Raw genomic sequence first — 57,097 nt, forward strand, 5'->3', positions numbered from 1 at the left:
CGTCGAACCGAGACTGCCCGCCGCCGGACAGCTGGACGTCTGGCTGGTCCGCCGGGCGACCCTGGAGACCGCGGCCGAGCTGCTCGACCTGTCCGAGCTGAGCGAGGCGGAGCGCAGGCGGACCGCGTCCTTCGTCCGGCCCGCCGACGGGGTGACCTACGCCTCCGCCCATGTCGCCCTGCGCCGGCTGCTCGGCGCCTACCTGGGGCTGTCCCCGCAGGACGTGCCGTTCGTGCGGGAGCCCTGCCCGGGCTGCGCCGAGCCGCACGGCCGGCCGGCGGTCGCATACCCCGACCCGCCGCTGCACTTCTCCCTCGCGCACAGCCACGGCATGGCCGTGGTCGCCGTCTCCCGTACGGTCGTGGGCGCCGACGTGGAGCGGCTGCCGCGGGCCGAGACCGTCGAGGTCTGCACCCCGGCCCTGCACCCGGGGGAGCAGGACGAACTGGCCGCGCTCGGCGACGCCGGGGAACGGCGCGCTGCCTTCGGGCGGCTGTGGACCCGCAAGGAGGCCTATCTCAAGGCGCTCGGCACCGGGCTCTCCCGCGACCCCGGCCACGACTACCTGGGCGCCGACCCGCACCGCAGGCCGGCCGGCTGGACGCTCCTCGACCTGCCGTCCGGGCCCCGGCACAACGCGGCCGTCGCGGTGCGCGGCGCGGCGCCCGACCAGGTCACCGTGCGCTGGGTGCCGCCGGCCGCGCTGTACGCGGGCGCGACGGTCGACCTGGACGCCGACGGGACCGTGGGCGTGCCCGTGCCCGTGCCCGTGGGCGTGACCACCCGAGTATCCGACTGGGGAGCGTGACCCGCCAATGTCACTCGAACAGAAAGCCGGTCCGGTAGCGGGCCGCCCGAGCCTGCACGACCGCGAGCACCGCGGCCAGTGGACCGCCGCCGAGCGTATCGAGGAGCTCGGCCTGATGAAGGAGGCCGCCCGGCACGGCGACCCGCTCGCCACCGAGCGCCAGCACGCCAAGGGCAAGCTCACCGCGTACGAACGTATCGAACTCCTGCTCGACGAGGGGTCGTTCAACGAGGTCGAGATGCTCCGCCGGCACCGCGCCACCGGCTTCGGCCTGGAGAAGAAGCGGCCGTACACCGACGGGGTGATCACGGGCTGGGGCACCGTCCACGGCCGTACCGTCTTCGTCTACGCGCACGACTTCCGCATCTTCGGCGGCGCCCTCGGCGAGGCCCACGCCCAGAAGATCCACAAGATCATGGACATGGCCATGGCGGCGGGGGCCCCGCTGGTGTCGCTGAACGACGGGGCCGGCGCCCGCATCCAGGAGGGCGTCTCGGCGCTCGCCGGGTACGGCGGCATCTTCCAGCGCAACACCCGCGCCTCCGGGGTGATCCCGCAGATCAGCGTGATGCTCGGGCCGTGCGCGGGCGGTGCCGCCTACTCGCCCGCCCTGACCGACTTCGTCTTCATGGTGCGGGACATCTCCCAGATGTTCATCACCGGACCGGACGTGGTGAAGGCGGTGACCGGCGAGGAGATCACCCAGAACGACCTCGGCGGCGCCGACGTCCACGCAGGCGCCTCCGGCGTGGCCCACTTCGCCTACGACGACGTGCGCAGCTGCATGGAGGACGTCCGGCACCTGCTGTCGCTGCTGCCGTCCAACAACCGTGACCTGCCGCCCCGTTCGGCCACCGCCGACCCGGCCGACCGCCGTACCGACCGGGTGGTGGAACTGGTCCCGGACGACCCCGGGCGGGTCTACGACATCCGGACCGTCATCGAGGAGATCGTCGACGACGGCGACTACTTCGAGATCCAGCCCGGCTGGGCGACCAACGTGGTGTGCGCGCTGTCCCGGCTGGACGGCGAGGTCGTCGGCCTCGTCGCCAGCCAGCCCGCCTCGTTCGCCGGGGTCCTGGACATCGACGCGAGCGAGAAGGCGGCGCGGTTCGTGCAGTTCTGCGACGCCTTCAACATCCCGCTGGTCACCCTGATCGACGTACCGGGCTTCCTGCCGGGCGTGGACCAGGAGCACAACGGCATCATCCGGCGCGGCGCCAAGCTGCTCTACGCGTACTGCAACGCCACCGTGCCGCGGATCTCCCTGGTGCTGCGCAAGGCGTACGGCGGCGCGTACATCGTCATGGACTCCCGGTCCATCGGCACCGACCTCGCCCTCGCCTGGCCGTCCAACGAGATCGCCGTGATGGGCGCCGAGGGCGCGGCGAACGTCATCTTCCGCCGGGAGATCGCGGCCGCGGACGACCCCGAGTCCACCCGCGCGCAGAAGATCAAGGAGTACCAGGCGGAGCTGATGCACCCCTACTACGCGGCCGAGCGCGGTCTGATCGACGACGTCATCGACCCGCGGGAGACCCGCTCCACCCTGATCCGCGCCCTCGCGATGCTGCGCAGCAAGCAGGCCGACCTGCCGTGCCGCAAGCACGGCAACCCGCCGCAGTGAGCGCGCCGGATAGCACGGAGGGTGCGAGGAGGGCGGACGGTGCGGCGGGCGCCCTGGTCATCAGGGTCGTGAAGGGGCAGGCGAGCCCCGCCGAGCTCGCCGCCCTCACCACCGTCCTGCTCGCCCGCGCCGCCGCCCTGGCCGCGGTGGACCCGTGCCCCCTTAAGCCCCGCCCGGTGGCGGGCTGGCGCCGCCCGGAACGCCTCGCGAGCCACCGCGACCCCCGCGGCTGGCGCGTCACCGGCGGCCGGGCGGCCTGACCGGCCCTCGGACAGCCCCCTCGACCGCATCCCCGACCGAATCGGAGTCCCGGACCCCATGACCTCCACGTCCCTCGACCGCGCCGACACGGTCTCCGCCCTGCGCTCCGAACTCGACGCGCTGCGCGCCGAGTTCGGCGCCCTCGCCGACCGTGCGGCGGTCGCCGAGCTGATCGACCGCTACATCACCCTGCTCGACACCCAGGACGACCACGGCTTCGACCCCACCTGGCCGGCCACGGTCTTCACCCCGGACTGCCGCCTGGAGTTCCCGGTCGGCACCGTCGAGGGCCGCGACCGGGCCGCCGCCTTCCACCACGACCGCAAGTCCCGCTTCGCCCGGACCCACCACCTGGCGGCCAACTACGGCATCCGGGTGTCGGGGGACACCGCCCGGGTCCGCGTCCACCTCGTCGCGTCCCACGTGCACCACGAGGACGGCCCCGACCCGGACGGCCGCTTCGACATCGGCGGCTACAGCGAGGGCGAGGCGGTCCGCACCCCGGACGGCTGGCGGCTGCACCGCTGGCGGTTCCGGCTGGTGTGGTCCGACGGGGCCGGTCCGCGTCCCGGCCCCGACCCCCGCGAACTGCGCAGTTCCCAGCCACGACCACGCCACCCGAAAGGATGATGATCCCGTGTCAGGCATACCGACGACCCCGCTGAACCTGGGCGCCTTGCGCGACACCTCCGGCGACGACCGCAGGCAGGCGTTCGAGGTGTTCCTCTGCCGCAACCTGGCCCAGCACCTGGACATCCCCCCGGCCCACCGCATCGCCCGCAACCGACCCCTCTACACCCAGGGCATCGACTCCCTCACCGCCCTGACCCTCCAGCGCACTCTGGAGTCGGCCCTCAACATCCCGGTACCGGCCCACCACCTGCTGCGCGAGCAGTCGGTGGGCGAACTGGCCGCGACCCTGAGCGATCTGGTCGACCGGACCTGAGGCCCGTCAGGACGCCACCGGTGGGACGACGGCACGCCACCGGTGGCATCAGGCGCACCCGCCTCCTGACAACGTTGTCCCTCCCTTCGGGGCGCCCGTGTCAGAATGAGGGCGCCCGTCGTCCGTCCGGTCTTCATCGAGGTTGTCCGTGTCCCAGCCCGTCGGCCGCGTGCCGCAGCGTCGCAACGCACGGTCCAACCGGGCGCGGATCCTGGCCACCGCCCGCCAGGAACTCGGCCGGAACCCCGACATCACCCTGGAGGAGCTGGCCCGCGCCTCCGGCGTCGTACGGCGCACGCTCTTCGGGCACTTCCCGGGGCGGGCCGCGCTCCTGGAGGCGCTGGCCGAGGAAGCCGCCGAGACGATCCAGGCCGCCGTGGCGCGGGGAGCGGAGCCGGCCGAGCCGGCCGAGCCGGCCGACCGGGCCCTCGCGCGCTTCTCCCTGTCGATGTGGCCGGTGGGCGACCGCTACCGGATGCTGCTCGCCCTCGCCCACCGGGATCTGGGCGCCGAACGCGTCGCCGATGTTCTCCGGCCCGCCCGGGTCCGGGCCACGGACATCGTGGAGCGCGGCCAGCGGGACGGCGTCTTCCACCCCCACCTCCCGCCCGCGGTGCTGGGCGCCGCCCTGGAGGCCATGACGATCGCCCTGCTGGAAGAGGTCAACACCGGAACGTTCGAGGACGACGGCACCCGCACGGCCGTCGCCACCCTCGTCGCGGCCGGCGTCCCGGAGAAGCAGGCCCGCACCGTGGTCGACGAGATCGCCGCCGAGGCCGTGGCGGAGGGGCCCGCCGAGTCCTGAACCACGCGCTCCCGCGCCGCGGGCGCCTCGTGGGCCCCGTCCGGTGGGCGTGGCATGCTGAGGAGGCGGCTTCGGCGCAACCGACCGGGAGGTGGTGGGCGTGGTGGACTGGGCCCGGTTCGCGCAGCAGCTCGCGGCGATGGCGCGGGATTTGCTGGCGCAGGAGTCGGTCGACGCCACCCTGGCCCGGATCACCGCCTCGGCCGTGGAGCTCGTGGAGGGCTGCGACGCGGCCGGCATCCTGGTGCTGCGCGACGGGAAGGTGCGGACGCTCGCGCCCACCGAGCAACTGGTCCTCGACAGCGACCGGTTGCAGGAACGGCTGGGCGAGGGGCCCTGCTTCGACGCCGCCCGCACCCGGGCGGGGGAGCGGGTGTTCCGCATCCGGGACCTCACCCGGGAGCAGCCGCACTGGCCCGACTTCGCGCCCCAGATCCACCGGCTCGGCGTCGGCAGCATGATGGGCTTCCTGCTGTACACCGAGGACGAGGAACTCGGCGCGCTGAACATCTCTCCCACCGGCCCGGCGCCTTCACCGAGGCCGGTGAGCTGGCCGGCTGGCTGCTGGCCTCGCACGCGGCGGTCGCCTTCTCCAGTGCCCGTACCCAGGCCCAGATGGAACAGGCCGTCGCCACCCGCCACCTGATCGGCGAGGCCATGGGCATCCTCATGGGCAGTCACCGCCTCACCGAGGAGCAGGCCTTCGACGTGCTGCGCCGCTACTCGCAGGAGAACAACGTCAAGCTCCGTGACGTCGCCCGCCGGGTCTGCGACCAGGGGAGTCTGTCCTAGCGCGGGCCCTGGCTGCCGGCCGACGTCAGCGGAGGTCGGGCCGTGGGCGCCGGGCCACCTCGTGGGCGTCGTCCGGCGGTACGCCGAGCATGCACAGGACCGTCTCGGCGAGGTTCGCCGCGGCCTCGCCGCCGTCCACCTCGGGGCGGGCGAACCGCAGCTCCACCAGGGACAGCGGGCTGCCGCCGAGAGCGCACAGGGCCCCGGCCGGGTCGACGGGGGTGAAGCGGCCGGAGGCCGTGCCCACCTGGACGTCCCGCAGCGCCCGCCTGGTCAGGCCGTTCTCGGCGTGGATGTGGCCGAGGCCGCGGCGGCGCAGGACCTGCAGGAGCTCCGGGTGCCCGCCTGCTCGGCCTGCTCAAGGCCGCGAAATCCAGGCTGGATGCGGCCGGCACCGCTGACGCCCGTGGCGGCGGTGGCGTGGGCACGGAGGTGCGCCACCGCGTAGCGGCCGCTCCCGGGGCGTACCGTCGACTGTGTGGACGGCACCGCCGACGGGCTCGTCTCCCGGGCAGCGCGTGAACTCGCCCCGCGGGCGGACGAGCTGATCGCGGACGTCGCCCGGTGCCTGCGCGCCGAGGTCGCCGAGCTGTGGGCGGACCCGGAGCTCGCCCGGATGACCTCCGAGAACATCGCCGAGCACGTCGTCGGCGTGCTGACCGGCCTGGAATCGGGCCTCGACCCGGGGACCCTGGAGCCGCCGCCGGCCGACGTGGAGCGCGCCCGCCGGCTGGCCCGGCGCGGCATCCCCGTCACGGCGATGCTGCGGGCGCACCGGCTCGCCGAGGGCGTCCTCCTCGACGGCCTCCTCGCCGAACTGCCCCGGCTGACGGACGACCCCGAGCTGGTCGACGCGCTCGCGCGCCGGCTGCTCGCCCTGTCCACCCGGTACGTCGACCGCATCGCCGAACAGGGCGTCCTGGCCTTCCAGGAGGAACGGGACCGGCGCCTGCAGCGGCGGCTGTCCCTGGTCAACGAGGCCGGCCTGCGGGTCGGGACCGCTCTGGACATCGCCCGCACCACCCAGGAGCTGGCGGACCTCGCCACCGAGGACTTCGCCGACCTCGTCACCGTCGACCTCCTCGACTCCGTGGTGCGCGGCCACGACCGCCCGGCGGCGGAGCGGTTCCTGCTGCGCCGGGTCGCCCAGGGGACGTACGCGGCGGACGGCGGCCCGGAACCGGCGGTCAAGGGGCAAGGGCTGCACCGCTGCCCGGACGGGTCACCGACGGCCCGCGCCCTGGCCACCGGACAGCCCACCCGGCACACCGCGGCGGACCGCGCCACGCTGGTGGTGCCGCTGACCGCCCGCGGCACCACCCTCGGCGTCGCCCGGTTCTCCCGGCACCGCCACCCCGCCCGCTTCGACGACGAGGACCTCCTCCTCGCCCAGGAGATCGCGGCCCGGGCCGCCGTGGCCGTCGACAACGCCTGCCGCTACACCCACGCCAGGGCCACCGCCCTCACCCTCCAGCGCAGCCTGCTGCCGCGGCACACCGCCGAGCAGTCCGCCGCCGAGGTCGCCTGCCGCTACCTGCCGGCCGACGGCCGGGCCGGGGTGGGCGGCGACTGGTACGACGTGATCCCGCTGTCCGGCGCCCGGGTCGCCCTGGTGGTCGGCGACGTCGTCGGCCACGGCATCCACGCCGCAGCCACGATGGGCCGGCTGCGCACCGCTGTCCGCACCCTCGCCGACATCGACCTGCCGCCCGACGAACTGCTGACGCACCTGGACGACGTGGTCGTCCGGCTCTCCGCGGAGGCAGCCACCGACCCGGACCCCGGCCCTGGCTTCGACCTCGGCCCCGGCCCCGGCTTCGACCTCGGCCCGGATCCGGCCGGGGACCTCGGCGCCACCTGCCTCTACGCCGTCTACGACCCCGTGGCCGGCCGTTGCTGCCTGGCCCGCGCCGGCCACGTGCTGCCCACCCTGGTGCACCGGGACGGCTCCGCCGGCCTCCTCGACCTGCCGCCAGGACCGCCGCTGGGCCTGGGCGGGCTGCCGTTCGAGGCGGTGGAGGCCGACCTGCCCGAGGGCAGCCTGCTCGCCCTGTACACCGACGGCCTGCTCGAGGGGCACGACCACGACGTGGAGGAGGGCCTCGCCGCCTTGCGGGAGGCCCTCGGCCGGCCCGCCGCCTCCCTGGAGGCCGCCTGCGACACGGTGCTCCAGGCCCTGCTGCCGACCGACCGGCCGCACGACGACGTCGCGCTGCTGCTGGCCCGCCCCCGCACCCTCGGCGCGGACCGGGTCGCCGTCTGGGAACTGGAGCCCGACCCGGCGGCCGTCGCCCCGGCCCGCGCGGGCGTCGCCCGGCAGCTCACCGCCTGGGGAGTGGAGGAACTCGCCTTCGCCGCCGAGCTGGTGGTCAGCGAACTCGTCACCAACGCCATCCGCTACGGCAGGCCGCCCGTCCGGCTGCGCCTGATCCTCCCCAGGCCCCCCGACCGGCCGGGCGACGATCCCGCCCGCGCCGTCCTGTGCGAGGTGTCCGACGCCGGCGGTGCCGTCCCGCACCTGCGCCGGGCCCGCACCTTCGACGAGGGCGGCCGCGGCCTGCTGCTGGTCGCCCAGCTCGCCGCACGCTGGGGGACCCGCCATGCCCGGCTCGGCAAGACGGTCTGGGCCGAACTGGCCGAGACCGGCCCGGCCGGCCTCCCGGACCTGTCCGCCGGCCTCTAGCCGGCCACGGTTCGCCCCTGCCACGGGGTCGCGTGAGCGGCGGGACCACGCGGTGTACGGGATGCGGGGCCGGCGGGTGCGGAAGAAGGCTGGGGCCGGCGGTGTCACGCCGCACGGTCCGGTCCGGCCAGAGCGGGATCGTGCTCGCCACGGGCGAACCGGGGATGGGCAAGAGCGCCCTGCTGCCACGGGACAGAACCGGCCACACGCCGTGTGACCTCACCACCCCTGCGGAGCGCCCCCGGCAGGACTCGAACCTGCGGCCAAGCGCTTAGAAGGCGCCTGCTCTATCCACTGAGCTACGGGGGCCGGCTGTGCTGGCCTCGTACGCACCGCCCTGGTGGGGGCGGGTCCGTGACGTTGCCGGGGACAAGGATAGAACTCCCCGATCCTCGTCCCTGCTGCTTCGCCTCCGTGGCTCAATGTGGAGGTTCGGTGAAGCGGTCCTGATAATCGCAGGCAGGTACGAATCGTGCATCGCTTTTGGCGCCCGACGCACCGGGTGTTGTGCACTCGTTATGCCTGGACTGTGCCTCCGTCCCAGTCGCCCCTTCCGCCCGTTGTGTCCTGTCGGCACGCAGACATGTCTATATGCTTCAGAATTCCCCTAAAATTGGGCATTCTTCGCATGTGGTGACCTTGGACGTACGGCCTCAGCTGCTCGACACACTCTCCGCCCTGCGCGACCGTGTCGCTGCCGCACGCTTCCCGCTGCCCCTGGCGGGGGCTCCACGCGCGCGTGCCAACCGCGACGAACTGCTCGCACAGCTCGACGACTATCTGGTGCCCCGCCTCAGAGAGCCCGAAGCGCCCCTTCTGGCCGTGGTGGGCGGATCCACGGGCGCCGGCAAGTCGACCCTCGTCAACTCACTGGTGGGCCGCCGGGTCAGCGAGGCGGGCGTGCTGCGCCCGACCACCCGCACACCGGTCCTGGTCTGTCATCCGGAGGACCATCACTGGTTCAGCGGCATGCGCGTGCTGCCCGACCTCACCCGAGAGTGGGTACCGCACCAGGAGCCCAGCGACGACCCCTTCCTCCCCGGCGACAACCCCCCGCGCGTGCTGCGCGTCGAGACCGCGGACAGCATCCCGCGCGGCCTCGCCCTGCTCGACGCCCCCGACATCGACTCCCTGGTCGTCGACAACCGCGTCCTCGCCGCAGAGCTCATCTGCGCCGCCGACGTCTGGGTGATGGTGACCACGGCCGCCCGCTACGCCGATGCCGTCCCCTGGCACCTGCTGCGCGCCGCCAAGGAGTACAACGCCACCCTGGTGACCGTCCTCGACCGGGTCCCCCACACGGTCGTCTCCGAGGTCTCCCGGCAGTACGGCGCCCTCCTCACCAAGGCCGGGCTCGGCGACGTGCCCCGGTTCACGGTGCCCGAGCTGCCCGAGTCGGCCTGGGGCGGCGGTCTGCTCCCGGCCACCGCGGTCGCCCCGCTCCGCGCCTGGCTCCTCCACCAGGCCCAGGACCCCGGCGCCCGCTCCCACACCCTGGCCCGCACCGCCCACGGCCTCCTCGACTCCCTCAAGGCCCGCATGCCCGAGCTGGCCGGCGCCGCCGCCGCCCAGTACGCCGCCGCCCTGCGCCTGACCTCCGCCGTCGACACCGCGTACGACAGCGAGCACGCGCGCCTGCGAGGACGCCTCCAGAACGGAGCCGTCCTGGCCGGCGACGCCCTCAAGCGCTGGCGCGCCTACCCCCTCGACTGCTCCGCCGACGAACTCCTGGACGCCCTTGCGGAGAGCCTCGCCGCCCTGCTGCTCTGCTCCGTCACCGCCGCCGACGAACGCGTCGACGACGCCTGGCGCCGCGAGCCCGCCTCCGCCGCCCCCGGACTCACCGACCGCGACCCGTCCCTGGAGAGCGCCGAGCACCGCATCGGCCTCGCCGTCCGCCGCTGGCGGCGGGAGCTGGAGGAGTACGCCGAGGACGAGGTGCGCGAGCTCGACCGCAGCGTCGCCCCGGACTCCGAGGTCGTCGCCGCCCTGGTGGCCACCGCGCTGCTCGGCGGCCGGCGTACCAAGGTGGCGGGGGAGCGGCTCGCCGAGCGCATCGGCGCCCATGGCGCGCTGCGGCTGCGCGACCGCGCGGGACGGCTGCTCACCGAGCACGTGGACCGCGTCCTGCACGCCGAACGCGAGCGTCGTCTCGCCCCGCTCGACGCCCTCGACGTGCACCCCGAGCCCCAGGCCGAACTCATCGCCGCCCTGTCCGCCCTGCAGAAGGAGAGGTGACCGGTGACCGCCGTCACTGACCACGACCCCACGGATCACATGGAACGCATGGATCACACCAGTGACTTCACCGGTGACTACGCCAGCGACTTCGAGACCGACCCGACCGCGGGGGACGCCACGCCGGACGGTGCGCGGGAGTCCGTACGAGACCGGGTCCCGGACGGCGCCCAGCACCGGGACGAGGCCGGGAAGGACCCCCAGGACGCCAAGGGCCCCACGGAGTCCAAGGGGCACGCGGACACCGGCGAAGCCCCCGAGGCTCCCGGAGCCAGACAGTCCCCCGAGGCGGCCGAAGCCGCCGGGGCAGCCGCCGAGGCCGAGAACGTCCCGCACGCGCGCGTGCGGGAGCAACGGGAGCCGGCCGACGACCGCCGGCCCGCTTCCACCGTCACCGGCGACCGCCCGTCCGCCGCCGACGATCCGGCGGCCGACGACGCCTGGGACGACGGTCTCATCGCCCGCCGGGTCACCGAGACCGCCAAGGCCGCCGTCCCCGTCGTGGAGACCCGCGGCCCGGGCGCCCCGGCCCCCGCCCCGCTCGCGTACGACGGCCCGCTGCGCTCCCGCCTCGACGCCCTGCGCGAACTCGTCGGCCTCTCCCGCACCCGCCTGGACAGCAACACCCTCGCCGAGGCCGGCCGGGTCCTGGACGAGGCGGCCACCCGGCGCCGGCTCTCCGGCCAGCACACCGTCGTCGCCCTCGCCGGCGCCACCGGCAGCGGCAAGTCCCAGCTGTTCAACGCGCTCGCCGGAGTCGCCATCTCGGAGACCGGGGTACGCCGGCCCACCACCGCCGCACCCATCGCCTGCACCTGGAGCGACGGCAGCGCCGCCCTCATCGACCGGCTCGGCATCCCGGGCCGGCTGCGCCGCCGCCCCGTGCACAACCCGGAGGCCGACGCCCAGCTGCGCGGACTGGTCCTGATCGACCTGCCCGACCACGACTCGGCCGCCGTCCAGCACCGCGAACAGGTCGACCGGATCCTGAAACTCGTCGATGCGGTGATCTGGGTGGTCGACCCCGAGAAGTACGCCGACGCCGTCCTCCACGAGCGCTATCTGCGGCCCATGGCCGGCCATGCCGAGGTCATGTTCATCGTCCTCAACCAGACCGACCGGCTGCCCGGCGAGGCCACCGACCTGGTCCTGGACGATCTGCGCCGACTGCTCGACGACGACGGCATCGCCCTCGGCGAGTACGGCGACCCGGGCGCGACCGTGCTCGCGCTGTCCGCGCTCACCGGTGACGGGGTCGGCGAACTGCGCGAGGTGCTCGGCCAGTTCGTGTCCGAGCGGGGCGCGGCCGCCCGCCGGGTCGCCGCCGACGTGGACGCCGCCGCGGCCCGGCTGCGGCCCGTCTACGCCACCGGCAGGCGCGCCGGGCTCAGCGAGGAGGCGCGCGACGAGTTCGCCGGACGGCTCGCGGACGCGGTCGGCGCCACCGCCGCCGGCGAGGCCGCCGAACGGGCCTGGCGGCGCAACGCCAACCGGGCCTGCGGCACGCCCTGGCTGCGGTTGTGGCGCTGGTACCAGAAGCGCGGTGAGCCGCCCACCGGACGCCTGCAGAAGGCCCAGCCGGAGGTGGAGGCCACCGCGCGGCAGCGCGTCGAGCAGGCGGTGCGCACGGTCTCCGAGCAGGCCTCGGCCGGGCTGCCCGCGCCCTGGGCGCAGGCGGTGCGCGAGGCGGCCGTACGCGGTTCGCAGGGCCTTCCGGAGGCGCTCGACGACCTGGCCGCACGGGCGGGGCTGCCGCCGGGGCGGCCACCGCGGCCCGGCTGGTGGCCGGTGGCGGTGCTCGCCCAGGCCGCCATGACGCTCCTCCAGGTGGTCGGCGGGTTGTGGCTGATGGGGCAGATCACCGGGGTGACGGCGCCCAACCTGGGCGTTCCGGTGCTGCTGATGGTCTCCGGGATCATCGGCGGCCCGCTGGTCGAGTGGGGCTGCCGGATGGCGGCCCGCGGCCCGGCCCGCCGGTACGGCCTGGAGGCGGAACGCCGGCTCCGCGAGGCGGCGGCCGGCTGCGGGCGGGCCCGGGTGCTGGACCCCGTGGCGGCGGAACTGCTGCGCTACCAGGAGGTGCGGGAGCAGTACGGGCGGGTGCGGCGGACGGGCGCCGGAGTGGGGTGAGACTCCGTCTGGGGGGACGGGGTCACTCGTCCGGGTGGTGGAGTTCTCCACCGGCCGGCGGTGGTCCACAGCGCTCGGCGGGTCCGGGCCGACGGCGGCAGTCTGATCCCACGGCGATCGCGCTCCACACGGTCGCCGTGGTGGACACAGCCGTACGGGACGGACCCGTACGCGGATCCGCCCGGCCGCGGCGGCCGGGCGAGGGAGGGGTTCGTGATGAACGAGACCATGGTCTGCGCGGTGGGCAACGTGGCGACGCAGCCGGTGTTCCGGGAGCTGGCGGCGGGTCCGTCGGCCCGGTTCCGGCTGGCGGTGACCTCGCGCTACTGGGACCGCGAGAAGAACGCCTGGACGGACGGCCACACCAACTTCTTCACGGTGTGGGCCAACCGGCAGCTCGCCACCAACGCGGCGACCTCGCTGGCGGTCGGCGACCCGGTCGTCGTACAGGGGCGGCTGAAGGTGCGCACCGAGAACCGGGAGGGCCAGCAGTGGGCCTCCGCCGACATCGACGCGGTGGCGATCGGCCACGACCTCGCCCGCGGCACGGCGGCCTTCCGGCGAACCGGCAGGCCGGACACGACGACACCGGCCCCACCGCGCCCGGAACCCAACTGGGAGACACCGGCGGAGTCGCCCGACACGCCCGCCCAGGAGCAACCGGAACCGGTGGCGGTGGCGGCGTCGTGACGGGACGTGAAGTCGTGCCAAGTTGTGGCGTGTTGGCGCCGACTCGTCCGAACGGCCGTAGAGCTGCCGCCCGTTGACGCCCGCCGGGCCTGCCGTCGCCGTGCCCTTCGGCGGCCCTGTGGTGGCCCTTCGCGATTCTTGACGGCCCGTGACGTCCCTTGACGGCTTATCGGCGAATGCGCTCCGAAGTGCCCGTGACCCCGGCCGGGTGGATTTGTCGATAAGCCCTGCTCGTCCGCGTCTTCGCGATAACGATTACGGATCGGATCGCTCATCGGACCATCTCACCGGGAAAGGGCGGCCCGGCTGATCCATAGGATGCCGGGCGTGGCCCCCGTGGCCGCTGATTCTGCTGGTGGGACCACCCCCCGCGTCCAACGGGTCCTGCTCGAAGGGGAATTCTGTGCTCGCTGCGTTCTCTGGTCCCTCGGCGCCCCGCGCGTCCACCAGGCACTACGGCACCGCCGTGGCCGCGAGAGGCATGGCCCGCCTCGCCGCCGCGACCCTGGTGTCCGGGCTGGTGGCCGCCGCCGCGCTGACCGGCGCAGGCCGGGCCGCGGCCGACGACGGGACGCCCCAGAGCCAGAGCGGGGCCACGGCGACCATGAACGGCCTGAAGACCTACGGCGAGGCCGTGGTCCACCGCCACAGCGGCGACGAACAGGTGGCCGCGGGCCTGTTCGAGATGTCCGTCGACGGCGGCGGCACGCTCCAGACGTACTGCGTCGATCTCCACAACCCCGCCCAGCGGGACGCCAAGTACCAGGAGACGGCGTGGAGCGGCACCTCGCTCGGCGCCAACAAGAACGCCGGCAACGTCCGCTGGATCCTGCAGAACTCCTACCCGCAGGTCAACGACCTCGCCGCGCTGGCCCGCAAGGCCGGCGTCGGCAGTCTCACCGAGCAGGACGCGGCGGCCGGCACACAGGTGGCGATCTGGCGCTACTCGGACGGCGCGGACGTCGACGCCGTCGACCCGCAGGCCGAGAAGCTCGCCGACTACCTGGAGAAGAACGCCCGCGGCCAGAACGAGCCGCAGGCCTCGCTGACCCTCTCCCCGGCTGCCGTGTCCGGCCGCCCGGGCGACCTGCTCGGCCCGGTGACGGTCCACACCAACGCGCGCACGGTCACCGTGATCCCGCCGTCCGACGCGGCCCTCAGCGGCGTACGGATCACCGACAGGACCGGCAAGCCGGTCACCACCGCGCAGGACGGCAGCGAACTGTACTTCAAGGTCCCCGACGACGCGGTCGGAGGCACCGACCACGCCTCCAGCAGTGGGGGAGCTTCCGCCGAACTGACCGTCCAGGCGTCGACGACCGTCCCCGTCGGCCGGGCCTTCACCTCCGAGAGCCGCAGCCAGACGCAGATCCTGGCCGGCTCCAGCGAGTCCACGGTCGCCGCGACCGCGAACGCGACCTGGGCGGACCAGGGCGCGACACCGGCACTGTCGGCCGAGAAGGACTGCGCCCGCAGCGGTGTGGACATCACCGTGGCCAACACCGGGGACAAGCCGTTCACCTTCGATCTGGTGAGCACGGAGTACACCATCCCCGCGGACACCTCGCGGACGGTGACCGTCCCGCTCCAGGAGGACCAGGCCTACGACTTCACGATCACCGGCCCGAACGGCCTCGAACGCCGCTTCACCGGTGTCCTCGACTGCAAGACCCAGGGCGCCGACGCCGGCCTCGCCACCCAGACCCTCAGCGAGCCCAGCCCGGCCTCGGTCGGCGGCACCGCCTCCGACGTCAACCTGGCCGCGACCGGCGGCGACTCCGCGACCGGCGTGATCACGGGCGTGGCCATCGGCCTGGTGGTGATCGGCGGTGCGGTCCTGGTGATCCTCCGTCAACGGGAGAACCAGCAGACCGACTGAGGCCCGGACGGGCACCATGACGTCATGACCAACTCACGCGGCGCGTCATCGTCCTCGGACTCCGTCCTGTCCCTGTGGTCGCACGACTCGGTGCTGTCGATCGGCTCGGTGGGCTCCGTGCTCTCCATCGGCTCGGTCGGCTCGGCCCTCTCCATCGGCTCGATCGGCAGCGCCCTCTCGGCAGGCTCGATCGGCTCGGCCCTGTCCCTCGTCTCGGCCGGCTCCTGGCTGAGCACGGGCTCCGTCCTCTCGGCCAACTCCCGCTGGTCCGTCCTGTCCTGGCGCTCCACCCGCTCCTTCCGCACGGCGGGCGTACTGGGAGCGGCAGCGGCCACGGCCCTCCTCCTCCACAGAACCCTGCAGGGCTCTCCAACCCGGTGACCGGCCCTTGAAAGCCACTGGCCGGCGTGCTCACCTGGTGCGGTGACGTACGGCTGGAAGAGACGTTCCCTCGTGCTCCTCTTCGTGGTCTCGGCGGGGCTTCCGGCGGCGCTCGTCCTCGGAGCCGTCACGGGGTGGAGCCGTTCGGTGATCGGCGCACCGGCCTGGGTGTCGTGGACGCTCGCGGCTCTGGCGATCTGCATCGGTGCGCCGTTCGCCTGGTTCTCCACCCCGTCAGGTACCAGAAGTGCGACGAACCTCCTGCTCAAGGCCTATCGCCGGGAGGGACTGGAGGCCGTCGAACGGCAGTATCTGTCGGTGCTGGCCCCTCACAGGGCCGGGCTCCAGCTGTTCAACCTCGCCCTCGCCCTCGATCGCGCGGGCGATCAGGACGACGCCTGCACGGTCTACCGGCACGCGGCGGACCGCGGATTTCCGCCGGCCATGATGAACCTGGCGTACTGCCTGAGCCTACGTGGTGAAGAGGACGAGGCTCAGGACTGGTACCGCCGCGCGGTGGAGGCCGGATACCCGCGGGCCGTACCGGGGCAGGGAGACGGTGCGTAGAAGCCGCTTCATACCTCGCGCTGCCCGTCGTCCTCGTCCCGGCCGACGTCGAAGACGAAGAGCGGTTTGGCGCCATGGGCGGGCGCTTCGGCGAACGAGACGGCTTCGGCGAAGCGTTCGAGCGGGAACGGCCGGCCCTGGGGGATGCTCAGCACTCCACCGACGACGAGACTGCGCACCTCGCACAGCGCGTCCAGGACGTCCGCGGGCGAGGCGGCACCGAACCAGCGGTTCAGCCAGAACCCCCGGACCACCTTGGTCTCGTAGATGACCGAGCGCGCCGAGACCGGAATCGTCAGCGCCGCCGGTTCGGTCTGCCGGTGGGTGGAGAGGGCGCCGTAGACCACGACCTCTCCACCCGGGGCCAATGCCTGGGACACCTGGGCGCCCAACTGCCCGGCGACGCAGTCGGCGGCCTTGCGCACGCCGGCCGGCCCCGCGATCTCGGCCACACGCCGCACCAGATCCTCGTCCTCGGTGCAGATGACCTCGTCGCCGCCCAGCGCCCTGATCTCCTCGACGGCATCGCGCCGCCGCACCACGTTGATCGTGCGTATCCCCAGATGCCCGGCCAGCTGAATGACGAGCCGGCCGACGGTGGAGCCCGCCGCCGTCTGCAACAGCCATTCACCGGGCTGTACGTCGAGTTCGCGAGTCACCAGGAGCAGCGCGGTCAACGGGTTGACGGCGAGTTGGCAGGCGTCGGAGTCGCTCAGCCGACCGGGGACCGGCAGCAGCCTCTGTGCATCGGCAACGAGGTACTCCTGCCAGGTGCCGTCGACCTGCGGCCCGGGTACCGCCGGAATCGCGGCGTTCACCACGCGCTCGCCGATCCTCAGCCCCTCGGTGCCCGGACCGAGGGCCTCGATACGGCCCACGCACTCCATGTACCCCCCGACGGTGGGGAACTCGGGGGAGAAACCGTAACGACCGCGCAGCACGTGCAGATCGCTGGCGTGAACCGGCGTCGCCTTCACCCGGACCAACGCCTGGCCGGCTTCCGCCGTGGGAACAGGCCGGGACTCCAGCCGCAGGACATCGCCCGGTTCGCCGACCTCAGCGGCTACGAGCGCGCGCATGGACCGTGGCATGAGTGACCTTTCGCCTCCCCGTACCCGGCGAACACCCTGTGCACGGCTCGCCTCGCCCGATCGATTGCCGGGTGTCGCCCCTGCACTCCTCCCAGCCTGCGCTCCTCCCCGGGCGCTGTCATGTCGAGAGGAGCCCGGGGGAGACGTCAGGGCGGGGGCACGGACGACGACGGCGACCCCCTCCACCCGATCGGCGAGCGCGCCCGAAGGACCGGTCCCACGGTCAGGACCGTGCCCTCGTCCCTGCGCCGGGTCCGGGCACCAGCACCGCGGAGACCACCGCGTGGGAGGAGGCCATGACATCGCGCACGAACCGCGCGCGCCCGGTGCCGAGCCGGCGCAGTGCCGGTCCGTGGTCGGCGGCGACGACGAGGCAGACGGCGAGCAGCAGAAGCCGCCACAGGGCCATCACCGGGCGGCGCGTGGCGCGGGACAGCTCCGTCAGGGAGGCGTGCAGCCGCTCGCAGTGGAACGGCACGTGACGCTCCTCGTCGGACAGGATCCGCCCCGCCACCTCCGCGGTGAGCGCGTCGTCGGCGCCGTCGCGCAGGGCCCGGTAGTAGCGCAGCGCCACGACCTCCGCGATCATCAGCACCAGCAACTCCGTGCGCAGGCCCATGAGACGCCGCAGCCGTACGAAGACCGCGTCGCTCCAGTGCCCGGTCAGCGTCGGCACGCCCCCCGCGGCCAGCAGCCGAGCCAGCAGCCGGGCGTGGTTCTGTTCCTCCGCGACGAAGAGCCGGACCGCCGCCCCGTAGTCGGCGTCGCCGGCCCGGTCCGCTTTGCCGATCAGGTTGCCGCCGTCTCCGTCCTCGCCGACCTGGAAGCGCTGGATGCCGGCCCACACCGCCGGATGCAGCGTCGCGCTCCGCCCCCAGTCCGGATCACCCTGGACACGCCTGCGCTCACGCTCCTCCTCGAACCGCCTGGTCCACCCGGCGAAGTCACCCGTACCCACCCGGTCTCCCCTCCCGGGACACGGCCACCGCGCCCCGGAAAGGAACGACGCGGACCGGCTCCGGAGCGTTCCGTGGGAGCTGGGGTGCCCGTGGCCGCCGAAGGCCTACCGGTACGTGAAGAGCCGCGACGAGACAAACGTGCTGCCCGCCGGCACGGCAGACTCCAGCTCATCGTAGGACCGGAGTTGAAGTACTTGATCAAGGAACACCTTGGCAAGGCCGTGATTCCCGGCCCGGTCCCCCCCCGAAGCAGTGCCCCTCTCGCTGAGACCCGGAGCCCTGGACCGAGATGCTGGGTCGTCCCTGGGCCGTCCGAGGCCGCTCAGCAGAGGCCAATGACGACCAACGACGACCACCAGGCGCACGACCCGGGACAAGAAGAAGAATCAATCAGTTGGGGCCCCTGCCTCCGTCTTCTCGCATCGGGGGAAGGGGCCCGCTAAGGAAGGCTTCTGTGCGCAGGCGATCACGACAACGCTCTGGACATCATCAGTACGCGTGGAGGCGCGCGACACCGGTGCCGGCCGTTCACTGCCGCTCCCGCCTAGGTGAGCCGAGCAATAGCTCGACCATGACACGAGCGTCGCGGCGGCGAGACGGGCTTGCAGACCACACGCCAGGCAAAACCACGCAGCATAAGAGAGCGAGTGGGCTGAGGACCGCGATCACGCCGATCCATGGATAGGCCACTGTGACGGGTACCAAGACACCACCTGATACCAGGCCAATCAGCGGCCCCGCCCTCACGGGTCATTTGCGCTCGCCATGCGCAGGATTCCTTCCTGTTCACGGAGCTTCGGGCCCCGGCCCGACACCCACGCTCTTTACGGCCATACAGGACTGACCGTCATTCATGGGACACCGGTGATCGCACGCACCGGGATGGCGAGTCCACGGCAAGCGTGCGCGGCGCCCCATCCCCCGTCGATGGGAGCAGATTCATCTTGCCGCACCGCCCAGGATTGTGGGGGTCGTTCTCAGACATGGCAGGCAACTGCACCACCCCCCAGAGCCGTGCAGGATGTGCACCAGATCACGCGGGAAACACGGGGAACAGCGGGCACTCACGCGCAAGCCACCGCACTGTCGACATTGCGCTACCGCGGGTCAGCAAAACATCGGGCGTGGCCGCCATGGGGATCACCGTCAGTCATGCCGTGGAGCAGCCCGAGCGCCGGCAGGCGACCGCTGAAGAAGCCTCACTCCTCCGCGCGCGGAAGGCTGCTGTCGTCACTCACGTTCGGCGGACCTACTGCAGCGAACAGGGGCGACCCGTCGAGGCCGCGGACATCGTCGTGCCTGCAGCTCACTGCGAAATCGTCTACGAGATCCCCGTCAACCGGTAGGTGGCAGCCCTGGGAGGTCATGCTCCAGTTGTGCCCGTCTGGAGATTGGCCCGCCACTGCATCGTCCTGATCGGGGTCGGGGCTCGTGAAGATGAACGAGTGAAACCCCTGGCCGTCGGGCCATCGAGCGAGCACTGACTCCTGGGCCGTCCCTAGGCCCTCCGAGGCTCCATGAGGTCACCCGTCAGTGACCGACAGTGACTGGTCGGCCGTAGCGGCCATCGGCGAACCCCCAGGTCACAGCCCCCGGACCAAACGGGTTAACACCCGAGGCTGGACGTCAGGCAAGATGGGGTGTATCTGCCCACTGCCAGATTTCAAGCTGCCGGACGGTTTCTCTTGGCTGAGTTCATTTACACCATGCGCAAGACGCGCAAGGCGCACGGCGACAAGGTGATTCTCGATGATGTCACCCTGAACTTCCTGCCGGGGGCCAAGATCGGCGTCGTCGGTCCGAACGGTGCCGGTAAGTCGACCGTGCTGAAGATCATGGCGGGGATCGAGCAGCCGTCCAACGGCGACGCCTTCATCTCGCCCGGGTACAGCGTCGGTATCCTCATGCAGGAGCCCACGCTCACCGAGGACAAGACCGTCCTGGAGAACGTCCAGGAGGGTGTCGCCGAGATCAAGGGCAAGCTCGACCGGTTCAACGAGATCGCCGAGCTGATGGCCACCGACTACTCCGACGCGCTGCTCGACGAGATGGGCAAGCTGCAGGAGGAGCTGGACCACGCCAACGCGTGGGACCTCGACGCTCAGCTGGAGCAGGCCATGGACGCGCTGGGCTGCCCGCCCGGCGACTGGCCCGTCACCACCCTCTCCGGTGGTGAGAAGCGGCGTGTGGCGCTGTGCAAGCTGCTGCTGGAGGCCCCCGACCTGCTGCTGCTCGACGAGCCCACCAACCACCTCGACGCCGAGTCGGTGAACTGGCTGGAGCAGCACCTCGCCAAGTACGCCGGCACCGTCGTGGCCATCACCCACGACCGGTACTTCCTCGACAACGTCGCCGAGTGGATCCTCGAGCTCGACCGCGGGCGTGCCTACCCGTACGAGGGCAACTACTCCACCTACCTGGAGACCAAGGCAACCCGTCTCAAGGTCGAGGGTCAGAAGGACGCCAAGCGGCAGAAGCGGCTCAAGGAAGAGCTGGAGTGGGTGCGGTCGAACGCCAAGGGGCGGCAGGCCAAGTCCAAGGCCCGGCTCGCGCGGTACGAGGAGATGGCCGCCGAGGCCGACAAGATGCGGAAGCTGGACTTCGAGGAGATCCAGATCCCGCCGGGCCCGCGGCTGGGCAACGTCGTCGTCGAGGTCGACAAGCTGAACAAGGCCTTCGGGGAGAAGGTCCTCGTCGACGGGCTCTCGTTCACGCTGCCGCGGAACGGGATCGTCGGGGTCATCGGGCCGAACGGTGCCGGCAAGACGACGCTGTTCAAGATGATCCAGGGTCTCGAGACTCCGGACTCCGGTGACATCAAGGTCGGCGAGACCGTCAAGATCTCGTACGTCGACCAGGGGCGCGCCAACATCGACCCCAAGAAGACGCTGTGGGAGGTCGTGTCCGACGGGCTCGACTACATCAACGTCGGCCAGGTCGAGATGCCGTCGCGTGCGTATGTGTCGGCCTTCGGGTTCAAGGGTCCGGACCAGCAGAAGCCGGCCGGCATCCTCTCCGGCGGTGAGCGCAACCGCCTCAACCTCGCGCTCACCCTCAAGCAGGGCGGCAACCTGCTGCTCCTCGACGAGCCGACCAACGACCTCGACGTGGAGACGCTCTCCAGCCTGGAGAACGCGCTGCTGGAGTTCCCCGGCTGTGCGGTGGTCGTGTCCCACGACCGCTGGTTCCTCGACCGGGTGGCGACGCACATCCTCGCCTACGAGGGCGACTCCAAGTGGTTCTGGTTCGAGGGCAACTTCGAGTCGTACGAGAAGAACAAGATCGAGCGGCTGGGACCGGACGCCGCGCGTCCGCACCGTGCCACCTACAAGAAGCTGACCCGGGGCTGATCGAACTTGCGTCATCTCTACCGCTGCCCCCTGCGCTGGTCCGACATGGACGCGTACGGCCATGTCAACAACGCGGTCTTCATCCGCTACCTGGAGGAGGCCCGGATCGACTTCCTGTTCCGCCCGGACAAGGAGTTCAAGCAGGGGTCGGTGGTGGCGCGCCACGAGATCGACTACAAGCGGCAACTCGTCCACCGGCACCACCCGGTCGACATCGAGCTGTGGATCACCGAGATCAGGGCCGCGTCCTTCACCATCACCTACGAGGTGAAGGACGACGACCTGGTCTACGTACGGGCCTCGACGGTGGTCGTGCCGTTCGACTTCGACGCCGAGCGGCCGCGCCGGATCACCGCCGAGGAGCGGGACTTCCTGGAGGAGTACCGCGACGACGACAAGGAGGAGGCCGTCGCCGCATGACGGTGCTCCACCTCGCTGACGACGGGGAGGCGGCGGACCTCGCCGCCTTCCTCTCCCGGCTGCTCCGCTACGACCGCTCGGCCGCGGTGCGGCTGCAGGCGGCCGGCACCGCGCTCGCCGTCTTCGGGCGGCCGCCCTCCTTCGAGGTGCTGGCGATCCGCGCGGTGCGGCTCGCCAAGCCGTACGAGGACGGGCTGGACGTCACCCTCGACGTGACCGTGTCGGCGGGCGAGCTGCTGGAGTCGGTGGACGAGCAGGCCGCCACGGCCACCGTCCCGAAGGCGGTGACCGGACCGCCGTGGGCCGGCGTGCTGCCGCCGCGGGGCGGCTGGCGGGCCGAGCCGGGGCTGCCCGCGCCGCGGGCGCTGCGCGCCACCGTCACCGCCGCGGTCGGTGAATTCCGGGCCCGTACCGAGGAGTTGGCCCCGGAGGGTCGTACCCGCGCCGAACTCGACCGGATCGGGCGGGACATCTGGTCCCGGACGGTCGGCGGCACCCGGCTGCCGGTCCGGGCCGTGCACGCGGCGCAGTCACTGGGCTTCCTGCGGCCGGGCGACGAGCCCGGCGACGAGGCCGTCCTGCTCTCGGCGGGGGCCTGGCTGCGGCTGCGGACCCCGTTCGGGTCGATCGCCGTGCGGCGGGCGGGACTCGGGGCGCTGGACGTCAGCGTCCGCTGAGCGCCTACGGCGGTCAGTCGGGGGTGTTGACCATCGAGGCGGCCGCGTAGGTGAGGTAGTTCCAGAGCTGTTCGCGGTGCTCCTCGGAGAGGCCGAGCTCGTCCACGGCCACCCGCATGTGCCGCAGCCAGGCGTCGTGCGCCGCCCGGTCCACGGTGAACGGCGCGTGCCGCATCCGCAGCCGGGGGTGACCGCGGTTGTCGCTGTACGTCGTGGGACCGCCCCAGTACTGGATGAGGAACAGGGTGAGCCGCTCCTCGGCCGGCCCCAGGTCCTCCTCGGGGTACATCGCCCGCAGGGCCGGGTCCTCGGCGACGCCCTCGTAGAAACGGTGGACGAGCCGACGGAAGGTCTCCTCCCCGCCGACCTGCTCGTAGAAGGTCTTCTCCTGAAGCGTGCCGCGCCGAATCTCTCTCACCCGTACATGGTCTCAGACGGGACGGACCAGGACTCAAGGCTTAGGACTCCGGAGGAGACCCGAGGACACCCGAGGAACACCCGAGGACACCGGGCAGGGCGGGGCACGCGCCTAGGGTGGAGACATGGCCGCCTACGACAGCGAGACCGAGGGGCTCGCCGCCGCGGCGCGGGCCGCGCTGGTGCGGGAGATCGACGCCGAGGGGGTCTGGGCGGCGGAGCCGGTGTGGCGGGAGGCGTTCGCCGAGGTGCCCCGGCACCTGTTCGTGCCCTACTACTACGTCGCCGGGACGCGCGGCTACGAGCGCCGGTGGGGCGAGAGCCCGGATCCGGCGGCCCGGGAACGGTGGGTGCGCGGCGCCTACGAGGACGTACCGCTGGCCACCCGGCTGCGCGACGGCGAGCTGCTCTCCTCCAGCAGCCAGCCCTCGCTGATGGCACGGATGCTGGTCGCGCTGGGGGTGGCGGACGGCGACCGGGTCCTGGAGATCGGTGCGGGGACCGGGTACAACGCGGCGCTGCTGGCGCACCGGCTGGGCGACGACGACCTCGTCACCACCGTCGACGTGGAGCCGGAGATCACCGAGTCCGCGCGGCGGCACCTGGCCGCGGCGGGGTACCGGCCGGCGGTGGTCACGGGGGACGGGGCGCGGGGGGTGCCGGAGCGGGCGCCCTTCGACCGGATCATCGCGACGTGTGCGCTGCCGAGCGTGCCGCGGGCGTGGGTCGAGCAGTGCGCGGAGGGGGCGCGGATCCTCACGCCGGTCGCCACCGGGCTGCTGACGCTGACCGTGCGGGGAGGCGGCGCCGAGGGGAGGTTCCTGCCGTCGGCGGCGTTCTTCGTGCCGTTGCGGGGCGTGGAGAGGGTGCGGGCGGCGGGGGATGCGGGCGGGGTGCCGCCGGGGGCTCTGGGGGACGAACTGTTCCAGTTCTTCGCCGAGCTGACCCAGGGGGTGCTCGGTCCGCGGGAGGCCTATGAGGTCTGGGCGCGGGAGGGCATGCCCGGGCGGGAGCGGTTCGGGGTGAGCGTGGGGAAGGACGGGGAATGGGTGTGGCTGGACGACCGGGAGGGACCGTTCGTCTGGCCGCTCCCGGTCTGAGCACGGTTCTTCGGCTGCGCGGGCCGGTGGGGCCCCGTTCGCGCAGTTCCCCGCGCCCCTGGGCAGGGGATCCCTAGCCTCGTCGGACGGTGATCGTCGTCCAAGCCCCCACGTGCACCCGGTCGCCGTCCTGCAGCGGTACCGGGACGAAGGGCTGGATCGGCTCCTCGCCGCCGTTCACCGTGGTGCCGTTCGTCGAGTTCTGGTCGACGACGGCCCAGCCGCCGTCCGGCTGCTGGACCAGGACCGCGTGCTGGTGCGAGACGCCCGGGTCCTCCGGTGGCACCGACAGGTCGATGTCGGGGGTGTCGCCGGTGGAGTGCCGGCGGCGGCCGATGGTGACCTGGTTGCCGGTGAGCGTGCGCTGCTGCTCCGGGGAGTACGCGGGCAGGTTGAGGCCGGCCGCCTCCGGGCCGGAGCGCTGCATCATCGCCATGAAGTACTCGCGGTCCGGACCGATCGTCGCCGTCCAGGTCGCCGGACCCTGCGGGGCCTGCGGGAAGGCGGGCGGGGCCTGGGTGGCGCCGGGCTGCGGATAGCCGTAGCCACCGGGACGGGCGGGCGCGCCGGGGCCCGCCGGACCGCCGGCCGGTCCGGGCGGGGAGATCACCCAGTCGTCGTCACCGCCGCCGAAGGACGGGCCGCCGGCCGGCCGCCTGGTCTCCTGCGGGAAGCCGGGCGGCGCGGGCGGGGCCGACTGCTGGAAGGCGCCGGGAGCGCCACCGGTGGTCGTACCGGGGCCGCCGGGCGGCGGTGGAACCGGCGGCCGGGACGGGTCCGAGCCACCGAAGGGACCGGCGCCGGGACCGCCGGCGGGATCGCGGGTGTACGGGCCGGAGGCCTGGCCGGCGCCGGGAGGGCCACCGAAGGCGGACGCGCCGCCGGGGTTCTGGCCCGGGGCGCCGCCGAAGGGCGGGGGCGGAGAAGCAGGGCCGCGCTCGCCGCCGTAGGGCGGGGGAGCGGACTGGCCGCGGTCGCCGCCACCGAAGGCGGGCGGACCGGACTGGCCCGGGGCACCGCCGAACGCCGGAGGACCGGACTGGCCGCGGTCGCCGCCGAAGCCCGACGGGCCGGGCTGGCCACGGTCACCGCCGCCGAACGCGGGCGGACCCGACTGACCGCGGTCGCCGCCGCCGAAGCCGGACGGGCCGGAGGGACCCGACGGGCCGGACGGCGGTGCCGAGGGGCCGCGGTCGGTGCCGAAGGCGGACTGGCCGCCGCGCTCGCCCGCGAACGGCGTCGGGCCCGAGGGCTCGCTGCCGAAGGACGGGATCGGCTCGGCCGGACGGTTCACCTGCGAGGGGCGCGAACCCTGGTACTCGTACGAGTCGCCGCCGCCGAACGTCGGCGGGGCCGGCGGCCGGAAGGTGGGCGCGGCGGGACCGCCACCGGCCGGCGGGCGCGGGGCGGCCGGGGTGTACGAGGTGGCCGTGTTGGTCAGGAAGTTCCAGCGGCACTCCTCGCAGAACGGCGCACCGCCCTCACGGGGCGTACGGCACTGCGGGCACAGCTCCGGCTCGGCCGCGTTCGGCACGGCCGACAGATGGCGGCCGCCGCCCATCGGGCCACCGGCCGGGGCGCCGGGCGCGGGCGGCGGGAAGCCGTAGCCGCCGGCGGTCGGCGGGGGCGGCGGAGGTACGGCACCGGCCATGCGGTGACCGCACACCTCGCACCAGTCGTCGGAACCCGACTGGTGTCCGTTCGGGCAGGTCGGCATGGCGGGCTTCCCTCTCTGTCAGGATCGTCCTGAGCCTGTCTGGGTGGTCCTGCGTGTGGACTGTCAGGTCACTTCTTTACACGAACAGTCTTTGTGGACCGTGTCTCGAGAGTCATCTCGTCGGCCTCCTCGACCTTCGCCTTCAGTCGCACAGTACCTGTCGTGGCATCGACCACGTCCACCACCTTCGCAAGCAGTTTCGCAGTATCCGCGTTCCCGGAAGCGCTTGCCAACTGAACGGCCCGACCCAGTTTGGCCGTTGCCCCGTCCATATCGCCCGCTTTACGGAGGTCCAGCCCCTGTTGGATGGCTTGTGCCAGTTCGGCCTGGCCGGTGTAGTGGGCGACCTGGGGGTTGAGGGAGGTCGAGGCGACCATGTCGTCCGTCCACACGGCCCTGATCAGGCCCTGTGCTCCGAGGTTCTGGACGCTTCCTCCCCCGCTCCCGGCCGCGCTCGAGCCGGAGGTGCCCCCAGGCTGCGGAACGACCAACGACACGCGCGCGGCCAGCATTTCCTGGCCCAGGCCGGCCGTGGGGACCTCCACGCAGATGTGGTAGTCACGGGACTCGTCTCCCCACGATCCGGTCGGATAGTCCCCGGCACGCGGCCCCGCCTCGGTGCGCCGGTCGGTCAACGCCTCGACGGTGGGCGCCACTTGCTTGACGAACTTGATGGTCGTGCCGACCGGGGTCCACAGCCGCAGCGCGACGTCCGCGACCTCCTTGCCCATCGCCGTCTCCATCATCTGCGTGAAGTCGGCGGCCAGGCCCGTGGGGTCGGCGACTATGTCGGCGGTGCCGAGGAGCGCGGAGGCGATCCCTGTGACTTCTTTCACTTCCCAGTCGGTGCCGACACCGCGCGCGTCACAGGTGAACCGCCCGGCGCAGGAGTCCAGGGCGGCCTTGAGATCCTCCGGCGACTCGTGCTCGTTGCGGCCGTCGGTGAGCAGGATGCCGTGCCGGATGGTGACGTCCGCGGAGGACAGGAGCCGGTCGGCGAGCCGGAGCCAGGTGCCGATCGCCGTCCCGCCGCCCGCGCTGAGCCTGCGCAGCGCCTGCTTGGCCTGCTCCCGGGTGGAGCGGTCGGCCACCGCGAGCCGGCCGCCGCCGGGGTAGACCTCCTTGGCCACGTGCGTGCCGCCGATCACCGCGAAGTGGGTGCCGTCGCGCAGGGTGTCGACCGCGGCGGCCGTGGCGTCCCGGGCGTTGCGCATCTTGGTGGGCGGGTAGTCCATCGACCCCGAGCAGTCGACCATGATCGCGACCCCGGCGGCGGGCCCCTGCCCGGGGGCGTACGACGCCCCGACCGCGGTCCCGACGGTGCCGCCGCCGGTCGCCGTCACCGTGACGATCGCGTTGACCTCGCGGCCGCCCTCCGGTAGGTACTCGTTCTGGTACACGTCCACCGAGAACTGCGGCACGCTCGATTTCGAGAAATTGGCCATGACTGCTCTGGTCCCCCTCCACCCCACGCGTGGTGGGTGCTGACGGTGTGCGGACCGGTCCCCTCCGGTCCGCCGGTGCTTCCCCGTACGTCTTACGCCGTACGCCTCGTTCCCCGTGCGTCTCTCCCGTTTGCGGCCGTTTTGCGGCGGCCTCAGGCGGATCCTGCCCCCTGCGGCGGTTCCGGGAACGGCAGCAGCGCCACTGTTACGTTGTCGTGGCCCCCGCCGTCCAGGGCGTGGCCGACCAGCACCCGGGCCGCGTGCAGCGGCCGTACGTCCGCGTCGGCGGGGACGATCTCGGCCATCTCCTCGGCCGTCTCCGCGTAGTTCCACAGGCCGTCGGTGCACACCACCACCACGCCGGGCCGGTCCGGCTTGAAGGACGCGGTGTGCGGCTCCAGTTCGTAGGCGTCCGCGCCGAGCCAGCCGGTGATCGCGTGGGCGCGCTCGTCGGCGTAGGCCTCCGCCTCGCTCATCAGGCCCGCGGCGACCATCTGCGCGGCCCAGGAGTCGTCCTCGGTGAGCCGGGCCGCCGGTGCGCTCCGGTCCACCGGTACCCAGTAGACGCGGCTGTCGCCGACCCAGCCGACCACCAGCAGACCCGAGGCCACGATCGAGGCGACGATCGTGCACGCCGGGGCGTTCTGGTGCGGGGTGTGCTCACGGGCCGAGGGGGGCTCCTCCGCGAGGGCGTTGACGGCCTGGGAGGCGGCGACGATCGCGTCGTGCAGCGCCGCCTGCGGATGGGTGCCCTGCGGCAGCGCGGCCAGCAGGGCCTCGATCGCGGCCCGGGAGGCGGCCATGGAGGCCTCGTCGGGACGGGTCGCCGAGGAGACGCCGTCACAGACGACCGCCAGCGCGGCCGGGGCGCCGTCGGGCAGCGTGGTGTGGCCGACGGCGAACGCGTCCTCGTTGCGGTGGTGGCGCAGCCCGCGGTCGCTGACGGCGGCCACCGGGCCCGACTCCTGCTCCATGTGGTCACGCTCGCGCGGCTGGGCGTGCCCGCAGTTCTCGCAGTAGCCGTCGTCGTCGACCCGGCCCGCGCGGCACGCCACGCACACCTTCGGCAGCTCGGTGGTCTCGGCCGACTCGGCGGCGGAGGCGGCCACCCGCGGGTCCGGCGCCTGGAGCGGGTACTCGTCCGGCTCCGGCGGCCGGTCGAACCGCACCCCGGAGGCCGGCGACACCGGCGAACCGTGCGGCGGCTGGGAGGCCGGCGAGGCGTGCGGCGCCGGGGAGGCAGGCGAGCCGTGCGGTGACTCGGGCAGCGGCTTGCCGCCCGAGTCGGTGCCGGGCAGGTCGGTCGGCAGATGCGGTGCCGCGGGCGTACCGGAACTCTCCGGCTCGGGCGGGGGCCAGTCCACGCCCGAGGATCCCACACCGGCGGCGCCCATGGTGAGGGTCGGGTGGTCCTGCGGCGCGGCGGGCACGGCCGACAGGTCGTACCCGCACGCGCCGCAGAACAGGTCACCCGATTCGAGCGGCTCCGCGCAGCTCGGGCACTTCGCCGGTGCGGCCTGCTGGGGCATCTGCGACATCAACTACACCCACGTCCGGGGGCGGTAACGGTTGGCCCGTTCCACCAGGTCGATCCTCTCCTCACCGCCGGTCGCCAGTCTGGCCAGCGTGCGGTACGAGCGTTCCAGGCCGAAGCGGAGGCCCCGCTCGTCCAGACCGCTGCCCAGCAGCACCCGGCCGCCGACAGTGGGCTGGGAGTCCTGGCCCCCGGAGAGTATCCAGTCCAGCGCGCAGCCGAGGACTTCCGCCGCCAACTGCTCGCGCCGGGCCGGATCCAGACCGTACGCGTCCAGCGCCTCGATCTGCCCGGCGGCGGCCGTCAGGTCGTCCAGGAACGGCGTGTCGTCGGCCGCCGCGGTCCGGTGCCGCAGCCGCGCCCGTACGGCCGCCACCCGGGCCGCCGTGTAGTGGATCGAGGCCTCCGGCACCGACTCCAGAGTCCGGACGGCACCCAGCCGGTCCCCGGCCGCCAGCTGCACCCGGCCCAGGCCGAACGCGGAGCTGACGAAGCCCGGGTCGGTCGCCCACACCAGCCGGTAGTACTCGGCCGCGTTGTCCAGCTGGCCCAGCACCTCCGCGCACAGGCCGAGCGCCAGCTTCGGCGCGGTCTCCCCGGGGAAGGCGTCGTAGATCGCGTCGAAGGAGAGCGCCGCGCCCTCGAAGTCGCCGGTGACCAGGCCGGCCACGCCCCGGCACCAGACCACCCGCCAGTCGTCGGGCCGCTCGTCCTCCAGCCGGCCGAGGCTCACCTGCGCGGCCTCGAAGTCGCCGTTCTCCAGCCGGGCGCGGACCTGCCGCAGCTCGGTCTCCACCGTCTGCGTCGGGGCCGCGGCCAGCGCGCTGAGCAGGCTGACCTCGCCGACCAGCGAGGTCGACAGGCCGGCCAGGAAACCGGCGTTCGGGTCGCTCTGGTCGACCAGCGGGACCGGCAGGGCGAGCGCGGCGGCGGCGGTGTCGATGGGCCTGACCAGGGCCGGGTCGGCCGGGGCCGCGACCGGTCCCGGCGGGTCCAGCGCGAGCGATCTGGAGGCCACCGTCCGCGCGCCCAGCCGGGACACGTCCCCGTCCAGCTTCGGGAACAGCTCGGTGTCCGTGACCTTCACCTCGGGCCCGAACAGCGTGGACAGCGCGGGCCGGGCGGTGCCGGTCTGCACCGAGACGACCTCGCGCAGCACGCCGGTCAGCTGCTCGGCCATCTCCTGCGCGGAGGCGAACCGGCGGGCCGGGTCGGGGTCGGTGGCCCGGACCAGCAGCCGGTAGAACGACTCGTACTGCCGGAAGACCTCGATGTTGTCCGGGTCGGGCAGCGAGTCCACGAAGACCGTCGTGTAGCCCTGGAAGTCGAAGGTGAGGACGGCGAGGGTACGGCCGACCGTGTACAGGTCGGAGGCGACGGACGGGCCGACCTCGGCCACCTCGGGCGCCTGGTAGCCGACCGTGCCGTAGATGGCCGACTCCTCGTCGTCCATGCGGCGCACCGCGCCCATGTCGATCAGCTTGAGCTGGTCCTCGGTCTGGATGGCGTTGTCGACCTTGAAGTCGCAGTAGAGCAGGTTGCGGCTGTGCAGGTGGCCGAGGGCCTCAAGGGCCTCGATGCCATAGGCGCAGGCCTGCTCCACCGGGAGCGGGTCGCGGCGGCCCTCCGGGGTACGGCGGTCGTTGGCGATCTCCTTCAGGGACTTGCCGCCGACGTACTCCATGACGATGTAGCCGTCGAGGGAGCCGGTGCGCTGGTCGAGGTGCTCGACGAAGTTGTAGATCCGCACGATGTTGGCGTGCTCGATCTCCGCGAGGAACCGCCGCTCGGAGATGGCCGCGGCCATCGCGTCCTGGTCGCCGGTGTCCAGCAGGCCCTTGAGGACCACCCAGCGGTCGGAGACGGCCCGGTCCACCGCGAGGTAGATCCAGCCCAGGCCGCCGTGCGCGAGACAGCCCACGACCTCGTACTGGCCGTGCACCACGTCGCCACCCTTGAGCTTGGGCACGAACGAGTACGGGTTGCCGCACTTGGTGCAGAAGCCCTCGGTCCGGCCCGGCCGCTCCCCGCGGGCCCGCCCGACCGGCGCCCCGCAGTCCGCCCGCGAGCAGAACCGCTTGCGCTCCGGCACCTCGGGGTTCTCCAGGACCATCTCGCGCGGGTCCGGCTTCGGCACCTGCGGCACCGTGACCAGACCGGCGCCCAGCCGGCTGCGCCCCGACGTGCTCGCCGAGGAACCCGAGCTGCGCACCGACACCGAACGGCCCGTCGACCTGCCCGACAGGGACCGCGACAGCCGCCCGGAGACCGAGCGCCGCGACTTCGACGACTGGGACGACGTACGCGAACTGCTCCGGCTGCTGCGGCTGCTGGACCCCGAACTCCCGCTGCCCGCCGAGCCCTTGCCGCCGGCCGTGATCCCGGTGGGCGGCGAGCCGACCATCCCTCCCTCAGAGGGGGGACCCCCAGCCGACACGACCGGAGCCAGACCGCAGGTGTCGCAGTACAGCTCACCGCCGCCGACGTCCTCGTACGACCCCTCACAGCCCGGCCGCTGGCAGCTCTCTCCCGCCTGACTCACGGCTTACTCCCCCCTCCGGTCCTCGGGCCCGCCCTGCTGCGGCACCCGCGGCGCCCCCAGCGCCTCGGCCACCGACTGCTGGTAGCGCAGCACCGCCTGCTCCGCGACCCTCAGATCGCAGGGCGCACTCCACAGCATCCGCCGCGCCGCGTCGTACCGCTCGATCAGGAACGGGTCCTCCGCCAGCCCGTGCCGGGCCACCTTCGCCTTGTACGCGTCCAGCCGGCCGCGCAGCTCCGCGCGCACCGCGAGCGGCGCGGTGACCGCCGTCAACGACTCACGGGCCCGCAGCAGTTCGTCCTCCGCCTTCTGCTCCAGGGACTCGAGCAGCGGCGACAGGCGGTGCCACTGGGCCCCCCGGCGGTACTCGGCGGCCGTCGCCAGCTGCTCCTGCAGCACGGTCGGCGGGCCGCTGACCACCGGCACCTCGGTCGCCGCGATCTTCGCCAGCACCTCACCGCGCGCGGTGCGGGCCTCGGCGAGGGTGCGGTCCGCGCGGGACAGCACGTCCCGCAGCTTGATCAGCCGGGCCTCGGCGTCCTGCCGTACCGTCAGCACGGCGTCGATCTCCCGCCGCACCTCCTCCAGTGCCTGCGCCTCCCGGTCGTACACCGTGGTGTCGGGACGGCCGCCGCCGGGCGCCGAACTCCCCGGCGCAGGAACCCAGAACGCCAGCGGATCGGAGACCACGTCCTCGCGGAGCTTCGTCAGCGTGCGGGTGATCCGCTCCAGGTCGTCGCCGGCCGGGTGCTCGCCGGGGCGCACGCCGACGGAGTGCGCCAGCTTGCGGGTGCGCTGCAGCTCGGCGGCGAGTAAATCGATCCGCGCGGGCAGCGCCGACCACACCGCGTCGGCGGTGACGACCATGTCCAGCGAGGTCGCGTACAGCTCGTTCATCCGGTCGACCAGGCCCGCCAGCGAGAACCGCTCGCTGAGCCGGCCGGCCGCCGACAGCAGGGTCGGCGCGTTCGCCGTCGCGGTCGCGCTGCCCGCCACGGTCACGGACTCGCCGCGCAGCAGCTCGGTCAGCTCCACCAGGTCCTCACGGCTGGACCAGCGGCGCCGGGCCCTGATCTCGCGGGCGGAGCGCAACGCGTCCGTGTAGGCGTCGAAATAGGCCCACAGCAGGGTGATCGAGGCCTCGGCGGCCGTCCACCGCTCCCGCGTCGTCCCGGTCAGCTCGGCGCCTTCGAGGAGTCTGCGGCCCGCGTGGTCCTGCAGGGCGAGCAGCGAGGTCTCGATCGCCTCGTGCTCCGCGCCGAGCCGCGCCAGCGCACGGTCCACCTCGTCCCGGTCCATCACCGGCCCGGCGGGGTCCGTGACGCCCATCGATCACCTCTCGCTTGCTTCTCGTCGGGGCTGGGCCTCGCGGATGCGGGTCAGCTGGTGCGCAGGTACTGCGGCGCGGGTGGTTTCGACGCCGTCGAGTGCGCTCCCAGTGTCGCCGACAGCCACCTGTCGTACGACGCCTGCCAGCCCCCGTCGGACCGGTACTCCACCAGGATCTGGTTGACCCGGCGCACCAGATCGGTCGCGTTCTTCTTCATCGCCACCCCGTAGTACTCGGTCGTGAAGGCGGCGCCCTTGAGCTCGACCGTCGGGTCCTGGGCGGCCTGGCTGGCGGCCAGCGCGCCGTCGGTGACCACCGCGTCGACCTCGCCGAGCTGCAACCGCACCAGGCAGTCGAGCTGGTTGGGGACGACGGTGACCTTGACCGAGGAGGGCAGCCGGCCGGACCCCTTGTCGGCGGTCACGTCGTCGTACGCCGTCGAACTGGCGGCCGTGCACACCCTCTTGTTCGCGAGCGTCGCGTCGTACCCCTTGATCGACGACGACTTGGGCGCCAGCACCTGCTGCCCGGTCTTGAAGTACGGCGCCGAGAACGCGACGTCGTCCAGGCGCTCGCAGGTGATGGTCATCGTGCGCACCACCATGTCGACCCGGTCGTTCTGGATCGCCGGTATCCGCTGGCTGGTCGGAATCGCCTTGAACGTCACGGCGCCGGGGTCACCGAGGATCTCCTGGGCGATCTTGTGCACCAGGTCGATGTCGAACCCCTCCAGGTCCGCACTCGAGTTGTTCGGGTTGCGGTAGCCCCAGCGGTAGCTGTTCTGGTCGACGCCGACGATCAGCTTCCGCTTGTCGCCCTTACGGGCCTTGATGGCGTCGATCGTCCCGCCGTCGGCGCTCGACGGCGACCAGGTGTCGTTCTGCGCCTGGGAGTCGACGCAGCTGCCGGCCTTCGCCGGGCTGCCGGTGGCCAGCCCCGGACCGCCGAGCCCGACGCCCCCACCGCCCCCGCCACGGGACTGGGTGAGGGGCAGCAGCAGGGCGAACGCCAGCGCCAGTACGCAGCCGACCGCCATCGCGCCCACCCCGCCCCAGCCGCGCAGGGAGGCCCTCATCCGCTGCGAGAACATGGCCACGCCCCCTCTCACCGGTACTCCGAAAGCCTGCGTCCGATACCGAACAGCGCGCCCGCCGCCGCCGCGACCCCCAGCATGGCAGCGCCGATCGGCAGCCCGGCCATGGCGTCCAGCCCGTCCGTGGCCCGCTCCTTGAACTCGCCGTCCTCATGGGCCAGCGCGACTCTCAGGTTGTCGTCGACGCTGTCGAAGCACTCGGCGGTCGCGTCCTTGGCGCCTATCACCTTGTCCAGCGCCGTCTGGTAGTCGCCGTTCTCGTCGGCGTCGCGCGCGACGGCGTGCCGTTCCTTCCACACCTTCATGTTCCCCTCGGCCGCCACGACCGGCTTGCTGCCGGCCGAGTCGTCCGCGAGTGCCGCGGCCAGGGTGAGGCCCTTGCCGAGGGCGGTCATCTCCTTGTCGAAGTCGTAGTAGTACTTGTCGTACGACTTCTTGTCGACGGTGATGGTCTCGGCGCCGCGCGACACCAGGCTCAGGTTCTCGTTCCCGCGCGCCTTCAGGGAGGCGATCCTGGCGTCGTGCAGCACGTTCAGCGAGCGCACGCCGTGGTCGTAGGAGCTGTCCAGACCGGCTCGGGCGAGGGTGTGACCGACGACCAGCCACAGCAGGGTGACGACGGTGGCCGCCGAGGCCGCGACCAGGCCGTGGTTCAGCAGCCGGTTCGTCCGGCGGTAGTGGCGCAGCTGGGCCCAGCCGAGCGCGGCGAGCGCGAGGAGGCCGAGGACGATGGCCGCCCACGGGTACGGGGTCGCGTCCGAGTAGTCGGACGACAGCCGCGCGTTCTCCTTCTCGTAGAGCTCCTGGGCCGCCGGGAGCATCTCGTCCTGCATCTTGTCGTTGGCGTACCGCAGGTAGGCGCCGCCGACCGGGTAGCCCTGCCGGTTGTAGACCCTGGCCCGCTCGATGAGCCCCTTGTACTCCGGGAGCAGTTGGTTCAGCTTCGCCACGGCCTTCTCGGCGGGCGAGCCGGGCTCGGAGTTCGCGGCGGCGTTGACCAGCCCGGCGGCGGCCTTCTGGATGTCGGTCTCGTACGTCTGGCGGGAGGCGGCCGTCTCCTGACCGCCCGCCAGAAAGCCGCTGGAGGCCGCGGTGTTGGCGTCCGCCAGGTAACGGTAGATGTCGGCCGCGCCGGAGCTGAGCGGCTGGCTGCGGTGCAGCACGTCGTCCGCGGCGGCCGCGCGCTCGCTCATCTGCCAGGCGGTGACGGCGCCGAACGCGACGATCAGTACGGCCAGGACGGCGCCGATCACCCGGAGCCGGCCGGGCTCGGTGGTGGCGGCGGTGCGGAGCCGGTCGACGCCTTCGGCGAACGCGGTGCGGCGGCGCGAGGGCGCCGCCGCGGGCGTGGGGGAGCCGGTCCGCTGCGCGGGCAGGGCCGCGCCTGCGCCTGGCGGTGCCGCGCTCTTCGTCGGCGGGTGTGTCACGTGACCTCCCCCATGGTCATCCGGTCGCCGCCCAGTATCGCCGCCCGGACTGACATTCGGCACCGGCCTTCACTGGATCTTGATCGGATCGCAGCGGAACCCCTGCCCATGAATACGCCGGGGGAATCGGTTCGGTTCCGGAGGGGTGGTGACGGTGCGTTCCGGGGCGCGGGTGCGTGGGGGCTGGCCGCGCAGTTCCCCGCGCCCCTTCAGGTTTCTTCAGCCGCGGGCAGTCGTGCCGCGAAGGCTGGGGGAGGCACCCTGCGAGCGCCGGTAAGCGTCCCCACCCCCGCCCCACCCACCGTCACCCCTCGAAGTACCGCCGCACCCTCTCCTGCACAGCCACCCCCGCCCCGACCACGTCCAGCCCCAGCAGGGCAGCGCCCAGCACCGGCCGCGCCGTCACCACCCTCGGTACCGCCTTCGGCGCCCGCGCCGCCAGCAACTCGCGCACGCCGTCGTCGAGTTGCGGATGCCCGCCGGCCAGCACCCCGCCCCCCAGCAGCACCGGCGTCTCCTCGTCCAGGAGCTCGAGGCGGGTCAGCGCGACCATCGCCATGGCCACCACCTCCTGCGCCAGCCGGTCCACGACCGCCCGGGCGACCGGGTCGCCGTCGGCCGCCGTCGCGAACAGCACCGGCGTCAGCTCGTGCCGCCGGGCGGGCTCGACCTCCTCCCGGTGCAGGGCCTCGATCAGCGCCAGCATGCTGTCGTACCCGAAGTACGCCGGGAGCGCGCGGGCCAGCGCCGTACCCTCCCCGCGGCCGTCCTCCGCGCGTGCCGCGTGCCACAGGGCCTCCTCCGCCAGCCCCCAACCGCCGCCCCAGTCACCGGAGATGCGGCCCAGGGCGGGGAAGCGGGCGGTGCGGCCGTCGGGGCGCATGCCGACGCAGTTGATGCCGGCGCCGCAGACGACGGCGACCCCGCGCGGCTCGGTGACACCGGCCCGGAGGATCGCGAAGGTGTCGTTGCGGACCTCCACCGTCGCCCCCCACGCGCGCGTGGCCAGCGCGGCGGCCAACTGCTCCTCCTCGAAGGGGAAGTCGGCGTTGGCCAGGCAGGCCGAGACGTGGGCGGCCGAGGAGACGCCGGCGGCGCCGTACGCCTCGGCGACCGCCGTGGCCACCTCGTCCACGGCCTGCTCCACGCCCACCACCGGCGGCCGGAAGCCGCCGGCCCGGGCCGTGGCGAGGACCTCGCCGTCCGCCGCCACCACCGCGACGTCGGTCTTGCTGTTGCCCGCGTCGATGGCGAGGACACTTGCGGTCAGGCCCACGCGAGGTGCTCCCGGTTGTGCGCGATCAGTCGGTCGGTCAGGGCGTCGGCGTACTCGTACTGGCCGACCAGGGGGTGGGAGAGCAGCGCCCGGAAGACACGGTCCCGGCCGCCGCGCAGGGCCGCCTCCAGGGCCAGCTCCTCGTACGCCGTCACGTTCGCGACGAGCCCGGCGAAGAGCGGGTCGACGTCCGGGACGGGCAGGGGCCTCGGGCCGGCCGGGCCCACCGCCGCCTGGACCTCGATCACCGCGTCGTCGGGGAGGAAGGGCAGTGTGCCGCCGTTGTACGTGTTGACCACCTGGTACGGGTTCCCGGTGCTGCCGAGCAGCGCCGCGGCCAGGTCGACCGCCGCCTCCGAGTAGTAGGCGCCGCCCCGCCTGGCGAGCAGCTCCGGCTTCTCGTCCAGGGCCGGGTCGCCGTACATCTCCAGCAACTGCTTCTCCATCGCGGCGACTTCCGCGGCCCGGGACGGCTTGGTGCGCAGCTCCCGCACCACCTCGTCGTGGGCGTAGTAGTAGCGCAGGTAGTAGGACGGGATGACGCCGCCCAGGCGGTCGAGGAGGGCCGTCGGCAGCTTCAGGTCGGCGGCGATCGTGTCGCCGTGCTCCCCGAGCAGCTTGGGCAGGACGTTCTCGCCCTCGGGGCCGCCGAGGCGGACCGCCGTCTCCCAGGTGAGGTGGTTGAGGCCGAGGTGGTCCAGGTGGATCTCGGACGGCGTGACACCCAGCAGGTTCGCGAACTTCCGCTGGAAGCCGATCGCCACGTTGCACAGCCCGACCGCCTTGTGGCCGGCCTGGAGCAGGGCGCGGGTCACGATCCCCACCGGGTTGGTGAAGTCGATGATCCAGGCGTTCGGGTTGGTGCGGCGGACGCGTTCGGCGATGTCCAGGACGACGGGGACCGTGCGCAGGGCCTTCGCCAGGCCGCCGGCGCCGGTGGTCTCCTGGCCGATGCAGCCGCACTCCAGCGGCCAGGTCTCGTCCTGCTGCCGGGCGGCCTGGCCGCCGACGCGCAGCTGGAGCAGCACCGCGTCGGCGCCCTCGACGCCCGCGTCCAGGTCCGAGGTGGTGACGATACGGCCGTTGTGGCCCTGCTTGGCGAAGATCCGGCGGGCCAGTCCGCCCACCAGTTCCAGGCGTTCGGCGGCCGGGTCCACGAGGACCAGTTCCTCGATGGGCAGGGTGTCCCGCAGCCGCGCGAAGCCGTCGATGAGTTCGGGGGTGTAGGTCGAGCCTCCGCCGACCACGGTGAGTTTCATGCTTGGTTAACCCTTCACTCCGGTGAGCGTGACGCCCTCGACGAACGCCTTCTGGGCGAAGAAGAAGACGAGGATCACGGGGGCCATGACCAGCACGGTCGCGGCCATGGTCAGGTTCCAGTCGGTGTGGTGCATGCCCTTGAACGACTCCAGGCCGTAGGAGAGGGTCCAGGCGCCCGGGTTCTCCGAGGCGTAGATCTGGGGGCCGAAGTAGTCGTTCCAGGCGTAGAAGAACTGGAAGAGAGCGACGGCGGCGATGCCCGGCTTCGCCATCGGGATGACCACCCTGAGCAGCGTCCTGAGGTCGCCGCAGCCGTCCACCTTCGCCGCGTCCAGGTACTCGTTCGGGATCGTCATCAGGAACTGGCGCAGCAGGAAGATGGAGAACGCGTCGCCGAACGCCATCGGCACGATCAGCGGCCACAGGGTGCCGGACAGGTCCAGCTGCTTCGCCCAGAACAGGTACATCGGGATGATGACCACCTGCGGCGGCAGCATCATCATCGAGATCACCAGCATGAGCGACAGGTTGCGGCCCCGGAAGCGGAACTTGGCGAGCGCGTACGCCACCGGCAGCGAGGACACGACGGTCAGGACGGTGCCGAGGCCCGCGTAGATCAGGGTGTTCTTCCACCAGGTCAGGAAGCCCGGGGTGTCGAACACCTTCCTGTAGTTGCCCCACTCCCAGGTGTGCGGGATCAGGTCCCGGCTCAGCGCCTGGCTGTCGCTCATCAGCGAGGTCAGGAACACGAACACGAAGGGGAGGGTGAAGAACAGGGCGGCGGCGACGCCGAGGGAGTGGACCGCCACCCAGTTCAGCAACGCCTTGCGGCGGGCGGTGCGTTCGGCCTCCGACACCGGGGCCTTCAGCTCCGCCGGCCGGTCCAGTACTTGGGTCATCGTCAGTCACCTGCCTGGATGAGACCGCCCCGGCGCCGCATCAGGAACGCGGTGAACACCATGGACAGGGCGAAGAGCACGAGGGCGACGACACACGCGGAGCCGTAGTCGAAGCGCTGGAAGCCGAGGTTGTAGACCAGCTGGGGGAGGGTCAGCGTCGACTTCTCGGGATAGCCGGGCTCGAACTGCGTGCCCGCGCCCTGGATGACACCCGAGGCGACCTTTCCGGCGATGAGCGGCTGTGTGTAGTACTGCATCGTCTGGATGACACCCGTCACGACCGCGAACATCACGATCGGCGAGATGTTGGGCAGCGTGACGAACCGGAACCGCTGCCAGGCCGACGCGCCGTCCAGTTCCGCCGCCTCGTACTGCTCCTTCGGCACGTCGAGCAGCGCGGCCATGAAGATGACCATCAGGTCGCCGACGCCCCACAGCGCCAGCAGGGTCAGGGCCGGCTTGGACCAGGACGGGTCGTTGAACCAGCCCGGGGCCGGGATGCCGACCTTCTCCAGGATCGAGTTGACCGGCCCGGTACCGGGGTTGAGGAGGAACGCGAAGGCCATGGTCGCCGCGACCGGCGGGGCCAGGTAGGGCAGGTAGAAGAGGGTGCGGAAGACCCCCGTACCCGTCTTGATCTTCGTGATGAGCATGCCGACGCCGAGGCCGAAGACGACCCGGAGCGACACCATCACGATCACCAGCCACAGGGTGTTGCGCAGCGCGGGCCAGAAGTACGGGTAGTGCTCGAAGACGTACGTCCAGTTCTTCGTGCCGGTCCACGTCGGCGCCTTGAAGCCGTCGTAGTGCATGAAGGAGAAATAGACCGTGGAGATCAGCGGGTACGCGAAGAACACCGCGAACCCGATCAGCCAGGGCGACATGAAAGCGACCGTGCGAAGCGCCGACCGGCGGCGCTTCGACGCCAACGTGATGGTGCTCATCGCTACTTGGCCTGCGCGATGTCCGTGTCGATCTGCTTGGCCGTGGCCGCCAGACCGGACTTCAGGTCCTTGACCTTGCCGCTCTCGTAGTCGTATCCGAAGTTCTGGATCGTCGCCAGGTACACACCGCCGTTGATGGAGGCGGGAGACGTCGTGGAGTTCGGGTTGGCGGCGATGTCCAGGAAGGTCTTGAAGCGCGGGTCGTACGTCAGCTTCGGGGACTTCAGGGCGGCCAGCGTGGACGGCACGTTGTGGATGGCGTTGGAGAAGTTCACCACCGCGTCCGTGTCCGTGGTGATGTACTTGACGAACTCCCAGGCCGCGTTCTGCTTCTTGCTGTTGGCGGCGATACCGGCGATCGTGCCGGTGATGTAGCCCTTGCCGTACTGCGCGACCTGGTCGTCCGGCACGGGCAGCGGGGCGACGCCGATGTCGAACTTCGGCTTGGCCGCGAGCGCCATGCCGAGCCGCCACTCGCCGTCGAGCTGCATGGCGACCTGGCCGGTCTGGAAGGGGTGCTTGTCGCCCCACTCGTCGCCGAGCGTCGCCCGGTACTTCTCCAGCTTCTGGAATCCGCCGAGTTCGTCGACCAGGTTCTTCTGCAGCGTGAACGCCTCGGTGAAGGCGGGGTCCTTGGCGATGTTCGACTTGCCGTCGGAGGTGAAGTACGCCGGCGAGAACTGCGCCGCGTAGTGCTCGGTCGTGGTCTCCCAGCCGTGGTAGTCCGGCATGAAACCGAGCTGCTTGTAGCTGTCGCCCTGGCTGATCGTCAGCTTCTTGGCGTCCGCCTGGAATTCGGTCCACGTCTTCGGCGGGCTGGTGATGCCGGCCTTCTTGAACGCCGTCTTGTTGTAGTAGAGGCCGTACGCGTCACCGAGCAGCGGAACCGAGCAGCGGTTGCCGTCGTACTGGGTGTACTCGTTCATCGCCTTCGGGAACGTCGTCGCCGGGTCGATGCCGGACTTCTTGAAGAACGGGTTCAGGTCGACCAGCGCGCCCGAGGAACAGAACTTGCCGACGTTGTTGGTGGTGAACGACGAGATGACGTCGGGGGCCTTGTCACCGCCGCTGCGCAGCGCCTGGTTGATCTTGTCGTCGGTCATGTTGCTGACGACGTTGACGTGGATGTTGGGGTGCGCCTTCTCGAAGCCGGCGATCAGCGCGTTGACCGCCTTCACCTCGTTCGGGGCGCTCCAGGCGTGCCAGAAGTTGATGGTGGTGTTCGCGGAGGCGTCGTCGTCGGCTCCGGAGGACGACTGGCCGGTGCAGGCGGTGAGCAGGGCCAGTGAACTGGCCGCCGCGGTCAGGGCAAAAGCCGTCTTTCGGGCAGCGGAGGGTATGGGCATGGCGAGATCTCCCGGGGCGGGCGGTGTGCGTGGGAAGGGGCTGGCTGTGCGGGGGTGTGCGGGGGCTCAGCGCGAGGTGTCGAAGACCTCGTCGCGGGTGGCCGCGAGCGCGCTCTCCAGCGCGCCGCGGAGCACGGGGTGTTCACGGACGTCGCCGACGACGAGCCGCGGCCGGGCGGCCGCCAGCTCCTCCAGTTCGGCCTGGACGAGGGCGCGCAGCACCTCGCCGCCGGCGGTCAGGGCGGTGCCGCTGAGGACGACGAGTTCGGGGTCGAGGACGGAGACGAGGGAGGCGAGACCGGTGGCGAGCCGGGTCGCGTAGGTCCGCAGCAACTGGTGGTAGGGCCCGGTGGCGTGGTCGGCGGCGCGCGCGACGAGTTCGGCGGCCACCTCGTCGTACGGCCCGGCCGGCAGGTCCTCGATGCCCAGCTCGCGGGCCAGCCGGGGCACGGCCTGCGAACCGGCGAGTTCCTGGTAACCGCCGCTGTTGGCCTTGGTGACCTGGCGGACCAGCGGGGTGCCCGGCACCGGCAGGAAGCCGACCTCGCCGGCGCCGCCGGTCCAGCCGCGGTGCAGCCGGCCGCCGAGGACCAGGGCGGCGCCGAGGCCCTCCTGGTTCCACAGCAGCACGAAGTCGCCGTGGCCGCGGGCCGCGCCGAGCCGTTGCTCGGCGATGGCGGCGAGGTTGACGTCGTTCTCGTACTCGACCGGCATCGGCAGCGCGGCGGCGAGCTCGTCGAGCAGCGTGGGGGAGTGCCAGCCGGGCAGGTGCGAGGCGTACCGGAGCCGGCCGGTGTTCGGGTCGAAGGCGCCCGGCGTGCCGACGACGACCCGGTGGACGTCGTCCCGGGCCAGCCCGGCCGCCTTCACGGCGCCGTCCAGGGCGTCGGTGACCTGCCGTACGACGGACTGCGCGGGGCGCCGGCCCGGGGTCGGCAGCTCGTACTCGCCGACGGTGCGGCCGGTGACGTCGGCGACGGCGGCCCGGATCCGGCCCGGGTTGACGTCGAGGCCGGCGGCATGGGCGGCGCGCGGGTTCACCGAGTACAGCTGGGCGTTGGGGCCCGGCCGGCCCTCGCTGGTGCCGGTCGCCAGCACCAGCCCGGCCGCCTCCAGGCGGGCCAGCAGCTGGGAGGCGGTCGGCTTGGAGAGGCCGGTGAGCTTGCCGATCCGGGTGCGCGAGAGCGGGCCGTGCTCCAGCAGCAGGTCCAGTGCGGCGCGGTCGTTCATGGCGCGCAGCACGCGAGGGGTGCCCGGCGTACCGGCGGTTCCTGCCATGGGGTTCGACACCTGCCTTTCCAGCCGCTCAGTTTCCCAGTGATCGGGACGTTCGGTCCACCCGGGTGACCCGCTCGAACCGTCCATCCGTTGATCACTGTTAGGAAAGTTTCCTGTTGGCTGGAAAACGTAGGCCGCCGGAAGGAGAGCGTCAATAGCCCGCCGGGGCGGCAACCCAGTCGTTACCTGGGCTTGGACATGCGAAGGGGCAGGCGAAGGGCCCGCCCGGAAGATCCGGACGGGCCCTTCGGTGGGTGGGCGGCGCTAGTGGAGGACCGTTACTTCACCTTGACGTAGTCACCGGTCGCGGTCGCCGCCGCGGTGGTCGTCGTACCCGCGAAGACGTACCGGTAGTAGCCGCTCTTCGACGCCTTCACCGTGGTGGACAGGGAGCCGCCGGTGCCGGAGGTGATCGCCTTCACGTTCGTGTAAGTCCTGCTGCCCTCGGCACGGAACTGCAGGACGGCCTTCTGCCCCGAGTAGCCCTTGTAGGTCGAGGAGTCCCAGTTCGCCCGGGTGAGCTTGCCCTTGACGGTGATCGTCCTGCCCTTCACCACCGGCTCGGGCGAGGCGTCGGCCGTCAGCCTGGCCGCGCGCTGCACCTTCGCGGTGGCGAGGTTGCCCCAGATCGCGGTGCCGGAGTTGTAGCTCAGGAAGTCGTCCGAGCTGGTGCCGTCGGCGTAGGTGTAGAAGCCGCCGGCCTTCCAGGTGGTGGCGTCGGCGGCCTCGAACAGGCCGTAGGTCGGGTCGACGACGATCTTCTCGGAGCAGCTCTCGGTGACGGTCGTGTCCGTCGTCGCCGTCGTCGTGCAGGTGGGGTCGTCGTCCGGTCCCACCATGTTCTGCATCGTCTTCAGGGTGCCGCGGTACAGGATCACCCCGGCGAACGACTTGGTGCCTTCGATGTCCACGTCGACGGGCCGGGTCAGGGTGTACGTCGCCGGCACGCTCATCGTCTTGGTGCCGACGACGATGGCCTTGCCGTGGTTCACCGTCACGTCGGTGAACTTCAGGTCGGGCGTGCTGGTGGCCGCGGAGGCGGCGGGCGCCGCGAGACCCGCGAGGGCCAGGGCACCGGACAGGGCGGTGCCTATGGCGAGCTTTCTCATCTTCCCCACCTTCGAGACGGTCCCCCGGGCGGCGTCGCGCTCCAGAACAAGGGCCCGTAGTGGGGCGACCATAGATCATCACGGACGCGGGGAGAACGCGGGGGGCCTGTGAAGGCCTTCTGAATCCGGCCGTGGCCGGTTTGCGATCACGGCTGCGTCACGATCTTCGTCCGCGCTGGTGGGGACGGCCCTTCTCGCAGTTTCCTGCCTTGTGTTCCGGGCACCGACCAGGAGAGGGGGGAGCGCGTGGCTCACCGGAGACGGCTGTTCGCCCGGCTGCTGCGGCGCAGCCTCGCCGACTTCGTGCCCCTGATGCTGGGGATGTACGTCATCGGCTTCATCGACCGCGGCCTCGCCTGGTCGGCCGTGCGCGAGGCCACCGGGGTCGCGGTGGTGTGGACCCTGGCCTCGCTGCTCTGGGCGGTCTGGCGGATCCGTTCGCTGGCGCGGCGTGCGCACGGCCTGGGCATCGAGGTCACCGAGAAGATCCTGGACGACACCCAGACCCACACCGTCACCGGCATCCCGTTCGACCGCGTCCGCGCCCGGCTGGAGGCGGCCCGGCGGGCCACGGACCTCACCGGTGGCAATCCGCTCCGCTTCCGCTGGCACCCGTACCGCACCCGGGTGTCCGTCCAGGGCGAGGTCGCCTACGACGTCATCGCGGGCGAGGCCCACGTGGAGGTCCGCACCTCCGGAAACCTGGAGAACGGCTTCTTCCGGGGCGCCGGGTTCACCGTGCTGTGCCAGATAGTGCGCACGCTCGAAGGCCGCTGAGCCGAGGGCCGCTCAGTCGGCGAGGAAGGGGGCCGTGTCGAGGGTGGGGTAGGGGGCAGGGAGGGGGAGCGGGTCGCCGAGGCTCACCTTCTCGTCGGTCTTGTAGTAGGCCTCGGTGGCGTCGTCGCCGGGGAGGACGGGGTCGGTGTAGCAGTGCGCGGTATTGGTGTGGCGGTCGATGAGGACGTAGACCGGGATGCCTGCGGCTGCGTAGGTGCGGAACTTGGGGCCGGTGTCGGTCTCGTGGTTGGTGAAAGTGACCTCGCCGACGAGGGTGATCATGTCGGCCGGATACCAGCCTTTATGCGCTTTGCGGTACGACTCGTCGAGTTCGGTCGCCTTGCGGCGGCGGACGTAGAAGTCGGGGATGAACAGCGCCATGGTCTTGCCGTCCTTGTGGGCGGCCCGGTAGCCGTTTCCCATGCCCACGAGTCGGATACCGGCTGCGCGGAACTGGAAGCCCAGCTCGAATGCGCCGTGGTTGTGGTTGTCGTTCGCCGTCGGCGGCACGATGGCCATCCCCTCGATGTATTCGGGTCGAATCGGCGCTACCGACGCCTCCTCGATCGCGATCAGCAGATCGATGGGGTCCTGCTCCGTCATGATCATCTCCATGATCGGCTCGGCGCTCATCCCTGGTTCTCCTCACGCTGACGCCAGGCTAAGCCCGCCATGGGTGCCCCGGCAGAACGATGGGGCACCCCGGACGTCATAAGACGCCGGAATGCCCCGCCGTTCACTCGAACGAGTGTGCTGAACCGTTCCGCTACTTCCCGGGCGTCGCCGAGCGCTGCGAAGAGATCGGTGCCGTCGCCGCCACCTGCGGCGAGTCCGAGTCGGCGAACACCGCCGGCGCCGCCACCCCTGCCGTGCGGTCCGGGGTCTCCTCGTCCAGGAGTACGGCCGTCTCGCCGCCCACGATGCGGATGTGCGCCGCGTCGAACGCCCGCTTGATCCGCCAGCGCAGCTCGCGCTCGACGGTCAGCGCCTTGCCCGGCATGGTCTTCGCGGAGACGCGGACCACCATCGAGTCGATGAGCACGGAGTCCAGGCCGAGCACCTCGATGGGGCTCCACAGGACCTCGTTCCAGGGCTCTTCCTTGGCCATCTTCTCGGCGACCTCGTCGAGGGTGGCCCGGACCCGGTCCAGGTCCTCGCCGGCCCGCACGGTGACGTCGACGCCCGCCGTGGCCCAGCCCTGCGAGAGGTTCCCGATGCGCTTGATCTCGCCGTTGCGGACGTACCAGATCTCGCCGCTCGCGCCGCGCAGCTTGGTCACGCGCAGGCCCACCTCGACCACCTCGCCGGAGGCGACGCCCGAGTCGATCGAGTCGCCGACGCCGTACTGGTCCTCCAGGATCATGAACACGCCGGACAGGAAGTCCGTGACCAGGTTCCGGGCGCCGAAACCGATCGCGACACCGGCGACACCGGCGGAGGCCAGCAGCGGCGCCAGGTCGATCTGGAAGCTGCTCAGCACCATCAGCGCGGCCGTGCCGAGGATCAGGAAGCTCGCCACCGACCGCAGCACCGACCCGATCGCCTGCGAGCGCTGCCGCCGCCGCTCGGCGTTGACCAGCAGCCCGCCGAGGGTGGTGCCCTCCGCCGACTCGGCCGTCCGGTTCATCCGGTCGATGAACTTGGTTATCGCCCGCAGCACGACCTTTCTGAGCACCACCGCGATCACCACGACCAGCAGCACCTTCAGCCCGATCGCCAGCCACGTCGACCAGTTCTGCTCGACCCAGCTGGCCGTGTGCGCGGCGCTCTCCTGGGCGTCCTGGAGCGTGGGCACGGTCGCTGTCTCCGACTCCGAGGGGGTCGGCGACGGCGACGGACCGGCGGCCAGTAGGACGGCGGGCAAGGACACGGCGGGTACCTCCAGGCGGTGCGGTACTGCCCTCCGGCACGGCGAACAAGGTCAGGTACGGCGTTCAAGGTCACGGAAAGGTCACCGGACGGACAGGAACACCACACTAACGGGGCATTGTGTGTGGGCCGGGCCGATACGAGAAGGAGAGACCGTGCTCACGCCCGCTTCTCACCACCGCTTGAACAGGCCCGCTTGAAACGGGGTGCGACCGGGGGATGAATGCGGTGTGGTCGAAAACACTCCCAGCCCGTTACCGGGAGATGGTGGCGCGTCCACCAGGCAGGAGGGGAGACTGGCCACAGATCGTCCCGGCGCGAGCCACGCGCCGCCGACGCCCAAGGAGGCCCCCGTGCCGCATGTCCTGGTCCTCAACGCGTCGTACGAGCCGCTCGGCGTCGTACCGCTCCGCCGCGCGCTCGTCCTCGTCCTGGAGAACAAGGCTGTCGCCTTGGAGGAATCGGGCGCCTATATGCACAGCGCAACCGTCACAGTCCCCGCACCCAGCGTGGTCCGGCTCAAGCGATTCGTACGGGTTCCCTACCGGGGGCCCGTTCCTCTCACCCGAAGGGCGCTCTTCGCGCGCGACGGGGGCCGGTGCATGTACTGCGGTGGCGTCGCAACCAGCGTCGACCACGTCATCCCGCGCAGTCGCGGGGGTCAGCACGTCTGGGACAACGTGGTGGCGTCCTGCCGCCGCTGCAACCACGTCAAGGCCGACCGCCATCTCTTCGAGATCGGCTGGCGGCTGCGGCACAAACCAGCCCCACCCACCGGCCTGGCCTGGCGCATCATCGGGACCGGCCATAGGGACCCGCGCTGGCTGCCCTACTTGCAGCCGTACGGCGCGGACGACGCCCTGGCCCGGATCGACGGCATCTCCGCCTGACGATCCGGGCCTTCGCACACCCGGGCACGCGTGTGCTCCGGCCTTCGGAGGTCCCCGTGCCCCCGGAGGCCGGACACCCGTGCGGCGGTCATGCGTAGCGCAGCTCCGCCGGACGCACCGAGCGGTGCAGCAGCGGGAGCGCGGTGGCCGCCGCCAGCAGACAGGCGCCGTAGACCGCGAGCGGAACCAGCAGGGGCGGGTACGGCACCGCCGGCACGGCGTACCTCACGGCGGCGGAGGCGTACCAGACGCCGATCGCCATGCCGCCCGTGCCCGCCACCAGGACCGCCGGGGCCAGCGGCAGCGCGGTCTCCAGGAGCAGCGCCCGGGCCAGCACACCGCGAGGCACTCCGGCGGCGGTCTGCGCGGCCAGGCCCCGGCGCCGGGTGGCCAGCGACTCGGCGGTGCCGACGGCGAGACCGGACAGGACGATCGCCAGGGCGACGAGGATCGCGGCGGCCGTGAGGTCAAGACCCGTCGTGTAGTACGTGAGGCCCGTGCCCAGGTGGCCTGCCCGGTCCATGGCGTGCAGATCCGCGAGCAGCACCTGCCGCACCCCCACGAACCCCGTGCCCACGACGGTCACCAGCAGGACCGCCGCGTGCGTGCGCGCCGCCGACCACGGGTCATCGTGCAGCCTTTCCGCAGCGATCAGCAGCGCCGGGCTCTGTGCACGGGCGGCGAGCACCCGGCCCAGCCACCGGGACGACCAGCCCGCCAGCCACACCGCCGAGGCGCCGACCAGCAGACAGCCGGCGAAGACCGCCGACGGGCCGAGGGCGGCCCCGACGAGGGGGAACGCGAAGCGACCGCCGGCGAACGCGGCCGCCGCGACCAGCACCGTCGGGACGGCCAGCAACCCGGTCGCCACCAGGGACAGCCGCCCAGGACCCCGGGCCGGACGCACCCGCCGGAGCCGGCCCAGCGGCGAGGCCACCACCCGGCGCAGTGCCAGAGCGCTGACGGCCGCGCCCAGCACCGGCACCAGCACGGCCACCAGGGCGATGCCGGCCCACGCCGCCGGGTCGGGCCGGTGCCACAGGCGCAGCAGCGACGGCACGGAGATCACGGTGGCCACGGCCGAACCGGCCAGGCAGGCGAGCCCCGACTCCAGCGCCGCGATCCGCCGCACCTGCCCGGGCGTGGCACCCGCCAGCCGCAGCGCGGCCAGCCGCCGGTCGCGGTGCACCGCGCCGACCCGCGCGCACTGCCCGAGGAACCCGAACACCGGGATGAACAGCAGCAACAGCGCGGTGATCACCCCGTCGCGTGTTCCGGGCTCGTCGAGCAGCCCGGCGCCGACCGGGACGCTGTACTGCCCGTCCATCGGGACGAGGACCGCTATCACCAGCCCGATGCCCGTCGCCGTGGCCGCCCCGATCGCCGTCAGCAGGGCCCGCCACCACTCCCGCCGGTCCGAACCCCGGGTGAGCAGCAGCGCCAGTCGCAGGTCGGCCCTCACGCCGCCACCCCCAGCGGCGCCACGATCCCGTCGCTCAGCCGCACCTCGCGGTCCGCGTACGCCGCGACCTGGGCGTCGTGGGTGATCAGCAGCACGGCCGTGCCCGACTCGCGGGCCGTGTGCGCCAGCGACGTCATCACCTGCTCGCTCGCCAGCGAGTCCAGCGCCCCCGTCGGCTCGTCCGCGAAGACCACCCTCGGGCCGGTCACCAGCGCCCGTGCCAGGGCGGCCCGCTGGGCCTGGCCGCCGCTCATCTCGCCCGGCCGCAGCTCCTCCTGACCGCGCACCCCGAACCGCTCCAGCCACTCGCCGGCCCGCGCCCGGGCCTCGGTGCGGGCCGCTCCGCCCAGCATCAGCGGCAGCGCCACGTTGTCCAGGGCGGTCAGTTCCGGGATCAGCTGCCCGAACTGGAAGACCACACCGAAGTCGGAGCGCCGCAGTTCGCTCAGCCGCTTCTCCGGCAGCCGGTCGAGCCGCAGTCCGTCGTAGGCCACCGAGCCGGCGTCCGGTCGCACGATCCCGGCCAGGCAGTGCAGCAGCGTGGACTTGCCACTGCCGCTGGCCCCGGTCACGGCGAGGATCTCGCCGGGGCGCAGTTCGACGGACGCGCCGCGCAGTGCCGCTGTCCTGCCGTGCGCCTTGACGAGGTCACGGCCCGCCAGAAGCGGCACCGAGGAGTCCCCCTTGTTGCTCATGCTGCGTCGACCTCCGCGGTCAGAGTGGTCAGCCGGGCCGCCGTGGTGTTCATCCAGCGGAGGTCGGCATCGAGGTGGTTGAGCGCATAGTCCGCCGAGAGCACGGTCGCCAGATCGGCGCCCCGGGCCGTCTTCACGGCCGTGAGTTCCCGCATCCGCTCCATGTGCGCGGCACGCTGGGCGTCCAGATAGGCGGCCGGATCGCCGCCGGCCAGGATCGAGACGACGACCTTGGCGAAGATCTCGTTCGCCACGAAGGGCGCGGGCGGCGCGATCTCCCCGGCCCAGCGGGCCAGTTCACGGGCCCCGTCGTCCGTCGACCGGTACAGCGTCCGCTCCGGCCCCCCGTCGGCGCCGGTCCCCTCGACCTCGGCCAGACCGTCACGGACCAGGCGTTGCAGGGTCGTGTACACCTGTCCGTAGGCCAGCGGACGGGCCTGCGGAAAGCGTTCGTCGTGGCGCCGTTTGAGGTCGTAGCCATGGCTCGGCCCTGCCTCCAGCAGCCCCAGAAGGATGTGCCGGGTGCTCATGGGCACCAGTATACACTGGATACATGTACTGAGTGAATAGTGGGACGTGGCCTGGGCGGAGCCCGTCGCGTCGCCCCGCTGATCGCCGTCCGCGGGACGGTCGCGGGGAGTGCCCTCGCATCGACTGGGTAGGCCTGCTCTGACCCGGCTTCACGCCGCCGTACCCGACGTCATGACGAGGAGGCCGCCGTGGCCGCAACGGTTCATCATCCGATCCCGGCCCAGTTCAAACCCCCGGTGCAGACCGCGGAGGAGCCCCACCTGTGCGTGTTCAGCGCCGAGAGCGCCTGCGCGCAGGCCCCGCTGACCAGTGAGCCGCCGCTGCCCGACGCCGAGCCCCTCACCAGCGAACCGCCGCTGGCCGACGCGGTCCCGCTGACCAGCGAGCCGGGGTTGTAGATGAACGAAGCCCTGGACCCGGGGCTGTGCCGGCTCGCGGAGCTGCACGGCGTCGCCACCTCCTACAGCCCCGCCCCGGACCGCACGGTCGCCGCCTCCGCCGGTGCCGTGACCGCCGCGCTGGGCGCGCTGGGCGTCGACGCGAGCGGCCCGGAGGCCGTCCGCACCGCCCTCGCCGACCGGGAGCGGGAACTCGCCGGACGGCTGCTGCCGCCGACGGTCGTCCACTGGGCGGGCACCGGCGAGATCGCCCTCGGCCTGCCCGCGGGCACCCGCCTGGAGGTGCGGACGGAGGACGGGGAGAACCGGGACGACGTGCGGGGCCTGCCGCCCGGGGTGCATCTGCTGACCGCCGCCGCCCCCGACGGCCGCACCGCCCGCGCCCACCTGGTCGTCGCCCCCGACCGGCTGCCCACCCCCGCCGGCCGCTCGTACGGAATCCTCGTCCAGCTCTACTCGCTCCTGTCCCGCCGCTCCTGGGGCATGGGCGACCTCGGCGACCTCGCCGAGCTGGCCGGCTGGGCCGGACGCACCGCCGGCGCGGGATTCGTGCAGGTCAACCCGTTGCACGCGGCGGTACCCGGAGTCCCGACCGACCCGTCCCCCTACCGGCCCTCCTCCCGCCGCTTCCCCGACCCGGTGCACCTGCGGCCGGAGGCCGTCCCCGAGTACACCGCGGACGACAGTGCCGGCCTGCGTGCCGGGCGCCTGCGCTCCGCCGTCCTCGACCAGGGCGCCCTCATCGACCGGGACGCCGTGTGGGAGCTGAAGCGGGAGGCGCTGGAGAAGGCGGCCGCCGCCCCGCTCGCCGCCGACCGGCAGGCTGCCTACGACGCCTTCCGCGCCGAGGAGGGGCAGGCCCTGGAGGACCACGCCACCTGGTACGCGCTCGCCGAGCGGCACGGCTCCGACTGGCACCGGTGGCCCGAGGCCCTGCGCGACCCCCGTTCGCCGGAGACCGCCCGCGCCCGCGCCGAACTGGCCGGCCGCGTCGGCTTCCACGCCCGCCTCGCCTGGCTCACCGTCACCCAGCTCACCGCGGCCCAGCGCGCCGCCCGCGAGGCCGGGATGCCGGTCGGGATCGTGCACGACCTCGCCGTCGGCGTGCACCCCGCGGGCGCCGACGCCTGGGCCCAGCAGGACCACTTCGCCGCCGGGATGTCCGTCGGCGCCCCGCCCGACGCCTTCAACGCCCGCGGCCAGGACTGGGGCCTGCCGCCCTGGCGCCCCGACCGCCTCGCCGCCTCCGGCCACGCCCCCTTCCGCGAACTCCTGCGCGCCCTCTTCCGCTACGCCGGGGCCCTGCGCATCGACCATGTGATGGGCCTGTTCCGGCTGTGGTGGGTACCGCAGGGCAGCCCGCCCACCGAGGGCACCTACGTCCGCTACGACGCCGAGGCCATGCTCGCCCTGCTGGCGCTGGAGGCGACCCGTGCCGGAGCGGTGGTGATCGGGGAGGACCTGGGCACGGTGGAGCCGGGGGTGCGCGAGACGCTCCAGCGGCACGGGGTGCTCGGCACGTCCGTGCTCTGGTTCGAACGGGACTGGGAGGGCGACGGCCGCCCGCTGCCCCCGGAACGCTGGCGCGCCGACTGCCTCGCCACCGCCACCACCCACGACCTGCCGCCCACCGCCGCCCGCCTCACCGGTGAACACGTCGAACTCCGCGACCGCCTCGGCCTGCTCACCCGCCCCCTGGCGGAGGAACGGGCCGAAGCGGCGGCCGACACCGCGGAATGGCTGGCCCTGCTGACCCGGCTGGGCCTGCTCGCCGCGTCCGAGTCCGGCGACGAGGAGGCCGAGATCCGGGCCGTCCACCGCTTCCTGCTCCGCACCCCGGCCCGCATGATCGGCGTCTGGCTCCCGGACGCCGTCGGCGACCGCCGCCCCCAGAACCTCCCCGGCACCTGGGACCAGTACCCGAACTGGCGGCTTCCGATCGCCGACGCCAAGGGCCGCCCGGTGACACTGGAGGAGCTGACGGCCTCGGAGCGGGTACGGGCGTTGTTCCGGACCCTGCACACGGACCGCCCGTCCGCGGCACCCTGACGACGACCCGGTCCCCGGCGTGAGCCGGCCGGTCCCCGGCAGCCGTTCGGGGGCCGGGAGCCGTCCGGGGCGCCGGTCCACGATCCTTGAGTCATGCGTGCCGCCCGCCTGATCCGCATGGCGCTTCTCGTCCAGTCCAGCCCCGGCCTGACCGCCGACGCCCTCGCCCGCGAGCTGGACGTCTCCCGGCGCACGGTGATCCGTGACGTCCAGGCCCTGCAGGAGGCGGGCGTTCCCATCCGGTCCGAGCGCGGCCGAGCGGGCGGCTACCGCCTGGCGCCGGGCCACCGGACCCGGCTCACCACGCTGCATCCCACCGAGGCGGAGACGCTCTACCTCTCCGGCCTGCCCACGGCCCTGCGCGACCTGGGACTGTCGGACGCGGCGGACACCGCCCGGCTGAAGCTGTCGGCCACCCTGCTCCCTTCGCTGCGCGCGGCGGCCGAGGCGTCGGTGCGCCGCTTCCACCTGGACGCCCCGGCCTGGTTCCGCGAGCCGTCCGCACCGGAGCTGCTCCCGGAGCTGGCCCGCGCCGTGTGGTCCGACCGCACCGTCGAGCTGGACTACGCCCGGCCGGGCCGGGACGGCGCGCCGCCCCACACGGTGACCCGCCTGCTGGAGCCGTACGGGCTCGTCCTGAAAGCGGGGGTCTGGTACGTCGTGGGCCGGGTCCCGGCCGAGCGGCCTGGCCGGGACAGCACCTGGCGTACCTACCGCGTCGACCGCGTCACGGCACTCGCCCCCGCTTCCGGCGCCGGCGACCCCTTCGTCCGCGACCCGTCCTTCGACCTGGCCGCGCACTGGCAGGCCCACGCCGCAGGGTTCGCCCGGGCGCTGCTGCGCACGACCGTCACCGTGCGGCTGACCGGGCGCGGCGTGCGTCGCCTGCCCGCCGTGGCGGACCCGGCCGGCGTGGCCGGAGCGCTGGCGTCCGCGACCGCGCCGGACGCCGCCGGGCAGGTCACGCTGGACCTGCCGGTGGAGTCGGAGGACGTCGCCTTCGGGCAGCTGACCGGGCTGGGCGCGGACGTGGAGGTGCTGGCCCCGGCGGGCCTGCGCGCCCGCTTCCGCGAGCACGCGCGGGCCCTGGCCGCGCTGTACGACGCGGCGCCGGGGGACCAGCGGGGTGCGTCGGACGATCAGCGGGGTGCGTCGGACGATCAGCGGTAGTCGTCCGGCGAGCCGTCCTTCCCGCCGTGGAAGACGTCCTCGAAGTACGCCAGGGCGTCCGGCCGGCTGCCGTCCACGTCCCGTACGCCGTAGGTCCTGGCGAGCTCGGCGCTGGAGGTGGACCTGCCGTTCCAGCGGGCGGCCCGGTCCGGGTCGGCGGCGAGCGCGGCGACCGCGCGGGCGAGGTAGTGCGGCGACTCGGCGACGGCGAAGTGCGGATCCTGGGCGACGGCGTCGCGCCAGTTCTCCTCGGTCACGCCGAAATGGGCGAGCATCTGCTCCGAGCGCAGGAAGCCCGGCGTGACGGCGACCGCCGTGCCCCCGTACTCCGCCAGCTCCTGGCCCAGTCCGAAGGCGATGCGGATCGGGGCGTTCTTCGCGAGGTCGTAGTAGAGGTTCTCGCGGTAACGGCGGTTGGAGACCGCCGTGCCGTCGGTGACCTCCACGTGCAGTGGCGCGTCCGAGCGGACCAGGAGCGGGAGGGCGAGGGCCGCGGTGATCACGTGCGAGCGCACCCCGAGGTCCAGGATCCGCAGGCCGTCGGCGAGCGGTGTCTCCCAGCTCTTCCTGCCGAAGACGGAGCCGGCGAGCAGGTGCTCGCCGCCCCAGAGGTCGTTGACGAGGATGTCGAGCCGCCCCTGTTCACGGCCGATCCGCTCGACGAGGACCCGGACCCGGTCCGGGTCCAGGTGGTCGGTGGGGACGGCGATGCCGGTGCCGCCCGCCGCGGTGACCAGCTCCGCGGTCTCCTCGATGGTCTCCGTGGTCCGGCCGACCTCGCTGGCGCGCTCGCGGGTGGTGCGGCCGGTGACGTAGGCGGTGGCGCCGGCGCGGCCGAGTTCGACGGCGAGGGCCCGTCCGGCGCCGCGGGTGGCCCCGGCGACGAGCGCGATCCGGCCGGCGAGCCGGGTGCTGACGTCCCGGGCGTCCTGGGTGCTGACGTCCTGGGTGCTGAGGTCGTGGGTGCTGAGGTCCTGGTCCATGTCACCACGGTGCCTGCCAAAGGTGACAGTTCACGTCACCTTTCTCCGGGGATCCACCCGCGCCCCGGGCCACGGCGGCTTACGGGTACCCCCGGGCGCGCGCCCCCCAGGTCGGCCCGCTAACTTTGGCTTCGTGGACAAGAAGAACGCCCTGCGCGCCGGCGCCCTGGCTGCCGGTACGACGCTGATGATGCTGCTCATGTCGTCGCCCGCCCTCGCGCTTGCGCGCGACGACGGTGACGACCCCGGCAACGGCCTGAGCGTCGTCCAGACGCTGGGTCTGTACGTCCTGATCCCGCTCGTGCTCTTCGCGGTCATCGCCGGTCTGGTGATGGTGCTGGACAAGTCCAAGGTCCGGGTCACCAAGCCGAAGGCCAAGGCGTAGGCCCGAAGCTCCCTACTCCACCGAGGGCGCCGGTCGCCTCCCGTACGTACCGCACGTACGGGAGCCGACCGGCGCCCTCGGCGCTTCGCTCAGGGGCTCGGCGCGGTCAGGTACCGCTGCACGGTCGGCCCGAGCCACGCCACGATCTCCTCCCGGACCAGCGCCGCGACCGGCGGCAGCCGCACCACGTAACGGGTCAGGGCGAGCCCCATCAGCTGCGCCGCGCACAGCCCCGCCCGCGTCGCCACCTGCTCGGGATCCGGGCACAGCCGCTGCGCCACCGGCACCACCTGCTCCCGGAAGATGCCCTGCAGGCGCTCGGCGCCCGCCTTGTTGGTGACGGCGACCCGCAGCACCGCGGTGAGCTCCTCGTTCGCCTCCCAGATGTCCAGGAAGTGGCCCACCAGCGCGTGTCCGACCTCGGTGCGCGGTACCTGGGACACGTCGGGCATCCGCAGGTCGAGCGTGACGGCGGCCGCGAAGAGGCCGTCCTTGCTGCCGAAGTAGCGCATGACCATCGAGGGGTCGATACGGGCGTCCTTGGCGATGGCGCGGATGGTGGCGCGCTCGTAGCCGTCGGCGGCGAAGCGTTCGCGGGCGGCGGCCAGGATGGCGGAGCGGCTGGCGTCGGAGCGGCGCGCCGCCGGGCCGTTCCCGGAAACTGTGCTTCTGCTGGGGGTGCCGGTCATGCCAACGAGCGTAGGCCAACAAATGTGGGCCAACAAGTGTTGACTGCGGATCGGGCCCGCCTTAGGTTGGTCAACAAGCGTTGGTCAACAAGTGTTGGTCAACGTCTGTTGGTCGACGCCCGTTGGTCAACAAATGTTGGCAAACGGGCGTGGGTATAGGCATCCAGGAGGCCCTCATGAACGGCACGACTGGCACCCCCGAAACCTCCCGTGTGATCGTCGTGGGCTCCGGCCCCACCGGCCTGCTCCTCGCCGGTGACCTCGCCGCCGCCGGCATCCCGGTCACGCTCCTCGAAAAGCGCCCCCACAAGATCAGCAACCTCTCCCGCGCCTTCGTCCTGCACGCCCGCGCCCTGGAGCAGCTCGACGCCCGGGGTCTCGCCGACCCGCTCGAAGCCGTCGGCCAACCCCTCGGCCGGCTCAACCTCTTCAACGGGCTCACCCTCGACCTCGGCACCCTGCCCTCCCGCTTCCGGCACGTCCTCGTCCTCCCGCAGTACGAGGTCGAGAAGGTGCTGGAGCGCCGGGCGGCCGAGGCGGGCGTCGACTTCCGCAACGAGTGCGAGGTGACCGGCCTGACCCAGGACGCCGCCGGGGTCACCGTGCGCGTCAAGGGTGGTGAGAGCCTGCGGGCCGCGTACGTGGTCGGCACCGACGGCATGCACAGCGCGGTGCGGGAGGCGGTCGGGCTGCCGTTCCCGGGCAGGTCGGCGATCCGGTCCGTGGTCCTCGCCGACGTGCTGCTCGCCGAGAAGCCCGAGACGCTGCTGACGGCCGCCGCGGTCGGCGACGCGTTCGCGTTCCTGGCGCCCTTCGGCGACGGCTACTACCGCGTCATCTGCTGGCACCGCGGCCGGGACGTCCCCGACCACGAGCCGGTCGGCCTCGACGAGGTCAGGGAGATCACCCGGCTCGCCCTGGGCAAGGACTACGGGATGCACGACGCCCGCTGGATGTCCCGCTTCCACAGCGACGAGCGCCAGGTGCCCAGCTACCGGGTCGGCCGGGTCTTCCTGGCCGGCGACGCGGCGCACGTGCACACCCCGGCCGGCGGTCAGGGGATGAACACCGGACTGCAGGACGCGGCCAACCTGAGCTGGAAGCTCGCCGCCGTGCTGCACGGCCACGCGGATCCCGGCCTGCTCGACACCTACCAGAGCGAACGCCACCCGGTCGGCAGGTCGGTCCTGCGCAGCAGCGGCGCCATCGTCCGCCTCGCCATGGCCAAGGGCCCCATGCTGGCGGTGCGCGGCCTGCTCATCCGCGCGCTCGGCCATGCCGCCCCGGTCCGCCGCAGGATCATGGCCCAGGTCACCGGCATCGGCTACGACTACCCCGCACCGCGAGGCGCCCACCGCCTCACCGGCACCCGGGTCCCCGACCTCGCCCTGGCCGCCGCCCCCGGCGGCGGCCGCCTGTACGAGGCCCTGCGCGGCGGCCGGTTCGTGCTGGTCACCCCCGCCGCGGGTCCGTACGGCACGGGCGCGGCCACCCCGTACGGCGACCGGCTGGCCGTGGCGCACTGGCGGAGCGGCCGCCGTACGGCCGTTCTGGTGCGCCCCGACGGATACGTGGCCTGGGCGGGCGAGGACGCCCGGCTGCCGGACATCGAGAAGGCGCTGGCCACCCACGTCGGGTGACCGGTTCAGGCGAGGGTGAAGTCCGCGGCCTTGGTGTCGAGGGTGGTGTGCCCGTCCTTCGCCGTGGCGAGCACGGCGATGTGCCAGGCGCCGTGCGCGGACCCCGCGGCGTCGGCGTCGGACACCGCGGCCTTGTACACGCACCGGACGGTGTTACCGCCGGCCGGCGTGCAGGTCGCCGACTCCACTTCGGCCATGTCCTTGGCGGTCAGCGGCTCCGTCGCGAACCCGGACTTCTCCGGCCAGGCCAGCACCTTCAGGTTCTTGACGCCGGAGGGCGCGGTGACCTCGGTGGTGAAGGAGAGCGAGCCCTTGTGGCCGCCCTCGGGAGCGGTGTAGCGGACGGTGCTGTGCGCCAGGGCGGGCGACGGCTTCTGGTCGCCGGCGTAGGCGAGGGCGAAGGCCCCGGCACCTCCGAGCACGACGACACCGGCGACCACGGACAGGGCGATACGACGGGACATGGCGAGTTCTCCGTGACTGGCTCAGGGCGGCTCAGGCTGTCTGAGCCGGACGACCCGGCGCTCTCTGCCGCGCC

49 protein-coding genes, 1 tRNA gene and 3 pseudogenes (1 of these 53 only partly in view) are annotated in these 57,097 nt (G+C 72.6%); 26 read left to right on the forward strand and 27 right to left on the reverse strand.

From position 1 onward, the window contains the following. From ACFY0P_RS16490 to ACFY0P_RS16520, 7 genes and pseudogenes are all read left to right on the forward strand, one after another. A protein-coding gene (locus ACFY0P_RS16490) for a 4'-phosphopantetheinyl transferase family protein (protein ID WP_388912608.1) crosses the window boundary here: on the forward strand, window positions 1-808 show its 3' portion. Its footprint begins 35 nt before the window's first position; only the last 808 of its 843 coding nucleotides appear in the window; its start codon lies off the left edge, out of view; the stop codon is at window positions 806-808. A gap of 7 nt (window positions 809-815) precedes the next feature. Then, window positions 816-2,435 carry an acyl-CoA carboxylase subunit beta gene (locus ACFY0P_RS16495; protein WP_388912611.1) on the forward strand — a complete coding sequence of 540 codons (1,620 nt, stop codon included), beginning with the start codon at window positions 816-818 and terminating at the stop codon, window positions 2,433-2,435. Then, window positions 2,432-2,695: an acyl-CoA carboxylase subunit epsilon gene (locus ACFY0P_RS16500; RefSeq protein WP_388912614.1), complete on the forward strand. Its 264-nt coding sequence runs from the start codon at window positions 2,432-2,434 to the stop codon at window positions 2,693-2,695. The genes ACFY0P_RS16495 and ACFY0P_RS16500 overlap by 4 nt, the downstream gene beginning before the upstream one ends. Before the next feature lie 58 nt (window positions 2,696-2,753). Then, on the forward strand, window positions 2,754-3,326 hold the full coding sequence (locus ACFY0P_RS16505) for a nuclear transport factor 2 family protein (protein WP_388912617.1): 573 nt from the start codon (window positions 2,754-2,756) through the stop codon (window positions 3,324-3,326). A gap of 7 nt (window positions 3,327-3,333) precedes the next feature. Continuing rightward, window positions 3,334-3,642 (forward strand): acyl carrier protein, encoded by a 309-nt coding sequence (locus tag ACFY0P_RS16510; protein ID WP_388912621.1) that lies wholly within the window; start codon window positions 3,334-3,336, stop codon window positions 3,640-3,642. 148 nt (window positions 3,643-3,790) lie between these two features. Continuing rightward, window positions 3,791-4,447: a TetR family transcriptional regulator gene (locus ACFY0P_RS16515; RefSeq protein ID WP_388912624.1), complete on the forward strand. Its 657-nt coding sequence runs from the start codon at window positions 3,791-3,793 to the stop codon at window positions 4,445-4,447. Between the two features lie 139 nt (window positions 4,448-4,586). After that, window positions 4,587-5,239: pseudogene (locus ACFY0P_RS16520) on the forward strand (GAF and ANTAR domain-containing protein). 25 nt (window positions 5,240-5,264) lie between these two features. Here the strand turns inward: ACFY0P_RS16520 and ACFY0P_RS16525 are convergent. Continuing rightward, a pseudogene (locus ACFY0P_RS16525) lies at window positions 5,265-5,597 on the reverse strand (TetR/AcrR family transcriptional regulator); the annotation flags it as partial. 120 nt (window positions 5,598-5,717) lie between these two features. Between ACFY0P_RS16525 and ACFY0P_RS16530 the strand changes: the two are divergent. Further along, window positions 5,718-7,922, forward strand: a complete 2,205-nt coding sequence (locus ACFY0P_RS16530; RefSeq protein WP_388912626.1) for a SpoIIE family protein phosphatase — start codon at window positions 5,718-5,720, stop codon at window positions 7,920-7,922. Between the two features lie 236 nt (window positions 7,923-8,158). Here the strand turns inward: ACFY0P_RS16530 and ACFY0P_RS16535 are convergent. Beyond that, window positions 8,159-8,231, reverse strand: a tRNA-Arg gene (locus ACFY0P_RS16535). A gap of 321 nt (window positions 8,232-8,552) precedes the next feature. Here ACFY0P_RS16535 and ACFY0P_RS16540 point away from each other — a divergent pair. From ACFY0P_RS16540 to ACFY0P_RS16565, 6 genes are all read left to right on the forward strand, one after another. Continuing rightward, window positions 8,553-10,160, forward strand: coding sequence for a dynamin family protein (locus ACFY0P_RS16540; protein ID WP_388912629.1), 1,608 nt, complete (start codon window positions 8,553-8,555; stop codon window positions 10,158-10,160). Window positions 10,161-10,163: 3 nt separating this feature from the next. Next, on the forward strand, window positions 10,164-12,290 hold the full coding sequence (locus tag ACFY0P_RS16545) for a YfjP family GTPase (protein WP_388912632.1): 2,127 nt from the start codon (window positions 10,164-10,166) through the stop codon (window positions 12,288-12,290). Between the two features lie 216 nt (window positions 12,291-12,506). Continuing rightward, window positions 12,507-12,980, forward strand: coding sequence for a single-stranded DNA-binding protein (locus ACFY0P_RS16550; RefSeq protein WP_388912635.1), 474 nt, complete (start codon window positions 12,507-12,509; stop codon window positions 12,978-12,980). A 481-nt stretch (window positions 12,981-13,461) separates the two neighbouring features. After that, window positions 13,462-14,859, forward strand: a complete 1,398-nt coding sequence (locus tag ACFY0P_RS16555; protein WP_388912834.1) for a Cys-Gln thioester bond-forming surface protein — start codon at window positions 13,462-13,464, stop codon at window positions 14,857-14,859. A 24-nt stretch (window positions 14,860-14,883) separates the two neighbouring features. Further along, window positions 14,884-15,240, forward strand: a complete 357-nt coding sequence (locus ACFY0P_RS16560; RefSeq protein ID WP_388912638.1) for a hypothetical protein — start codon at window positions 14,884-14,886, stop codon at window positions 15,238-15,240. Between the two features lie 72 nt (window positions 15,241-15,312). Continuing rightward, window positions 15,313-15,807 (forward strand): tetratricopeptide repeat protein, encoded by a 495-nt coding sequence (locus ACFY0P_RS16565; RefSeq protein WP_388912641.1) that lies wholly within the window; start codon window positions 15,313-15,315, stop codon window positions 15,805-15,807. 8 nt (window positions 15,808-15,815) lie between these two features. On the opposite strand, the gene ACFY0P_RS16570 is transcribed toward ACFY0P_RS16565, so the two are convergent. Continuing rightward, complete coding sequence (locus ACFY0P_RS16570; RefSeq protein WP_388912644.1) at window positions 15,816-16,886, reverse strand: zinc-dependent alcohol dehydrogenase family protein; 1,071 nt, start codon at window positions 16,884-16,886, stop codon at window positions 15,816-15,818. A 235-nt stretch (window positions 16,887-17,121) separates the two neighbouring features. Continuing rightward, window positions 17,122-17,856, reverse strand: a complete 735-nt coding sequence (locus ACFY0P_RS16575) for a ferritin-like domain-containing protein (protein WP_388912647.1) — start codon at window positions 17,854-17,856, stop codon at window positions 17,122-17,124. 1,125 nt (window positions 17,857-18,981) lie between these two features. Between ACFY0P_RS16575 and ACFY0P_RS16580 the strand changes: the two are divergent. The 4 genes and pseudogenes from ACFY0P_RS16580 to ACFY0P_RS16595 form a co-directional block, all read left to right on the forward strand. Further along, window positions 18,982-19,203: pseudogene (locus ACFY0P_RS16580) on the forward strand (UTRA domain-containing protein); the annotation flags it as partial. 339 nt (window positions 19,204-19,542) lie between these two features. Continuing rightward, complete coding sequence (gene ettA / locus ACFY0P_RS16585) at window positions 19,543-21,207, forward strand: energy-dependent translational throttle protein EttA (RefSeq protein WP_388912649.1); 1,665 nt, start codon at window positions 19,543-19,545, stop codon at window positions 21,205-21,207. A 6-nt stretch (window positions 21,208-21,213) separates the two neighbouring features. Further along, the gene (locus ACFY0P_RS16590) at window positions 21,214-21,627 is read left to right on the forward strand and encodes an acyl-CoA thioesterase (protein WP_388912652.1); all 414 of its coding nucleotides are present in this window, start codon (window positions 21,214-21,216) and stop codon (window positions 21,625-21,627) included. Then, window positions 21,624-22,304, forward strand: a complete 681-nt coding sequence (locus ACFY0P_RS16595; RefSeq protein ID WP_388912655.1) for a hypothetical protein — start codon at window positions 21,624-21,626, stop codon at window positions 22,302-22,304. Before ACFY0P_RS16590 ends, ACFY0P_RS16595 begins: the two co-directional genes overlap by 4 nt. 13 nt (window positions 22,305-22,317) lie before the next feature. Here ACFY0P_RS16595 and ACFY0P_RS16600 read toward each other — a convergent pair whose 3' ends face one another. Then, complete coding sequence (locus ACFY0P_RS16600) at window positions 22,318-22,722, reverse strand: globin (RefSeq protein ID WP_388912657.1); 405 nt, start codon at window positions 22,720-22,722, stop codon at window positions 22,318-22,320. 124 nt (window positions 22,723-22,846) lie between these two features. Between ACFY0P_RS16600 and ACFY0P_RS16605 the strand changes: the two genes are divergently transcribed. Beyond that, a complete protein-coding gene (locus ACFY0P_RS16605) occupies window positions 22,847-23,821 on the forward strand; it encodes a methyltransferase domain-containing protein (protein ID WP_388912660.1) in 975 nt (324 codons plus the stop codon). 73 nt (window positions 23,822-23,894) lie between these two features. Here the strand turns inward: ACFY0P_RS16605 and ACFY0P_RS16610 are convergent, their stop codons facing one another. The 14 genes from ACFY0P_RS16610 to ACFY0P_RS16675 all read right to left on the reverse strand — a co-directional run bounded on the left by ACFY0P_RS16610 (window position 23,895) and on the right by ACFY0P_RS16675 (window position 43,021). After that, window positions 23,895-25,538: an FHA domain-containing protein gene (locus ACFY0P_RS16610; protein WP_388912663.1), complete on the reverse strand. Its 1,644-nt coding sequence runs from the start codon at window positions 25,536-25,538 to the stop codon at window positions 23,895-23,897. A 68-nt stretch (window positions 25,539-25,606) separates the two neighbouring features. Further along, window positions 25,607-26,983, reverse strand: a complete 1,377-nt coding sequence (locus ACFY0P_RS16615) for a VWA domain-containing protein (RefSeq protein WP_388912666.1) — start codon at window positions 26,981-26,983, stop codon at window positions 25,607-25,609. 152 nt (window positions 26,984-27,135) lie between these two features. After that, the gene (locus tag ACFY0P_RS16620) at window positions 27,136-28,524 is read right to left on the reverse strand and encodes a protein phosphatase 2C domain-containing protein (protein WP_388912669.1); all 1,389 of its coding nucleotides are present in this window, start codon (window positions 28,522-28,524) and stop codon (window positions 27,136-27,138) included. Then, the gene (locus ACFY0P_RS16625) at window positions 28,525-31,059 is read right to left on the reverse strand and encodes a tetratricopeptide repeat protein (protein WP_388912672.1); all 2,535 of its coding nucleotides are present in this window, start codon (window positions 31,057-31,059) and stop codon (window positions 28,525-28,527) included. It abuts the gene before it with no gap. Window positions 31,060-31,062: 3 nt separating this feature from the next. Continuing rightward, a complete protein-coding gene (locus ACFY0P_RS16630) occupies window positions 31,063-32,388 on the reverse strand; it encodes a hypothetical protein (protein WP_388912675.1) in 1,326 nt (441 codons plus the stop codon). Window positions 32,389-32,438: 50 nt separating this feature from the next. After that, window positions 32,439-33,479, reverse strand: a complete 1,041-nt coding sequence (locus ACFY0P_RS16635) for a glutamate ABC transporter substrate-binding protein (RefSeq protein ID WP_388912678.1) — start codon at window positions 33,477-33,479, stop codon at window positions 32,439-32,441. A gap of 14 nt (window positions 33,480-33,493) precedes the next feature. After that, window positions 33,494-34,909: a hypothetical protein gene (locus tag ACFY0P_RS16640; RefSeq protein ID WP_388912680.1), complete on the reverse strand. Its 1,416-nt coding sequence runs from the start codon at window positions 34,907-34,909 to the stop codon at window positions 33,494-33,496. Window positions 34,910-35,213: 304 nt separating this feature from the next. Continuing rightward, on the reverse strand, window positions 35,214-36,185 hold the full coding sequence (locus ACFY0P_RS16645) for an N-acetylglucosamine kinase (RefSeq protein WP_388912683.1): 972 nt from the start codon (window positions 36,183-36,185) through the stop codon (window positions 35,214-35,216). Continuing rightward, window positions 36,176-37,444, reverse strand: coding sequence for a 6-phospho-beta-glucosidase (locus tag ACFY0P_RS16650; RefSeq protein ID WP_388912686.1), 1,269 nt, complete (start codon window positions 37,442-37,444; stop codon window positions 36,176-36,178). Before ACFY0P_RS16650 ends, ACFY0P_RS16645 begins: the two co-directional genes overlap by 10 nt. A gap of 6 nt (window positions 37,445-37,450) precedes the next feature. After that, window positions 37,451-38,344, reverse strand: a complete 894-nt coding sequence (locus ACFY0P_RS16655) for a carbohydrate ABC transporter permease (RefSeq protein WP_388912689.1) — start codon at window positions 38,342-38,344, stop codon at window positions 37,451-37,453. A 2-nt stretch (window positions 38,345-38,346) separates the two neighbouring features. After that, window positions 38,347-39,288 (reverse strand): sugar ABC transporter permease, encoded by a 942-nt coding sequence (locus tag ACFY0P_RS16660; protein WP_351495410.1) that lies wholly within the window; start codon window positions 39,286-39,288, stop codon window positions 38,347-38,349. A gap of 2 nt (window positions 39,289-39,290) precedes the next feature. Further along, complete coding sequence (locus ACFY0P_RS16665) at window positions 39,291-40,634, reverse strand: ABC transporter substrate-binding protein (RefSeq protein ID WP_388912693.1); 1,344 nt, start codon at window positions 40,632-40,634, stop codon at window positions 39,291-39,293. A 66-nt stretch (window positions 40,635-40,700) separates the two neighbouring features. Continuing rightward, window positions 40,701-41,912: an ROK family protein gene (locus ACFY0P_RS16670; protein WP_388912696.1), complete on the reverse strand. Its 1,212-nt coding sequence runs from the start codon at window positions 41,910-41,912 to the stop codon at window positions 40,701-40,703. A gap of 278 nt (window positions 41,913-42,190) precedes the next feature. Next, a complete protein-coding gene (locus ACFY0P_RS16675; protein WP_388912699.1) occupies window positions 42,191-43,021 on the reverse strand; it encodes a hypothetical protein in 831 nt (276 codons plus the stop codon). 246 nt (window positions 43,022-43,267) lie between these two features. On the opposite strand from ACFY0P_RS16675, the gene ACFY0P_RS16680 reads away from it, so the two are divergent. Beyond that, entirely contained in the window at window positions 43,268-43,798 is a 531-nt protein-coding gene (locus ACFY0P_RS16680) for a hypothetical protein (RefSeq protein WP_388912702.1), read from the forward strand. Between the two features lie 12 nt (window positions 43,799-43,810). Here ACFY0P_RS16680 and ACFY0P_RS16685 read toward each other — a convergent pair whose 3' ends face one another. Further along, entirely contained in the window at window positions 43,811-44,431 is a 621-nt protein-coding gene (locus tag ACFY0P_RS16685) for a Uma2 family endonuclease (RefSeq protein ID WP_388912705.1), read from the reverse strand. Between the two features lie 133 nt (window positions 44,432-44,564). Next, window positions 44,565-45,668 (reverse strand): mechanosensitive ion channel family protein, encoded by a 1,104-nt coding sequence (locus tag ACFY0P_RS16690; RefSeq protein ID WP_388912708.1) that lies wholly within the window; start codon window positions 45,666-45,668, stop codon window positions 44,565-44,567. A gap of 352 nt (window positions 45,669-46,020) precedes the next feature. Here ACFY0P_RS16690 and ACFY0P_RS16695 point away from each other — a divergent pair, with 352 nt between their 5' ends. Beyond that, window positions 46,021-46,557 (forward strand): HNH endonuclease, encoded by a 537-nt coding sequence (locus tag ACFY0P_RS16695; RefSeq protein ID WP_181805740.1) that lies wholly within the window; start codon window positions 46,021-46,023, stop codon window positions 46,555-46,557. Between the two features lie 88 nt (window positions 46,558-46,645). Here ACFY0P_RS16695 and ACFY0P_RS16700 read toward each other — a convergent pair whose 3' ends face one another. From ACFY0P_RS16700 to ACFY0P_RS16710, 3 genes are read right to left on the reverse strand one after another with little or no spacing between them, the layout of a single operon-like run. Continuing rightward, complete coding sequence (locus ACFY0P_RS16700; RefSeq protein WP_388912711.1) at window positions 46,646-48,019, reverse strand: FtsX-like permease family protein; 1,374 nt, start codon at window positions 48,017-48,019, stop codon at window positions 46,646-46,648. Next, window positions 48,016-48,714 (reverse strand): ABC transporter ATP-binding protein, encoded by a 699-nt coding sequence (locus ACFY0P_RS16705; protein ID WP_388912714.1) that lies wholly within the window; start codon window positions 48,712-48,714, stop codon window positions 48,016-48,018. The genes ACFY0P_RS16700 and ACFY0P_RS16705 overlap by 4 nt, the downstream gene beginning before the upstream one ends. Continuing rightward, a complete protein-coding gene (locus ACFY0P_RS16710) occupies window positions 48,711-49,244 on the reverse strand; it encodes a PadR family transcriptional regulator (RefSeq protein ID WP_388912717.1) in 534 nt (177 codons plus the stop codon). Before ACFY0P_RS16710 ends, ACFY0P_RS16705 begins: the two co-directional genes overlap by 4 nt. A 189-nt stretch (window positions 49,245-49,433) precedes the next feature. Between ACFY0P_RS16710 and ACFY0P_RS16715 the strand changes: the two genes are divergently transcribed. The 3 genes from ACFY0P_RS16715 to ACFY0P_RS16725 all read left to right on the forward strand — a co-directional run bounded on the left by ACFY0P_RS16715 (window position 49,434) and on the right by ACFY0P_RS16725 (window position 52,862). Continuing rightward, window positions 49,434-49,643 (forward strand): hypothetical protein, encoded by a 210-nt coding sequence (locus ACFY0P_RS16715; protein ID WP_388912720.1) that lies wholly within the window; start codon window positions 49,434-49,436, stop codon window positions 49,641-49,643. Beyond that, window positions 49,644-51,692, forward strand: a complete 2,049-nt coding sequence (gene malQ / locus ACFY0P_RS16720; protein ID WP_388912723.1) for a 4-alpha-glucanotransferase — start codon at window positions 49,644-49,646, stop codon at window positions 51,690-51,692. A gap of 93 nt (window positions 51,693-51,785) precedes the next feature. Further along, entirely contained in the window at window positions 51,786-52,862 is a 1,077-nt protein-coding gene (locus tag ACFY0P_RS16725; protein WP_388912727.1) for a helix-turn-helix transcriptional regulator, read from the forward strand. Here ACFY0P_RS16725 and ACFY0P_RS16730 read toward each other — a convergent pair. Then, complete coding sequence (locus tag ACFY0P_RS16730; protein ID WP_388912730.1) at window positions 52,853-53,845, reverse strand: SDR family oxidoreductase; 993 nt, start codon at window positions 53,843-53,845, stop codon at window positions 52,853-52,855. The two genes, ACFY0P_RS16725 and ACFY0P_RS16730, sit on opposite strands and share 10 nt — an antisense overlap. A 133-nt stretch (window positions 53,846-53,978) precedes the next feature. Here ACFY0P_RS16730 and ACFY0P_RS16735 point away from each other — a divergent pair, with 133 nt between their 5' ends. Next, window positions 53,979-54,230 carry a hypothetical protein gene (locus tag ACFY0P_RS16735; RefSeq protein WP_388912733.1) on the forward strand — a complete coding sequence of 84 codons (252 nt, stop codon included), beginning with the start codon at window positions 53,979-53,981 and terminating at the stop codon, window positions 54,228-54,230. A gap of 89 nt (window positions 54,231-54,319) precedes the next feature. On the opposite strand, the gene ACFY0P_RS16740 is transcribed toward ACFY0P_RS16735, so the two are convergent. Further along, window positions 54,320-54,919: a TetR family transcriptional regulator gene (locus ACFY0P_RS16740; protein ID WP_388912736.1), complete on the reverse strand. Its 600-nt coding sequence runs from the start codon at window positions 54,917-54,919 to the stop codon at window positions 54,320-54,322. A gap of 176 nt (window positions 54,920-55,095) precedes the next feature. Between ACFY0P_RS16740 and ACFY0P_RS16745 the strand changes: the two genes are divergently transcribed. After that, window positions 55,096-56,559, forward strand: coding sequence for an FAD-dependent monooxygenase (locus tag ACFY0P_RS16745; RefSeq protein WP_388912740.1), 1,464 nt, complete (start codon window positions 55,096-55,098; stop codon window positions 56,557-56,559). 5 nt (window positions 56,560-56,564) lie between these two features. Here ACFY0P_RS16745 and ACFY0P_RS16750 read toward each other — a convergent pair whose 3' ends face one another. Then, on the reverse strand, window positions 56,565-57,023 hold the full coding sequence (locus ACFY0P_RS16750; RefSeq protein WP_388912743.1) for a DUF5707 domain-containing protein: 459 nt from the start codon (window positions 57,021-57,023) through the stop codon (window positions 56,565-56,567). Window positions 57,024-57,097 lie beyond the last annotated feature (74 nt).

It is taken from the genome of Streptomyces sp. NPDC001714, assembly GCF_042892755.1.
Taxonomy (GTDB): domain Bacteria; phylum Actinomycetota; class Actinomycetes; order Streptomycetales; family Streptomycetaceae; genus Streptomyces.

What these genes read in the sequence shown, in the direction of transcription:
- ACFY0P_RS16495 (WP_388912611.1), top strand. Translation starts at nt 816, where the DNA reads ATGTCACTCGAACAGAAAGCCGGTCCGGTAGCGGGCCGCCCGAGCCTG.
- ACFY0P_RS16505 (WP_388912617.1), top strand. Translation starts at nt 2,754, where the DNA reads ATGACCTCCACGTCCCTCGACCGCGCCGACACGGTCTCCGCCCTGCGC.
- ACFY0P_RS16550 (WP_388912635.1), top strand. Translation starts at nt 12,507, where the DNA reads ATGAACGAGACCATGGTCTGCGCGGTGGGCAACGTGGCGACGCAGCCG.
- ACFY0P_RS16555 (WP_388912834.1), top strand. Translation starts at nt 13,462, where the DNA reads ATGGCCCGCCTCGCCGCCGCGACCCTGGTGTCCGGGCTGGTGGCCGCC.
- ACFY0P_RS16560 (WP_388912638.1), top strand. Translation starts at nt 14,884, where the DNA reads ATGACCAACTCACGCGGCGCGTCATCGTCCTCGGACTCCGTCCTGTCC.
- ACFY0P_RS16570 (WP_388912644.1), bottom strand. Translation starts at nt 16,886, where the DNA reads ATGCGCGCGCTCGTAGCCGCTGAGGTCGGCGAACCGGGCGATGTCCTG.
- ACFY0P_RS16595 (WP_388912655.1), top strand. Translation starts at nt 21,624, where the DNA reads ATGACGGTGCTCCACCTCGCTGACGACGGGGAGGCGGCGGACCTCGCC.
- ACFY0P_RS16605 (WP_388912660.1), top strand. Translation starts at nt 22,847, where the DNA reads ATGGCCGCCTACGACAGCGAGACCGAGGGGCTCGCCGCCGCGGCGCGG.
- ACFY0P_RS16610 (WP_388912663.1), bottom strand. Translation starts at nt 25,538, where the DNA reads ATGCCGACCTGCCCGAACGGACACCAGTCGGGTTCCGACGACTGGTGC.
- ACFY0P_RS16615 (WP_388912666.1), bottom strand. Translation starts at nt 26,983, where the DNA reads ATGGCCAATTTCTCGAAATCGAGCGTGCCGCAGTTCTCGGTGGACGTG.
- ACFY0P_RS16630 (WP_388912675.1), bottom strand. Translation starts at nt 32,388, where the DNA reads ATGGGCGTCACGGACCCCGCCGGGCCGGTGATGGACCGGGACGAGGTG.
- ACFY0P_RS16635 (WP_388912678.1), bottom strand. Translation starts at nt 33,479, where the DNA reads ATGTTCTCGCAGCGGATGAGGGCCTCCCTGCGCGGCTGGGGCGGGGTG.
- ACFY0P_RS16650 (WP_388912686.1), bottom strand. Translation starts at nt 37,444, where the DNA reads ATGAAACTCACCGTGGTCGGCGGAGGCTCGACCTACACCCCCGAACTC.
- ACFY0P_RS16655 (WP_388912689.1), bottom strand. Translation starts at nt 38,344, where the DNA reads ATGACCCAAGTACTGGACCGGCCGGCGGAGCTGAAGGCCCCGGTGTCG.
- ACFY0P_RS16660 (WP_351495410.1), bottom strand. Translation starts at nt 39,288, where the DNA reads ATGAGCACCATCACGTTGGCGTCGAAGCGCCGCCGGTCGGCGCTTCGC.
- ACFY0P_RS16665 (WP_388912693.1), bottom strand. Translation starts at nt 40,634, where the DNA reads ATGCCCATACCCTCCGCTGCCCGAAAGACGGCTTTTGCCCTGACCGCG.
- ACFY0P_RS16670 (WP_388912696.1), bottom strand. Translation starts at nt 41,912, where the DNA reads ATGGCAGGAACCGCCGGTACGCCGGGCACCCCTCGCGTGCTGCGCGCC.
- ACFY0P_RS16675 (WP_388912699.1), bottom strand. Translation starts at nt 43,021, where the DNA reads ATGAGAAAGCTCGCCATAGGCACCGCCCTGTCCGGTGCCCTGGCCCTC.
- ACFY0P_RS16685 (WP_388912705.1), bottom strand. Translation starts at nt 44,431, where the DNA reads ATGAGCGCCGAGCCGATCATGGAGATGATCATGACGGAGCAGGACCCC.
- ACFY0P_RS16705 (WP_388912714.1), bottom strand. Translation starts at nt 48,714, where the DNA reads ATGAGCAACAAGGGGGACTCCTCGGTGCCGCTTCTGGCGGGCCGTGAC.
- ACFY0P_RS16710 (WP_388912717.1), bottom strand. Translation starts at nt 49,244, where the DNA reads ATGAGCACCCGGCACATCCTTCTGGGGCTGCTGGAGGCAGGGCCGAGC.
- malQ (WP_388912723.1), top strand. Translation starts at nt 49,644, where the DNA reads ATGAACGAAGCCCTGGACCCGGGGCTGTGCCGGCTCGCGGAGCTGCAC.
- ACFY0P_RS16725 (WP_388912727.1), top strand. Translation starts at nt 51,786, where the DNA reads ATGCGTGCCGCCCGCCTGATCCGCATGGCGCTTCTCGTCCAGTCCAGC.
- ACFY0P_RS16730 (WP_388912730.1), bottom strand. Translation starts at nt 53,845, where the DNA reads ATGGACCAGGACCTCAGCACCCACGACCTCAGCACCCAGGACGTCAGC.
- ACFY0P_RS16740 (WP_388912736.1), bottom strand. Translation starts at nt 54,919, where the DNA reads ATGACCGGCACCCCCAGCAGAAGCACAGTTTCCGGGAACGGCCCGGCG.
- ACFY0P_RS16745 (WP_388912740.1), top strand. Translation starts at nt 55,096, where the DNA reads ATGAACGGCACGACTGGCACCCCCGAAACCTCCCGTGTGATCGTCGTG.
- ACFY0P_RS16750 (WP_388912743.1), bottom strand. Translation starts at nt 57,023, where the DNA reads ATGTCCCGTCGTATCGCCCTGTCCGTGGTCGCCGGTGTCGTCGTGCTC.